The sequence below is a fragment of the Pseudomonas sp. 8 R 14 genome (assembly GCF_900005955.1).
Classification (GTDB): Bacteria; Pseudomonadota; Gammaproteobacteria; order Pseudomonadales; family Pseudomonadaceae; genus Aquipseudomonas; species Aquipseudomonas marginalis.
The window spans coordinates 1-45,207 of the sequence record NZ_CVTH01000074.1; the positions used below are offsets into that span (position 1 = coordinate 1).

Annotated in this window: 42 protein-coding genes and 2 pseudogenes; 24 read left to right on the forward strand and 20 right to left on the reverse strand. The window is 63.2% G+C overall.

Translation table 11 applies throughout. The features are described 5' to 3' along the window. From BFQ01_RS18355 to BFQ01_RS18380, 6 genes are all read right to left on the reverse strand, one after another. The coding region (locus BFQ01_RS18355) for an ATP-binding cassette domain-containing protein (protein ID WP_141691294.1) at positions 1-719 on the reverse strand (719 nt) is incomplete at its 3' end. Then, complete coding sequence (locus tag BFQ01_RS18360; RefSeq protein ID WP_065926374.1) at positions 716-1,723, reverse strand: substrate-binding domain-containing protein; 1,008 nt, start codon at positions 1,721-1,723, stop codon at positions 716-718. The genes BFQ01_RS18360 and BFQ01_RS18355, both read right to left, overlap by 4 nt. Before the next feature lie 168 nt (positions 1,724-1,891). Then, complete coding sequence (locus BFQ01_RS18365; protein ID WP_065926375.1) at positions 1,892-2,755, reverse strand: SMP-30/gluconolactonase/LRE family protein; 864 nt, start codon at positions 2,753-2,755, stop codon at positions 1,892-1,894. A 19-nt stretch (positions 2,756-2,774) separates the two neighbouring features. Continuing rightward, positions 2,775-4,355 (reverse strand): aldehyde dehydrogenase (NADP(+)), encoded by a 1,581-nt coding sequence (locus BFQ01_RS18370; RefSeq protein WP_065926376.1) that lies wholly within the window; start codon positions 4,353-4,355, stop codon positions 2,775-2,777. Positions 4,356-4,365: 10 nt separating this feature from the next. Then, entirely contained in the window at positions 4,366-5,358 is a 993-nt protein-coding gene (araD1, locus tag BFQ01_RS18375) for an AraD1 family protein (RefSeq protein ID WP_065926377.1), read from the reverse strand. Positions 5,359-5,373: 15 nt separating this feature from the next. Beyond that, positions 5,374-6,696 (reverse strand): MFS transporter, encoded by a 1,323-nt coding sequence (locus BFQ01_RS18380; protein ID WP_065926378.1) that lies wholly within the window; start codon positions 6,694-6,696, stop codon positions 5,374-5,376. A 192-nt stretch (positions 6,697-6,888) separates the two neighbouring features. Between BFQ01_RS18380 and BFQ01_RS18385 the strand changes: the two genes are divergently transcribed. Then, the gene (locus BFQ01_RS18385) at positions 6,889-8,625 is read left to right on the forward strand and encodes an IlvD/Edd family dehydratase (protein ID WP_027603618.1); all 1,737 of its coding nucleotides are present in this window, start codon (positions 6,889-6,891) and stop codon (positions 8,623-8,625) included. A 48-nt stretch (positions 8,626-8,673) separates the two neighbouring features. Further along, positions 8,674-9,396 (forward strand): FadR/GntR family transcriptional regulator, encoded by a 723-nt coding sequence (locus BFQ01_RS18390; protein WP_065926379.1) that lies wholly within the window; start codon positions 8,674-8,676, stop codon positions 9,394-9,396. 234 nt (positions 9,397-9,630) lie between these two features. On the opposite strand, the gene BFQ01_RS18395 is transcribed toward BFQ01_RS18390, so the two are convergent. Together BFQ01_RS18395 and BFQ01_RS18400 are read right to left on the reverse strand one after the other, a co-directional pair. Continuing rightward, entirely contained in the window at positions 9,631-11,757 is a 2,127-nt protein-coding gene (locus tag BFQ01_RS18395; protein ID WP_065926380.1) for a TonB-dependent siderophore receptor, read from the reverse strand. Between the two features lie 217 nt (positions 11,758-11,974). After that, positions 11,975-13,066 carry an NADH:flavin oxidoreductase/NADH oxidase gene (locus BFQ01_RS18400; RefSeq protein ID WP_065926381.1) on the reverse strand — a complete coding sequence of 364 codons (1,092 nt, stop codon included), beginning with the start codon at positions 13,064-13,066 and terminating at the stop codon, positions 11,975-11,977. A gap of 78 nt (positions 13,067-13,144) precedes the next feature. Between BFQ01_RS18400 and BFQ01_RS18405 the strand changes: the two genes are divergently transcribed. Further along, positions 13,145-13,456, forward strand: a complete 312-nt coding sequence (locus BFQ01_RS18405; protein WP_027603612.1) for an ArsR/SmtB family transcription factor — start codon at positions 13,145-13,147, stop codon at positions 13,454-13,456. A gap of 8 nt (positions 13,457-13,464) precedes the next feature. Here the strand turns inward: BFQ01_RS18405 and BFQ01_RS18410 are convergent, their stop codons facing one another. From BFQ01_RS18410 to BFQ01_RS18420, 3 genes are read right to left on the reverse strand one after another with little or no spacing between them, the layout of a single operon-like run. Beyond that, positions 13,465-13,923: a metallophosphoesterase family protein gene (locus BFQ01_RS18410; protein ID WP_065926382.1), complete on the reverse strand. Its 459-nt coding sequence runs from the start codon at positions 13,921-13,923 to the stop codon at positions 13,465-13,467. Then, positions 13,920-14,966 carry a GGDEF domain-containing protein gene (locus BFQ01_RS18415; protein WP_065926383.1) on the reverse strand — a complete coding sequence of 349 codons (1,047 nt, stop codon included), beginning with the start codon at positions 14,964-14,966 and terminating at the stop codon, positions 13,920-13,922. Before BFQ01_RS18415 ends, BFQ01_RS18410 begins: the two co-directional genes overlap by 4 nt. Next, positions 14,951-15,829 carry a hypothetical protein gene (locus BFQ01_RS18420; protein ID WP_065926384.1) on the reverse strand — a complete coding sequence of 293 codons (879 nt, stop codon included), beginning with the start codon at positions 15,827-15,829 and terminating at the stop codon, positions 14,951-14,953. The genes BFQ01_RS18415 and BFQ01_RS18420 overlap by 16 nt, the downstream gene beginning before the upstream one ends. A 261-nt stretch (positions 15,830-16,090) precedes the next feature. Between BFQ01_RS18420 and BFQ01_RS18425 the strand changes: the two genes are divergently transcribed. The 4 genes and pseudogenes from BFQ01_RS18425 to BFQ01_RS18435 all read left to right on the forward strand — a co-directional run bounded on the left by BFQ01_RS18425 (position 16,091) and on the right by BFQ01_RS18435 (position 19,982). Continuing rightward, a complete protein-coding gene (locus tag BFQ01_RS18425) occupies positions 16,091-16,981 on the forward strand; it encodes a bestrophin family protein (RefSeq protein WP_065926385.1) in 891 nt (296 codons plus the stop codon). 144 nt (positions 16,982-17,125) lie between these two features. Next, positions 17,126-18,205, forward strand: a pseudogene (locus tag BFQ01_RS33410) (cache domain-containing protein); the annotation flags it as partial. Positions 18,206-18,532: 327 nt separating this feature from the next. After that, a pseudogene (locus BFQ01_RS33415) lies at positions 18,533-19,069 on the forward strand (methyl-accepting chemotaxis protein); the annotation flags it as partial. Between the two features lie 91 nt (positions 19,070-19,160). Then, on the forward strand, positions 19,161-19,982 hold the full coding sequence (locus BFQ01_RS18435; RefSeq protein WP_065926387.1) for a DeoR/GlpR family DNA-binding transcription regulator: 822 nt from the start codon (positions 19,161-19,163) through the stop codon (positions 19,980-19,982). Between the two features lie 157 nt (positions 19,983-20,139). Here BFQ01_RS18435 and otnI read toward each other — a convergent pair whose 3' ends face one another. The 5 genes from otnI to ltnD all read right to left on the reverse strand — a co-directional run bounded on the left by otnI (position 20,140) and on the right by ltnD (position 25,417). Continuing rightward, complete coding sequence (gene otnI / locus BFQ01_RS18440) at positions 20,140-20,925, reverse strand: 2-oxo-tetronate isomerase (protein WP_065926388.1); 786 nt, start codon at positions 20,923-20,925, stop codon at positions 20,140-20,142. Positions 20,926-20,940: 15 nt separating this feature from the next. Beyond that, positions 20,941-22,401, reverse strand: a complete 1,461-nt coding sequence (locus BFQ01_RS18445) for a GntT/GntP/DsdX family permease (protein WP_065926389.1) — start codon at positions 22,399-22,401, stop codon at positions 20,941-20,943. 97 nt (positions 22,402-22,498) lie between these two features. Then, complete coding sequence (locus BFQ01_RS18450) at positions 22,499-23,143, reverse strand: 3-oxo-tetronate 4-phosphate decarboxylase (protein WP_065926390.1); 645 nt, start codon at positions 23,141-23,143, stop codon at positions 22,499-22,501. After that, on the reverse strand, positions 23,140-24,432 hold the full coding sequence (gene otnK / locus BFQ01_RS18455; protein WP_065926391.1) for a 3-oxo-tetronate kinase: 1,293 nt from the start codon (positions 24,430-24,432) through the stop codon (positions 23,140-23,142). The genes BFQ01_RS18450 and otnK overlap by 4 nt, the downstream gene beginning before the upstream one ends. A 10-nt stretch (positions 24,433-24,442) precedes the next feature. Continuing rightward, positions 24,443-25,417 (reverse strand): L-threonate dehydrogenase, encoded by a 975-nt coding sequence (gene ltnD, locus BFQ01_RS18460; protein ID WP_256097762.1) that lies wholly within the window; start codon positions 25,415-25,417, stop codon positions 24,443-24,445. A gap of 183 nt (positions 25,418-25,600) precedes the next feature. Between ltnD and BFQ01_RS18465 the strand changes: the two genes are divergently transcribed. The 6 genes from BFQ01_RS18465 to BFQ01_RS18490 all read left to right on the forward strand — a co-directional run bounded on the left by BFQ01_RS18465 (position 25,601) and on the right by BFQ01_RS18490 (position 30,489). Continuing rightward, positions 25,601-26,191, forward strand: coding sequence for an amino acid synthesis family protein (locus BFQ01_RS18465; RefSeq protein WP_027603604.1), 591 nt, complete (start codon positions 25,601-25,603; stop codon positions 26,189-26,191). A gap of 39 nt (positions 26,192-26,230) precedes the next feature. Beyond that, a complete protein-coding gene (locus BFQ01_RS18470; protein WP_027603603.1) occupies positions 26,231-27,064 on the forward strand; it encodes an alpha/beta fold hydrolase in 834 nt (277 codons plus the stop codon). After that, positions 27,061-28,542 (forward strand): aldehyde dehydrogenase, encoded by a 1,482-nt coding sequence (locus BFQ01_RS18475; RefSeq protein ID WP_065926393.1) that lies wholly within the window; start codon positions 27,061-27,063, stop codon positions 28,540-28,542. Before BFQ01_RS18470 ends, BFQ01_RS18475 begins: the two co-directional genes overlap by 4 nt. Before the next feature lie 12 nt (positions 28,543-28,554). Continuing rightward, positions 28,555-29,040 carry a flavin reductase family protein gene (locus BFQ01_RS18480; RefSeq protein ID WP_065926394.1) on the forward strand — a complete coding sequence of 162 codons (486 nt, stop codon included), beginning with the start codon at positions 28,555-28,557 and terminating at the stop codon, positions 29,038-29,040. A gap of 130 nt (positions 29,041-29,170) precedes the next feature. Then, positions 29,171-29,923, forward strand: a complete 753-nt coding sequence (locus BFQ01_RS18485) for a GntR family transcriptional regulator (RefSeq protein WP_027603600.1) — start codon at positions 29,171-29,173, stop codon at positions 29,921-29,923. Positions 29,924-29,925: 2 nt separating this feature from the next. Beyond that, the gene (locus BFQ01_RS18490) at positions 29,926-30,489 is read left to right on the forward strand and encodes an NUDIX hydrolase (protein WP_065926395.1); all 564 of its coding nucleotides are present in this window, start codon (positions 29,926-29,928) and stop codon (positions 30,487-30,489) included. Positions 30,490-30,628: 139 nt separating this feature from the next. On the opposite strand, the gene BFQ01_RS18495 is transcribed toward BFQ01_RS18490, so the two are convergent. Then, on the reverse strand, positions 30,629-30,922 hold the full coding sequence (locus BFQ01_RS18495) for a DUF1330 domain-containing protein (RefSeq protein WP_065926396.1): 294 nt from the start codon (positions 30,920-30,922) through the stop codon (positions 30,629-30,631). Positions 30,923-30,991: 69 nt separating this feature from the next. Between BFQ01_RS18495 and ribBA the strand changes: the two genes are divergently transcribed. From ribBA to BFQ01_RS18520, 5 genes are all read left to right on the forward strand, one after another. Continuing rightward, positions 30,992-32,101: a bifunctional 3,4-dihydroxy-2-butanone-4-phosphate synthase/GTP cyclohydrolase II gene (gene ribBA / locus BFQ01_RS18500; protein ID WP_065926397.1), complete on the forward strand. Its 1,110-nt coding sequence runs from the start codon at positions 30,992-30,994 to the stop codon at positions 32,099-32,101. Between the two features lie 228 nt (positions 32,102-32,329). Continuing rightward, positions 32,330-33,355, forward strand: coding sequence for an ABC transporter substrate-binding protein (locus BFQ01_RS18505; protein ID WP_027603596.1), 1,026 nt, complete (start codon positions 32,330-32,332; stop codon positions 33,353-33,355). Further along, a complete protein-coding gene (locus tag BFQ01_RS18510; RefSeq protein ID WP_065926398.1) occupies positions 33,352-34,269 on the forward strand; it encodes an ABC transporter permease in 918 nt (305 codons plus the stop codon). Before BFQ01_RS18505 ends, BFQ01_RS18510 begins: the two co-directional genes overlap by 4 nt. 6 nt (positions 34,270-34,275) lie before the next feature. After that, positions 34,276-35,085, forward strand: coding sequence for an ABC transporter permease (locus BFQ01_RS18515; RefSeq protein ID WP_010567348.1), 810 nt, complete (start codon positions 34,276-34,278; stop codon positions 35,083-35,085). A gap of 17 nt (positions 35,086-35,102) precedes the next feature. After that, a complete protein-coding gene (locus BFQ01_RS18520; protein ID WP_065926399.1) occupies positions 35,103-36,257 on the forward strand; it encodes an ABC transporter ATP-binding protein in 1,155 nt (384 codons plus the stop codon). A 279-nt stretch (positions 36,258-36,536) separates the two neighbouring features. Here BFQ01_RS18520 and BFQ01_RS18525 read toward each other — a convergent pair whose 3' ends face one another. From BFQ01_RS18525 to BFQ01_RS18535, 3 genes are read right to left on the reverse strand one after another with little or no spacing between them, the layout of a single operon-like run. Next, entirely contained in the window at positions 36,537-37,277 is a 741-nt protein-coding gene (locus BFQ01_RS18525; protein WP_065926400.1) for a PAS domain-containing protein, read from the reverse strand. After that, positions 37,278-37,937: a response regulator gene (locus tag BFQ01_RS18530; RefSeq protein WP_065926401.1), complete on the reverse strand. Its 660-nt coding sequence runs from the start codon at positions 37,935-37,937 to the stop codon at positions 37,278-37,280. It abuts the gene before it with no gap. After that, a complete protein-coding gene (locus BFQ01_RS18535) occupies positions 37,906-38,952 on the reverse strand; it encodes an ATP-binding protein (protein ID WP_065926408.1) in 1,047 nt (348 codons plus the stop codon). The genes BFQ01_RS18530 and BFQ01_RS18535 overlap by 32 nt, the downstream gene beginning before the upstream one ends. Before the next feature lie 250 nt (positions 38,953-39,202). Between BFQ01_RS18535 and BFQ01_RS18540 the strand changes: the two genes are divergently transcribed. From BFQ01_RS18540 to BFQ01_RS18565, 6 genes are read left to right on the forward strand one after another with little or no spacing between them, the layout of a single operon-like run. Further along, positions 39,203-39,646, forward strand: a complete 444-nt coding sequence (locus BFQ01_RS18540; protein WP_065926402.1) for a dimethylamine monooxygenase subunit DmmA family protein — start codon at positions 39,203-39,205, stop codon at positions 39,644-39,646. Next, positions 39,643-40,572, forward strand: coding sequence for a PDR/VanB family oxidoreductase (locus BFQ01_RS18545; RefSeq protein WP_065926403.1), 930 nt, complete (start codon positions 39,643-39,645; stop codon positions 40,570-40,572). The genes BFQ01_RS18540 and BFQ01_RS18545 overlap by 4 nt, the downstream gene beginning before the upstream one ends. 11 nt (positions 40,573-40,583) lie before the next feature. Next, a complete protein-coding gene (locus tag BFQ01_RS18550; RefSeq protein WP_065926404.1) occupies positions 40,584-41,600 on the forward strand; it encodes a heme-dependent oxidative N-demethylase family protein in 1,017 nt (338 codons plus the stop codon). A 30-nt stretch (positions 41,601-41,630) separates the two neighbouring features. Further along, a complete protein-coding gene (locus BFQ01_RS18555; RefSeq protein WP_065926405.1) occupies positions 41,631-42,761 on the forward strand; it encodes an aminomethyltransferase family protein in 1,131 nt (376 codons plus the stop codon). A gap of 30 nt (positions 42,762-42,791) precedes the next feature. Next, complete coding sequence (gene purU, locus BFQ01_RS18560; protein WP_065926406.1) at positions 42,792-43,658, forward strand: formyltetrahydrofolate deformylase; 867 nt, start codon at positions 42,792-42,794, stop codon at positions 43,656-43,658. A gap of 20 nt (positions 43,659-43,678) precedes the next feature. Further along, positions 43,679-45,046, forward strand: a complete 1,368-nt coding sequence (locus tag BFQ01_RS18565; RefSeq protein WP_065926407.1) for an NAD(P)-binding domain-containing protein — start codon at positions 43,679-43,681, stop codon at positions 45,044-45,046. Positions 45,047-45,207 lie beyond the last annotated feature (161 nt).

Consider the following 45,207-nt stretch of genomic DNA (forward strand, 5'->3'; position numbering starts at 1 on the left):
CCGACCATGCAGGTCACCAACTGGTCGTGGGTCAACGCGCTCATGTCGTCGAAGGTGCGCACGTAACGGCCGTCCTTGAACACCGTGACCGCGTTGCAGATGCGGAACACCTCTTCCATGCGGTGCGACACGTAGAGCACCACTTTGCCCTCGTCCCGCAGGCGCGTAATGATCGCCATCAAGCGGTCGATCTCCCGCGCCGACAGGCTGCTGGTCGGTTCGTCGAAGGCAATCACATGGGCGCCACGGGACAGCGCCTTGGCAATTTCCACCAGTTGGCGCTGGCCCAGGGACAGGCGCCCGAGTTTTTCCTCGGGGTCGATTTCATCCGCCAGGCCCTTGAGGCAAGCCAGGGCCTGCTTGCGCAACAGGCCCCGGTTGACCACGCCGAAGCGCGAGGGCAAATGCCCGAGGAACAGGTTTTCGGCGACGGTCATTTCCGGCACCAGGTGCAGCTCCTGGTGGATCACCGCTACGCCGCTGGCGATGCTGTCGGCGGCGCATTTGAACGCCATGGTCTGCGCGCCGATCTGCACCGTGCCGCTGCTGGGAATATAGGCGCCGCCGAGGATCTTCAGCAGCGTCGACTTGCCCGCACCGTTCTCGCCCATCAGGGCGTGCACCTGCCCCGGGTGGGCGGTGAAGCTGATGCCGTCCAGCGCCTTGACCCCGGGAAAGGTTTTGCCGATAGCGTCGAAACGCAGGGCCGCCGCCGTCATTTCCACAGCCCGATCTTGGTCAGTTCTTCCTGGAAGTTGGCGCGGGTGATCAGGGTCACTTCATCCATGGCCGTGTATTTAGGCGGCTCAGTGCCTTTGGTGACCCACTCGTACATCATCAGCGCAGTGTTGTAGCCTTCGATGTGCGGGCTTGGCAGCATCGAGCCGAAGAAGCCGCTGTTGGCTTTCTTCAATTCGCCGATGGCGTCGGTGCCATTGATGCCGATACCGATCACGTTGGCGGCGGCGAAACCGGCGCTTTCAGTGGCGCGCACGCCGCCGAGCACGGTGTTGTCGTTCATGCCGCCGATGATCAGGTTTTTCGCGCCGCTGGGCAGCTTGACCAGGGCCGAGTTGGTGGCGTCCATGCTGCCGGGGACGTCGAGGGTTTTCAGCGCGGCGGTGAGGATGTGGTCCTTGGGAATGCCGGCTTCTTCCAGGGATTTGATCGAGCCATCGGTGCGTTTTTTGCCGGTGTCGAGTTCATTGAAGGTGTTGATCACCGCGTAGGTGTCCTTCCAGTCCCAACCGCGTTTTTTCGCTTCGGCGGCCATGGCGGCACCTTGTTTCTGGCCCACTTCAAACGCGGCCATGCCCAGGTACGGCACGTCCTCCATGAAGTTGCCCTTGGCGTCGACAAAGCGATCATCCACGGCAATCACTTTCAGGCCATTGGCCTTGGCCTTGGCGACGATGGCCGGGCCCAGGGACACATCCGGCGGGCAGATCACAAAGCCCTTGGCGCCGTTGGCGGCCAGGCTGTCGATGGCCGAGAGGGTTTTCTCGCCATCGGGCACGGCGATCTTGATCACGGTAAAGCCATGTTCCTTGCCGGCTTTTTCGGCAAAGGCCCATTCGGTCTGGAACCACGGTTCCTCGGCCTGCTTGACCAGAAAACCGATTTTCACTTCTTCAGCGGCCAGCAACAGCCCGCTCAAGCTCATGGCCGAGACCGCCACAGCGGCGCAGCACAGGGAACGGATACCACGACGACGATGATTCATACGGGTGACTCCTTGTTGTTGTTTTTTGTTTGCTGTTTTTTGTAGGAGCGAGGGGGACGCCTAGTTCTTGCTCGCGAAAAACGTTAACGATGACGCGTACATCCTGAATGCACGCGGCGCGCTCAGGCTTTTCGCGAGCAAGCTCGCTCCTACAGTGAAGCGGTGCAGCTAACCGGCAAAGCGATGGCAAGGCATGCCGGGTACATCGACTTCGATGGCCAGCACCGCACCGTCCAGAGGGTGATCCAATGGGCTGGCGGCGCTGGTGATATACAAAGTGGTGAGGTTGGGGCCACCGAATACGCAACTGGTGGGGCGACTCACGGGCAACTCGATAATGCGGTCCACCTCCCCCTCGGGCGTCAGGCGCAGCAGGCAACTGCCGTCCCAACGGGCGTTCCAGATGTAGCCTTGACTGTCCATGGCCGAGCCGTCCGGCCCGCCACGCTCATGGGGGCCGAACCACACCTGTGCCGGCTCGAGTTGGCCGTCGGCCTGAATCGAATACTGGTAGAGCGTGGCGTCCAGGCTGTCGCCGAAATGCACCTGGCGGCCGTCCTCGCTCCACAGTAAGGTGTTGGGAATGCCCAGGCCGTGAAGCAACGGCGTGACCTGCGCATCCGCATTGATGCGAAACAGGCCGCCGGAGCGCCGCGTGATCGGCAAGTCTTCGCCGTGTTCGCCGATGTTGTTCTGCATCGTGCCCAGCCACAGGCGGCCCAGGGCATCGCAGCGCGCTTCATTGCCACGGTTGCCCGGTTGCGGGTCGGCCACGCACAACAGGGTCAGGGCTTCGGTGGCCAGGTCCAGACGGTAGACACCGCTGCTCAGGGTCACCAGCGCATCACCGCGTTCGCACGGGATAAACGCCGAAACGTGCTCGGGCAACTGCCAGATCTGCAACTGCCCGTCCATCAGGCGCAGGGCCTGTTTGCCGGCGATATTGACCCAGTACAGCGCCTGGGTCGGCACGTCCCAGAACGGGCCTTCCCCCAGTTGCGCACGGTGCTCAGTGACAGCGGTACACGACATGACGCCTCCTGATAAGTGTTTACAGCGAGTCGCGGGATGGCGTGCCATCCACCAGGCGCTGGATGCGCAACGGGTTGGCGTTTTTCAACGCGTCAGGCAGCAGGCTATCCGGGTAGTTCTGGAAGCACACCGGACGCAGGAAACGGTCGATGGCCAAGGTGCCGACCGAGGTGCCACGGGCATCCGACGTCGCCGGATACGGGCCGCCGTGCACCATCGAATCGCAGACTTCGACGCCGGTCGGGTAGCCGTTGAGCAGGATGCGCCCGACTTTCTGTTCCAGCAGCGGCGTGAGTTCGGCGAACTGTTGAAAGTCTGCCGGTTCGCCAATGATCGTCGCCGTGAGCTGGCCGTGCAGGCCGTGCAAGGCAGCGCTGAGTTGGGCTTGATCAGCAACTTCGACAAACACCGTGGTAGGGCCGAAGACTTCTTCCTGCAGCACTTCATCGCCATCGATCAGCAAGCGCACATCGGCCTTGAACAGCTGCGGTTGCGCCTGATTGCCCGCCTGGGTGCTACCGGCCAAATGCTGAATGCCAGGGTGCGCCAGGAGTTTTTCCAGGCCTTTGCCGTAGCTGCTCAGGGTGCCGGCATTGAGCATGGTTTGCGCCGGTTGCTCACCGATCAGTTGGGCGACCTGTTGGGTAAACGCGGTGAACTGCGGCGAAGCGATACCGATCACCAGGCCAGGGTTGGTGCAGAACTGGCCGCAGCCTTGCACCACCGACGCGGTCAGATCCCGAGCGACAGCATCCGCCCGCGCTTGCAGGGCCTGGGGTAGGACGATCACCGGGTTGATGCTCGACATCTCGGCAAACACCGGGATCGGCTGCGGGCGTGCCGCGGCCATATCGCACAAGGCGCGACCGCCCTTGAGCGAGCCGGTAAAGCCCACTGCCTGGATCGCCGGGTGCTTGACCAGCGCCTCACCGACGCCGCCGCCGAAGATCATATTGAACACACCGGCAGGCATCTCGGTGGCTTCAGCCGCACGGATGATGGCATTGGCCACCTGTTCAGCCGTGGCCATATGCCCGCTGTGGGCCTTGAACACCACGGGGCAGCCCGCCGCCAGCGCCGCAGCGGTATCACCACCGGCCGTGGAAAACGCCAGGGGGAAGTTGCTCGCGCCAAACACGGCCACCGGGCCCAGGCCAATGCGGTATTGGCGCAGGTCCGGGCGTGGCAGCGGCTGGCGATCGGGTAACGCCTTGTCGATGCGTGCGCCGTAGAAATCACCGCGACGCAGCACCGTGGCGAACAGGCGCATCTGGCCACTGGTACGCCCACGCTCGCCTTTGATACGGGCGGCAGGCAGCGCGGTTTCGCGGCAGACCAGCTCGATGAAGTTATCGCTCAGGCCATCCAGCTCGTCGGCGATCGCGTCCAGGAACTGCGCACGGCGCGCGGCACTCAACGCACGGTACGCCGGATACGCAGCGGCGGCGGCCTTGGCGGCGGCGTCGACTTCTTCCGGCGTGGCCTGATAGAAATCCTGCGGCAAGGTTTCGCCCGTGCTGGCATCGACGCTGTGCAGCTTGACGCTGCCGTTGGCGCTGCGCTGGCCGCCGATGTAGTTGTGGCCGAGGAACTGGGTCATGTTGATCTCCTTAAAGGGGGGTGACTTGGCCGGGTTCAAAGGCCGCATCGCTGCTGCCGACGCCATTGACCAACGGCGCGCCGAACTCGGCCTGGCTGATCTCGAACACATCGCCCGGTTGGGTACGTATACCATCGGCGAATGACAGCGTGGCGGTACCGAAGAAGTGAATATGCACATCGCCCGGCTTGAGGAACTGGCGGTATTTGAAGTGGTGGTACTCAAGATTTTCCAGGCTGTGGCACATATTGGCCTCGCCACTGAGGAATTCGTTCCGCCAGATTTCCTCGCCGTTACGCAGGATGCGGCTGGTGCCGGCCAGGTGCTGGGGCAACTCGCCCACGCGCAGTTCGGGGCCGTAGCTGCAGCTGCGCAGCTTGGAATGGGCCAGGTACAGGTAGTTTTTGCGCTCCATGATGTGGTCGGAGAACTCGTTGCCCACTGCAAACCCCAGGCGATAGGGCTTGCTGTCCGGGCCGATTACATACAGGCCGCCGATTTCCGGTTCTTCACCGGCGTCTTCGGCAAACGGTGGCACCGGGAAGGCTTCGCCTGGGCGCACGACGATGCTGCCGTCGCCCTTGTAGAACCATTCCGGTTGCACACCGGCCTGGCCGGCAGCGGGCTTGCCGCCCTCCACGCCCCATTTGAAGATGCGCATGGTGTCGGTCAAGGCGCTCTCATCGCCGGCCTGCTGGTGCATTTTGTCCCGCGCCGAGGCGCTGCCCAGGTGGGTCAGGCCGGTGCCGCTGATGAGCATATGGGCCGGGTCCGGGTGGTCCAGCGGTGGCAAAATCTTCAGGTCGGCCAGCAGTGCGGCGTAGTCATGGCTGTCGCCCAGGCCCAGGCTCTCGACCTGCTGCTGCAACTTGACGCCCGCCTCGATGGCGGCCAGCGCCAGTTCGCGCACGCTGCGCGCGGTACGCACTTCGCGCACTGTGGCGCCTTCTACAACGCCGACCCGGCGTTCACCGTTGCTTGACTCGAACTGAACTAAACGCATGAAACTTCTCCCAGATTAAGTACGTGTGGCGCCACGGGCGCTGGCGGCGAATTGATCGGCGGGCAGTACGTGCTTGCGCTCCAGCAGGCGGTAGACCACGCCGGTCAAGACCAGCCCGAACACCATGACCCCGGACAGGAAGTACAAGCCCGAGGCGAGGTTGCCGGTGTATTCCTTGAGCGCACCGATCACGAACGGACCGATATAGCCGCCGAGGTTGCCCACCGAGTTGATCAAGGCAATGCCCGCCGCCGCACTGGCGCCGGCAAAGAAGCGCCCCGGCAAGGTCCAGAACACGGCGGTGCAGGAAAACATCGCAAACGCCGCCAGGCACAGCGCGGCCATTTGCAGCACCGGCACACTCAGCCAGGCGCTGAAAAACAGGCCGATGGCGCCCAGCACATAGAGCACGGCCAGGTGGCCGTAGCGATCATTCAGGCGGTCGGAACTGCGCGGGATGATCAGCAGGCCGATGATGCCGAAGATGTACGGCACGGCAGAGATAAAGCCGGTGACCAGGTCGGTGCCGCCAAACTGTTTGATCAGGGTCGGCAACCACAGGCCCAGGCCGTAAATGCTCAGGGTCACCGGCAGGTAGAACAGCGCCAGCAGCAACACGCGTTTGTCCTTGAGGGCATGCAGCGGGTTGCCGTGGCGGGTCTGGCCGTAGGCTTGCAGGTCCTTGGCCAATTCATCGGTGAGCCAGGCTTTTTCCGTGTCGCTCATCCATTTGACCTGCTTGGGGCCATCCGGCAGGTAGCGCAGCACTGGCCAGGTGAGCAGGATCGCCGGGGTGCCGATCACGATGAACAGCCACTGCCAGCCATGCAGGCCGAGGATACCGTCCATGCCCAGCAGGCCGCCGGACACCGGGCCGGTGATCATCATCGCAATCGGTTGGGAGAGGATGAACAGCCCGAGGATCTTGCCGCGATGGCGCACCGGGAACCATTGGGTGATGTAGTACAGGACGCCGGGAAAGAACCCGGCTTCGGCAGCGCCGAGCAGGAAGCGCATCACATAAAAGCTGTGCGGCCCTTGCACGAAGGCCATGCCGATGGTGATCGCGCCCCAGGTGATCATGATCCGCGCGAACCAACGCCGTGCGCCGAAGCGGTCGAGCATCAGGTTGCTGGGGATCTCGAAGAGGAAGTAGCCAATGAAGAACAACCCCGCGCCCAGGCCATAGGCCGCATCGCCGATACCGACGTCGGCGCCCATGTGCAGCTTGGCAAACCCCACGGCGGAACGGTCCACGTAGGCGATCAGGTACAGCAGGATCAGGAAGGGAATCAGTTTCAGCGTGATGCGCCGAATAAGCCGCAGTTCCTGGCTCATGGGGTCGATCTCCGATTGTTGTTTTTATAGAAGCTCGGGGGACGCCTCTCGCGGAAATCCGCCAGGGTCATACCTCAGTTAAGCCAGACTATATAGTAGGACTATTTGCAAAACAACTCTTCCAAAGCATCGATTTTGCGCTTATGTTTAAGCACGCATAGAACATATAGTCATACAATAAGAGAATCGATCATGTCTGATAAAAAGCCCGGCCTACGCTCCGCCCAGTGGTTTGGTACCGCCGACAAAAACGGCTTCATGTACCGCAGCTGGATGAAGAACCAGGGCATTGCCGACCATCAGTTCCATGGCAAGCCGATCATCGGCATCTGCAATACCTGGTCGGAGCTGACCCCGTGCAATGCGCATTTCCGCCAGATCGCCGAGCACGTCAAACGTGGCGTGATCGAGGCCGGTGGCTTCCCGGTGGAATTCCCGGTGTTCTCCAACGGCGAATCCAACCTGCGCCCCACCGCCATGCTCACTCGCAACCTGGCGAGCATGGACGTGGAGGAAGCCATCCGCGGCAACCCGATTGACGGTGTGGTGTTGCTGACCGGCTGCGACAAGACCACCCCGGCCCTGCTGATGGGCGCCGCCAGTTGCGACGTACCGGCCATCGTGGTCACCGGTGGGCCGATGCTCAACGGCAAGCACAAGGGCCAGGACATCGGCTCGGGCACCGTGGTGTGGCAGCTCAGTGAACAGGTCAAGGCCGGCACCATTACCCTGGATGATTTCCTCGCGGCCGAAGGCGGCATGTCGCGCTCGGCGGGCACCTGTAACACCATGGGCACTGCGTCGACCATGGCCTGCATGGCCGAGGCACTGGGCACGTCCCTGCCCCACAACGCGGCGATCCCGGCGGTGGATGCGCGGCGTTATGTGCTGGCCCATATGTCCGGCATGCGTGCGGTAGAGATGGTGCGCGAAGACTTGAAGCTGTCGAAAATCCTCACCAAGGAGGCGTTTGAAAACGCCATCCGCGTGAACGCCGCCATCGGTGGTTCGACCAACGCCGTGATCCACTTGAAAGCCATCGCCGGGCGCATCGGCGTCGAGCTCGACCTGGACGACTGGACCCGCATCGGTCGCGGCATGCCGACCATCGTCGACCTGCAACCGTCGGGGCGCTTCCTGATGGAAGAGTTCTACTACGCCGGTGGCCTGCCCGCCGTGCTGCGTCGCCTCGGTGAGGCCAACCTGATCCCGCACCCGAATGCCCTGACCGTCAACGGCAAGACCCTCGGCGAGAACACCAAGGATTCGCCGATCTACGGCCAGGACGAAGTGATCCGCACCCTCGACAACCCGATCCGCGCCGACGGCGGCATTTGCGTGTTGCGCGGCAACCTGGCGCCACTCGGCGCGGTGCTCAAGCCGTCGGCAGCCAGCGCCGAGCTGATGCAGCATCGCGGCCGTGCGGTGGTGTTCGAGAACTTCGACATGTATAAGGCGCGCATCAACGACCCTGAACTGGACGTGGACGCCAACTCGATCCTGGTCATGAAAAACTGCGGGCCCAAGGGTTACCCAGGCATGGCCGAAGTCGGCAACATGGGTTTGCCGGCGAAACTGCTGGCCCAAGGCGTGACCGATATGGTGCGGATCTCCGACGCGCGCATGAGTGGCACCGCCTACGGCACCGTGGTCTTGCATGTGGCGCCGGAAGCCGCTGCCGGTGGACCGTTGGCCACTGTGAAGGAAGGTGACTGGATCGAACTCGACTGCGCCAATGGCCGCCTGCACCTGGACATCCCCGACGCAGAGCTGGCGGCGCGCATGGCCGACCTGAAACCGCCGCAGAACCTGATCGTCGGCGGCTACCGCCAGTTGTACATCGATCATGTGCTGCAGGCCGACCAGGGTTGCGACTTTGACTTCCTGGTGGGTTGCCGTGGGGCTGAAGTCCCCCGGCATTCCCACTAATTGGGATGCTATGATGCCGCGAATTTAAGTCAGAGCATCCCTGTCGTTATGGATCACCAGCCGCCCAAGCCGCGCAAGAGCATGCATGCCCAGATCGTTCAGGACTTGGGCATGCACATCGTTTCAGGTCGCTTCAAGCCCGAAGAACGGCTGCCCATGGAGGCCACGCTCTGCGAGGAGTACAAGGTCAGTCGTTCGGTATTGCGCGAGGCGACCCGGGTGCTCAGCGCCAAGGGCCTGGTGTATTCCAAGCCGCGGGTGGGCGCGGTGGTGCGGCCGCGCTTGAAATGGCACCTCCTCGACCCGGACGTGTTGTCCTGGCTGATGCAGTCCACGCCCCACAGTGAATTCTTCAATACCCTGGCCGGTGTGCGGCGCATCCTCGAGCCGGAGATCGCCGCCATGGCCGCGACCACCGCCACCGATGAAGACATCGCCACCATCGAAAAAGCCTACCAGGGCATGGAAACCGCGCAGACCCACGAACAGCTGCTGCAGGCCGACCTGGACTTCCACCGCGCCATTGCCGACGCCACCCGCAACGACCTGCTCGCCTATATGTGCAACATGCTGTCGTTGCCGCTGCGCGAGTCGATCAACATCACCAACCGCCGCCCGGACATCCAGGGCCTGAGCCTGCCCCGGCACAAGGCGATCCTCACCGCGATCCAGAACCGCGACGCCCTCGGCGCGCGGCATGCGTCGCTGGTGCAGCTGGATGACACGCGGGTGGCGTTGGATACGGTGATGAATGTGCTGACGCCGTTGTAATGTAAACGCAATCAAATGTGGGAGGGGGCTTGCTGTGGTGAGCGGGCTTGCCCCGCGTTGGGGCGCGAAGCGGCCCTAAAACCCGCCACCCGGTTCAGCCTGGAAGAATGCAGTGACTGTATTGGGGCCGCTTCGCAGCCCAACGCGGGGCAAGCCCGCTCACCACAGCAAGCCCGCTCACCACAGCAAGCCCCCTCGCCACAGCAAGCCCCCACACTGGCACTGTGCAGGCTGTTAGAGGGTGTAGGCGATGCCGACCTGCACCGTGCGCGGTTCGCCGGGGTAGGCGTATACGTTGCCGAACGCACCTTCTTCATAGTCGCGATTGAACAGGTTCTTCACGTCCAGGTTCAGCCGCACCTTGTCGTTGACCTTGTAGTAGCTGAGCAGGTCGACCACGGTGTAGGCATCCATCGAGAAGGCGTTGTTGGAGGTCTGCCCGGCCCGTTCATCCACATACTTGCCACCCGCGCCGAGGCCCAGGCCCTTGAGGGCGCCGTCCTGGAACTCGTAGACGTTGAGCAGGCTGAAGCTGTTACGCGGGATGTTCAGCAAGCGCGTGCCGCTGCGCAGGGTGTTGTCCTTGGTCACTTCGGCATCCACATAGGCGTAGCCACCGATCACACGCCACTCGGGGGTGATATTGCCCGCCACGTTCAGGTCGAAACCACGGCTGCGCACCTGGCCGGCGGCGACGCTGAAGGTGGAGTCGAGAGGGTCGGTGGTGAGCACGTTTTTCTTCTCGATCTGGTAGATCGCGGCGTCGACACTCAGTTGACGGTCCAGGGCTTCCCACTTGATGCCCATCTCGTAGGATTTGCCTTTCTCCGGTTCAAAACCACCGCCCTGGCGACTGGCGCCGGTGTTGGGCTTGAACGAACGCGCGGCGTCGGCGTAGACCGCAACGGTGTCGGTGAGGTCGTAGATCACGCCCACGCGTGGGGTGACGGCGTTGTCGCTGGCTTCCCAGCTTTTACCGCCCGGCACGTAGGTGTGGTAGTCGTGTTCAAAGCGCTCGAAGCGTGCGCCGGCGAGCACTTTAAGGCGCTCGGTCAGGGCCACCTGATCCTGCACGAAGGCCGCGTAGGTCTTGAGGTTTTCCTTGTCGTGGGTCGGCGTGCGTGTGAGGTTCGGGCGCGCCTGGCCGTAGACCGGGTTGAAGATGTCGATTGAATAAGCACCCACTGCGCCGCTGGAGCGCTGGATGATCGACTTGTAGTCGTAGTCTTCGAATTCGACGCCGGTGAGCAAGGTGTGGTCGAAACCACCGGTGGAGAAATGCCCGGTGAGGTTGAGCTGAGTGTCCTTGTCGGTCCACTCCAGTTTGCGATAGTTGAAGTTGCGGCCCAGGGTGCGACCGTCGGCGGCCAGGCCGTTGGCTTCAATGGCATTGCCTTGCAAGGTGCCGTCCAGCCATTGGAAACCACCGCCCAGGGTCCAGCTGTCATTGAGCAGGTGCTCGAAACGCAGCTGGGCCATGCTGTTGTCGTTGTGCAGTTTGCCGACGTCTTTTTCACCCCAGAAGGTGTCGCGCGAGGCAGTGCCTTTTTGATTGGGGTAGCGCGTCAGGCCACGGTCCAGCGGGTGGTTGTTGCGCATGAAGTCGCCTTCGAAGATCACCTTGGTGTCATCGCTGGCCTGCCAGGTGATCACCGGGGTCACGCCGTAGCGTTCGGTCTCGACGTGATCACGGAACGTGTCACCGCCCTCGCCCACCACGTTCAGGCGATAGGCCAGGCGACCTTGTTCGTCCAGCGGGCCGGAAGCGTCGAGGGTGGCGCGCTGCATGCCCTGGTCATCCAGTTGGCTGCCGAGGGTCACGGTCGGCTCGGCCAGCGGTTGCTTGGACACCACGTTGAAGGTGCCGCCGGGATCGCCACGGCCATACAGCATGGTCGCCGGGCCGCGCAGCACTTCGAGGCGTTCGATGGTGTTGGCGTCCGGCATGTTCGGGTAACCGCGGTTGATCGGGAAACCGTTGCGGTAGAACTCGCCGGTGGTGAAGCCACGTACGGTGAAGGTGGTGAGCCCCTGGCCGCCGAAGTTATTGGCGCGGCCGACGCCACCGGCGTAGTCCAGGGCGTCCTGCAAACGGGTGGCGCCGATGTCTTCGACCACATCCTTGGACACGACGCTGATGGACTGCGGGGTTTCATGAATCGAGGTGTCAGTGCGCGTCGCACTCGCCGAACGTGTGGCGTGGTAGCCCTTGACCGGCCCTTGAGCCGTCTCGTAGTCCGCCTCGCCGGTGACATTGGTGGCTTGCAGCTCAAGACTGGCCTTGTCGGCAGGGACAACCTCGGCCCAGGTAAACGGGGAAAACGCCTGAAGCACGCAGAGGGAAATCAGGGTACGACGCATGGATGTTGAACCTAGTGAATGAGCCAGTTGGGGCGGCAAACCTGCCAAAAATTCGCGCGAATGGTATACCAATCCATTCGCGTTTGACATCTGTTCTCATTCGCTATTTTTCAGGTAACCCCTTGGTATCGACATGCAGGAAGTTTGATGCGAACCCAATGTGGGAGGGAGCAAGCCCCCTCCCACATTTGGATTTCTATACGTCGTCAGGATCCGATCAGCGATACCGCTCCAACCAATGGGCGTAAGGCGCCGGCAAGGTCCAGGACGACTTCTCAACCCCCAGTTCCTTGGCCGCAAAGTACGCCCAATGCGGGTCAGCCAGGTGCGCACGACCGACCGAGACCAGGTCCAGGTGCCCAGCCTGCAACGCACCTTCCGCCAGTTGCGGCGTGCCAAAGCCCCAGGCCGAGGTCACCGGGATGCCCGCTTCGCGGCGCACGCGCTCGGCGATCGGGCCCATAAAGGCCGGGCCCCACGGGATATTCGTGTCGGGGATGGTGAAACCGACGCTGACGCTCAGCAGGTCCAGGCCGCCGGCCTTGAAGTTACGGGCCAGTTCGATGGATTCGGTCAGGGTCTGTTCGTCCCGGCCGTCGTATTCGATCACGCCAAAACGCGCGGTCAGCGGCAGGTTTTCCGGCCAGACCTCGCGCACGGCAGCCAGGGTTTCCAGGAGGAAACGGCTGCGGTTGTCGAAGCTGCCACCGTAGGCGTCGGTGCGCTGGTTGGAATGCTCGGAGAAGAAGCTCTGGCCCAGGTAGCCATGGGCGAAGTGCAGTTCGATCCACTCGAAACCGGCGTCACGGGCACGGCGGGCGGCGTCGACGAAGTCCTGCTTGACCCGAGCGATGTCGTCCAGGGTCATGGCGCGTGGCACTTGCGGCAGGTTGGCACCAAAGGCGATGGCCGACGGCGCGATGGTTTCCCAGCTGCGCGCATCGGAGGCAGGTATGTGGTCGTCCCCTTCCCACGGGCGGTTGGCGCTGGCTTTGCGACCGGCGTGGCCGATCTGGATGCCGGGCACCGAACCGGCGGCCTTGATGGCCTTGACCATGGGCACGAACGCTTCGGCGTGGGCGTCGCTCCAGAGACCGGCGCAGCCTGGGGTGATACGCCCCTCGGGCGCTACAGCGGTGGCCTCGACCACCAGCAAACCGGCGCCGCCCCGAGCCATACTGGCCAGGTGTACGAGGTGCCAGTCGTTGACGATGCCGTCATCGGCCATGTATTGGCACATTGGCGGGATGGCGATGCGATTGCGCAGGGTGACGTCTTTGAGTGTGAACGGTTCGAACAAAGCGGACATTGAGAACTCCGGGAGCGAGTGGATGATTCGATAGTTCGATGGTAATCGAACTATGGTATTCGATGATAGCCCCCTGTTATGATTCGTTTCATGCGAGCCTTTAAACACCCCACCCCGGAAGACCTGACCCTCGAGCGCCTGCTATACGCGCTGAGTGATCCGGTGCGCCTGGAGATTGTCCGCTGCCTGGCCGGCGTGCCCGAGGCCAGTTGCGGCGAACTGGACGGCGGGCGCCCCAAGTCCAGCATGTCCCACCACTTCCGGGTCCTGCGCGATGCCGGCCTGGTACACACCCGCAGCGTGGGCACTACCCACATGAATTCATTGCGCGGCGAGGTGCTTGAGGAACGGTTTCCGGGATTGTTGCAGAGCATCCTGACGCAACGATAAAAGCCGGATCAGTCCAGCAGCGCGATCAGCTGCGACTCGATCGTCATTTCCCGCACGTCCAGCACCGCCAACGTCACCGGCAACTTGAAGCGCCGCCGCCCTGCACTGCCGGGGTTTACGTACAGTGTTGCGCCCCGCCATTCGATCAGGGGCTTGTGCGAATGGCCGGTGATCACCAGCCGAGTAGACGTGTGGAGTAAGGCGGGTACGTCGGCGATATCATGCACCACCAACGTCCGCCATCCGTCCACCTCCAGCATCAGATGATCGGGCACCTGCTCCGCCCACGCCGCGTCCTGGTCATTGTTGCCACGCACCACGTGCAGGGGCGCGATCTGTGCCAATTGCTGAAGAATCTCAGGGCTGCCGATATCACCGGCATGGATGATCTGCTCGCATCCCTGCAAGGCCGCCACCGCTTCAGGCCGCAGCAGGCCATGGGTATCGGAAATCACGCCAACTTTCATAAGGCCTCCGGGGTGGACATCGAACGGTGAAACACCGGCGCGCCATCCAGATATACACGGTCCTTGCCGTTGCCCTTGGCGGCGTAGAGGTTGCGGTCGGCACGTTTGAGGACCGCCGACATATCGGCCCCGGCCGTAAAGCGCGTCATGCCCGCACTGCAGGTGTAGTGATGGGGCGGCGCGACACTGCACCGAATCCCCTGCAGCAGGCGCAGCGCGTAGTCGGTGGCGACATCAGGGTCATCGCCCACCAGCAGCACGCCGAATTCTTCACCGCCAATCCTGCCGAAACTGTGGCTGCCGGGGGTGGCTTTCAGGCACGCGGCCATCGCACAGAGAATCCTGTCGCCGACGTCATGGCCGAACTGGTCATTCTTCAATTTGAAACTGTCGATATCCAACATCATGAAGTAGCCCGTATCACCGGCCGCAATCAGTTTGGCGAAGCTCTCCATAAAGGCGCGCCGGTTCAGGATGGAGGTCAAGTAATCCGTCTCGGCCAATTCCCGAAACTCACTCTCGACCAGTAACACGGAGCGCAGGTTTTTCAGGTAGTAGACATTCAAGACAGAACCGATCGCCACCGACGCGGCGCAAAAGATAAACACGTAGGTGTCGACGCCTGCGTAAAGGCTCAACTGAATGTGGGGCCACGTCAGTAACCAGACCAACGCGGCGCAGAACAGAAAATCCTGAACCACGATAAACAGGATTGCGCTGCTCATTACCAGGGTCACGGCCAGCGGCAAGGCAAACACCTGCAACGCAGGCCGGGTGTGAACCACATAGGCAAAACCTGCGGACAGCAGCGCCATGTAGGCCACGCCCAGCGCCCGCCACAGCACATACTGAGTCACCACCCGGTGGACCCCATACACCGCGCACAGACCCATCGTGACCAGCACGACCGGCCAGCCGAACATCCTCCCGCGATCAACCAGCAACACCGCCAGCCAGGCGAAAATCCCGATCAGTTCGGCCTGGGCAATGGCGGGCGACAGCAGCCTTTGCATCCGTGGCCTGAGCTTTACATTAGCCGGCATCCCGTCACTCCCTGTGCATGAGTGGCCGCTTTATTATCGACATGACTCAGTTGAAGACTGTGCAGGCAGGTCGCAAACGAATACGCCATGAACCGCCTTACCAACACGATAAAAGGTGGCAGGACTTCAAGCAGTGTCTTGGAATGAATCTTGAAATAGCCCCGGTCGGCCCCCTCTTGCACCAGACGAATAACGTGGGTCTTGGACACCGAGAGTTGCTCAGCGATGGAAAGGTAGGACGAAGACCTGAAACTTGCCCCTTGATTATCCAGCGCACACGCATCGTTATAGATCGCCAGCATCAACATATGTCCGGCATCGCGTTTTACCAGCCAATAACAATCAGGCATCAACAGGTCAATCGTCACGTTCTGGCGCAGAAGCACCGAAAAACCTTTGAAATAACGGGCCAGATAGGCGCGATCATCCAACCCGGCCATTGACCCGCACACCTCGGTTTCCGGGCACATCACGCCCAGCGGCTCGACCACGGACGTAAGCATCAGCCTGATCTCCTCGCAGGCTTGGGATGACGGACTGAATACCCGCAAACGACTGTCATCCGCATGCCTCGACACCGTCATGAACCCCAGGACCCTGAACAGCAGGAAGATCGACTCCAGGCTGTTTCTCGAACAGAACCCGCGCGCCACACAAAACTCTTTCACCTCGGACAGTAAGGGAACTGGCTTGGAGAAATACGTGCTCAATAACGTAAAGGACACCATCAAGCGACTGAACTTCAGTGCGGTCTTGTAGAAAAACGGTCTTTTTGAATAGGACTCCAGCAAAATCGAATAATGGGTACGAATACTCGCTTCAAACTCCACATGGCGCTCAAACGCCCGCGCCGACTGTTCCATCGCCAACTTCAACGAACCACTGCACATGAGAAAGAGCCCTGATCAAACAACTTGGATCCACTGATCTCAATTGCAGCACCGATAATGGCGTTTTGCCTTGGGCGCAATCTAGCGTGATTAGCTCTGAGGACACCGTCGCTACCAAAATTGTTCCAGGAAACTCAGGCGGCTTAACCGTTTCAGGCGCCGCAGCGAACCTTCCCCGCCAGCCGACGTCCGAGCTAAGGCACTGTTGCCTACTGCTCGCCGCGAGGTTGTCGTTTGAAAGCCGCCATCATCAAAAAGTACCGCCTGATCATCAAGACCATGGGCTATGTGGGCTGGTCGCTGTTCTGGCTGTTGTTGTGGGACGTCGCCGTCACCGTGGACTTCATGCTGTTCCTCACCGCCAAGATCAACTTGCCGCTGATGCCCCTCACCCTGCTGGGCTCGGCACTGATCGTGCTCATCAGCTTTCGCAACAGCAGCGCCTATAACCGCTGGTGGGAAGCGCGCACGCTGTGGGGTGCGATGGTCAACAATTCGCGCAGTTTTGCCCGTCAGGTTTTGACCTTGCTGGACGATCCTGACGGCGAAGTGAACCCGATCAAGTCCACCCTGCTGCGCCGCCACGTGGCCTACGTAAATTGCCTGGCCGCGCACCTCAGGGGCGAACCGTGCCCTGATGAAGTACGCGCCTTTATCCCCACCGAGGAATTCGCCCGCAACGGCGCCACCAACAACTTTGCCAATGACATCCTCACCGGCTCGGCGGCGTTGCTGGCCCGCGAATACAAGGCCGGGCACCTGGACAGCATTCGCCTGGCGCGGCTGGAGTCGACCCTGGTGGATCTGTCCAATGCCCAGGGCGGCATGGAACGGATCGCCAACACACCACTGCCCTACCCTTACGTGTATTTCCCACGCCTGTTTATCTCGCTGTTCTGCCTGATCGTGCCCGTGGGCCTGGTGGAATCCCTGGGCTGGTTCACCCCGCTGGCGTCCACCGTGGTGGGTTTTATGCTGCTGGCCATCGAACGCATCGGCACCGACCTGCAAAGCCCGTTCCGCTCCAGCGAACACCAGATCCAGATGGAAGCCATCTGCGAAACCATCGAGAAGAACCTGCAATCGATGCGCCGCGACGCCCTGGCCGACCACTCAATCGGCTGATCACGCCCCGCGCCCTAAAGTGCGTGCCCCTTCGGTCGATAAACCGGAGGTACGCATGGGCCTTACCCCCTTCATAACAACACATGCGGCATTCAGCACTAGCGTTTCCCCTTGCCAAAACTATAAATACCCGCAGGTGAAGTCATGAATATCAAGCAGAAGCTGACCTGGGCGTTCGCGGCTATCGCGTGCCTCCCGGTCATCCTGGTGGCCGTGTTGGTAGTGCTGAATCTGCGCGAGGGGGCCCTGGCCAATTTCCTCGACAGCAGCGGTCGCGAGATCCGTCAGATAGACAACGGCATGAAGCAGTTCTTCGATGGCATCAGCCAGAACGTCGACTTCGTGGCCAAGGACCCGCGCGTTGTCGCGGCCAAGGATCTCAAGAGCTACGCCGGCGCCGACGCCGCGCAAATCCCCCTGACCCAGACCAACAAAGACCTGCTGGCGATTTTCGACCAGTTCGCCAAGAGCCACCCGAGCACCGCCTACTTGTCTTTGGGCCTCGCCGACGGCGGTTATGCCAGCTGGCCTGATGACACCAAACTGAACAACTACGACCCACGCGTACGCCCCTGGTACAAAGCCGCCATCGCCGCGCCAGGCGCCACCGTGCGCACCGGCGCCTATTACTGGGCACCGGACGACGTGGTCCTGATCGGCACCGTGCACACCGTCGCCGACGCCACCGGCAACATACTCGGCGTGGTCGGCCTGGACGTGTCGCTCAAGCAGCTCACCGAGCTGGTGCGCAACATCAAGCTGGGCGACAGCGGCTACCTGATGCTGGTGGAAGCCAACGGCAACGTGCTGGTGGACCCCAGCGACGCCAAGCACAACTTCAAGCCGATGGCCGACCTGGGCCCCAACTACGCCGAACTGGCCAAGCGCGGCGACGGCGTGACCCAGATCGACATCGACGGCGTGGCCTACATGGCCAACGTGGTCAGTTCCAAGGATCTGGGCTGGCGCTTTATCGGCCTGATCAAACGCGATGAAGTCATGGCCGGCGCCACCAGCCTCACGTGGTTGATCGCCGCGATTGCCGCCGCCCTGGCCGTGGTGTTCGCGATTGTCGGCGCCAGTTTTGCGAGCATGATCGTGCGCCCGATTCGCGGGGTGGCCGACGGCCTGCAGGAGATTGCCGAAGGCGAAGGCGACCTGACGCGCCAACTCAAGGTGCAAGGCAAAGACGAAACCGCCAGCCTGGCGGGCTGGTTCAACCAGTTCCTGAGCATGATCGCGCAACTGGTGCAGCGCATCGGCAACGCCTCTTCCGACCTGCAAACCGCCGCCGCCGACACCAGCGAAGTCGCCAACAACATGAACCAGGCCGCCGGGCGCCAACGTGAAGCCGTGGAGCTGGTAAGCACCGCGTTCAACGAAATGGTAGCCACCGCCAACGAAGTCGCGCGCTCCTGCAGCGCCGCCGCCGCGAGTGCCGACGAGGGTTACCGCGACGTGCACAATGGCCAGCAGCACATCGGCGAAGCCACCGGCAGCGTGCTCAAGCTCAGCGAAGACCTGCAAAAGTCGACCCAGACCATGCAGTTGCTGGAGCAGGACAGCCAGAACATCAACACCATCCTCGACACCATCCGCTCGATCGCCGAACAGACCAACCTGCTGGCACTCAACGCCGCGATTGAAGCCGCGCGCGCCGGTGACCAGGGCCGCGGTTTTGCCGTGGTCGCCGACGAAGTCCGCGCCCTGGCGCGCCGCACTGCTGACTCCACCGGTGAAATCGACAGCCTGCTGGGCAACCTCGCCCGCCGCACCCAGGAAGTCACCCAGCAGATGCAGGGCAGCCTGCTGGTGTCCCACACCAGCGTGGAACGCATCCAGCAGGCCCGCGACAGCTTCGACAAGATCCAAGGCTCGGTGGACTCGATCCGTGACCAGAACACCCAGATCGCCACCGCGGCCGAAGAACAGCACCAGGTGGCCGAAGAGATCAACCGGCACATCGCGCAGATCCATGCCGATGCGCAACTGGTCGAAGGCTTTGCCCACTCGGCGCAGACCGGATCAGGGCGGTTGACGGATATTTCCGGTCAGCTCAAGGGGTTGGTGGGGCGGTTCAAGTTCTGACCGCTGTCACACCGGGGTCGCCGGCGGGGGCGTGTATTGGCTACTATAGCCACGCACTCCCCGCCTCTTACCCAACCACTGCGGAGCCTTAATGCCCAACCCGAAGGACACGGCCACCGACAGCAGCACCCCGATGATTCCCGAGCAGCGTCGCGAACAGATCCTGCGGCAGTTGCGCAAGCATCAGGTGATGAGCGTGCACCAGTTGATGGAGATGTTCGACTGCTCGCACATGACCGTGCGCCGCGATATCGCCCTGCTGGAGCAGGAAGGCCGGGCGTACTCCGTCACCGGTGGGGTCCGGATCGCCAGCCAGTTGCACAGCGAACCCAGCCATCAATCCAAAGCCGTGGTGGAGTTGCCGCAAAAGCAGGCCATGGCACGACTGGCCGCACGGTTGCTGCACGCCGACATGACGGTGTACCTGGATGCCGGCACCAGCACCCTGGAGATCGTCCCGTATATCAAGGCGCTGTCGGGGATGACCGTGGTCACCAATGACTTCGGGATCGTGCAGGCCCTGATGGATGCGACGCAGGTCACGGTGATCCACACCGGCGGCCAACTGGACCATGACAACCATTCTTCCGTCGGCGGGCTGGCCGTGGCAACCCTGCGCCAGGTGGTGACGGACATCGCCTTTGTGTCCACCAGCTCCTGGGATTTGCACCGAGGTATCACCACCCCCTCGGCGCTGAAAGTCGAGGTCAAGCAAGTGGCGATGCAATCGGCGTCCCAGGTGGTGCTGGTGGCGAGCAGTTCCAAATACGGCACCTTCAGCATGTACCGCATCGCCGGGCTGGAACCGTTCGACGTGATCATCAGCGACGACGCCCTGGCCCCGGCAGCGGCAGATGGCATCCGCAAGCGCGGGATTGAATTGATGCTGCCGGGTGATCCGTTGCCGGCGTGATGCCCTCCCTTTGTAGGAGAGGTCGAGCTTTAGCTAGGCTTCGATGGCGGTGGCAGGGTTGGTAGAGGTGTTGGCTGACATACCGCTATCGGGGGCAAGTCGAATCGTCGCACCGCCCCTCCCACATTTGAACCGAACCGACACAGAGGCTCGTCGACTACCGAGCCGCTTTCCAGTCCCGCAACCATTGCAGGCCCGCCGAGGTGTCGCCCTTTGGCCGGTATTCGCAGCCGACCCAGCCGTCGTAGCCCAACTGGTCCATCAGTTCGAACAGGAACCCATAGTTCAGCTCGCCCAGGTCAGGCTCGTGACGGTCCGGTACCCCGGCAATCTGGATATGGCCAATGCCGTCGAAATCGCGACGCAGCTTGGTGGCCAAGTCGCCTTCGACGATCTGGCAGTGGTAGCAGTCGAACTGCACCTTGAGGTTGCGCGCGCCGACCTCCCGGCAGATGGCGTGGGCCTGGTCCTGGCGATTGAGGAAAAACCCCGGCATGTCGCGGGTGTTGATCGGTTCCAGCAACACGGTGACGCCAACCTCAGCCGCAGCGGCGCTGGCGTAGGCGAGGTTTTCCAGGTACACGGCCTGATGGCGCTGGCGCAGGCTTTCCGAGGGCAGCAAGCCGGCCATGACGTGCACGCGGTCGTTGCCGAGCACGGCGGCGTATTCCAGGGCCCGGTCGAAGCCACTGCGAAACTCGGCCTCACGCCCCGGCAGCGAGGCGATACCGCGCTCCCCCGCCGCCCAATCGCCCGGTGGTGCATTGAACAGGGCCTGGACCAGGCCGTTGTCACTCAGGCGTTGCTTGAGTGCCTCGGCGCTGTAGTCATAGGGGAACAGGTATTCCACCGCGTCAAAACCATCGGCCTTCGCGGCACTAAAGCGCTCGAGAAAGTCATGTTGCGGGTAAAGCATGCTCAGGTTGGCGGCAAAACGAGGCATAGAAACTCCTGGAAATCAGACAAAAGGCCAGATCAACAATGTAATCACGAAACCCAAGGTACCGAGCAAGGTGGTGATCACCGTCCACGTGCGCAGACCGTCGGCCACGTTGAGCCCGGCGAGCTTGGTGAAGATCCAGTAGCCAGCGTCGTTGATATGCGACATCGCCAGCCCGCCACCGCCCATGGCCAGGCACAGCAGCGCCAGGTGGTTGGGCGTGAGGTTGAGGGTCACGATCAGCGGGCTGATGATCCCTGCCGTGGTCACCAGGGCCACGGTGGTCGACCCCTGCACCGCGCGCAGCAACATGGTCAGTAAAAAGCCCAGGGCCAGCACCGGCAGGCCGGTGGTGCGCAGCATGTCGGAGACTACCGCGCCGATGCCGGTGTCCACCAGCACCTTGCCGAACACGCCACCGGCGCCGGCGATCAGGATCACCATGGCCACGCCCGGCAACGCCGAGCCGATCACATCCGACACCTGGCTGCGGCTCCAGCCACGGCGCGAACCCAGCAACCAGGCGCACAGCAAGGTGTCGATCAGCAGCGCCACCAACGGCGCGCCCAGCACGGTCATCACCCCACGCAACGCCGATTCGATCGGCAGCAGCGACGTGGCCAGGGTGCCCAGCAAAATCAGCACAATCGGCAGCAGGATCAGGCTCACAATCAGGCCAAAACCGGGTGCAGGCGCCGCCGGCAGCTTGGCGGCGATGGCGCTGGTGGACTCTTCCAGGCCCATAGGGGACTCGGCCACAGCGCTCTGTTGAACCGCCTGGTGATTGCCGTTGGCCCAGGCCCGCAGGTCTTCATTGGTCACGTGAGGGCCATAGACTTCTGCACGGATATCGTCAGTCATCGGATAGAAGCGTCGGGTCATGCGCCCCGCCACGCGGTAGCCGATGTAGCACAGCAACGCGGTGATCGGCAGGCCGAACATCAGTACCCGGCCCAAGTCGGCGCCCAGTTGGCTGGCGGCGGCCACGGCGCCCGGATGGGGCGGCAGGAACGCATGCACGGTGAGCAGCGCCGCACACATCGGCAAGGCGAACACCAGCAGCGGCTTGCGCGCCCGGCGTGCCACGCCGTAGGCCAACGGCATCAGGATAATCACCCCGACTTCAAAGAACACCGGCACGCCGATGATGAACCCGGCGATGGTCAGCGCCAGCGGCGTACGGCTGTTGCCGAAGCGCTCGATCAACGACTTGGCCAGGGCCTCGGCACCGCCGGACAGCTCGATGATCCGCCCGATCATCGCGCCCAGGGCAATGATGATCGCGATATGGCCAAGGGTCTTGCCCATGCCGCCCTCGATCGTCGCCACCAGGTCAGCCGGTTTCACCCCGGCCACCAGCGCCACCACGATACTCACCAGCATCAACGCGACAAACGGCTGGAATTTGTACCTGAGGACCAGAAACAGCAGCAGCGCGATACCCGCGCCAGCGGTCAACATCAAAATCAGTGGGCTCATTCGAGAATGTCCTGTTGTTATTGTTTTTTCAGGCAAGCCGGGTCCGTCGAGCGTCAAACCAGACGCTCGGGCAGCACTTGCCGTGTCGTCTTGCGGGTTACCAGTGCGCGCCGAACGTCTCGCGCAATTCATCCAGTGCAGCCTGATTCAACGGCGCCGGCCGGGGGTTGCTCATCAACCACAGCCGTGCGGTTTCTTCCAACTCTTCCAGGGCGTAGCTGGCCTTGGCCACCGAACTCTCCCAGACCACCGGCCCCAGGCGTTCGAGCATCACCCCTCGCACGCTGTTGGCCAGTTGCGCGACCTGCTCGGCGACCTTGGGCGAACCCGGACGCTGATAGCCGATCAAGGGAATGTGACCGACCTTCATCACCTGGTAAGGCGTGAGCGGCGGCAAGATATCCTCCGCGCTCCACACGCCTGCCAGGGTCAGCGCAACCAGGTGGGTGGAGTGGGTGTGCACCACTCCGCCCACCGAGGGGTTGCGGTCATACACCTGGCGATGCAGGGCCAGGGTCTTGGACGGTTTGTCCCCGGACACCCATTCGCCTTTCAGGTTGACCTTGGCAATAGCACCTGGCACGAGGCGCCCGAGGCAGGCATCGGTGGGGGTGATCAGCCAGCCATCGTCGAGGCGCGCACTGATATTGCCGGCGCTGCCGACGGTGTAGCCACGTTGATACAGGCTGTGGCCGACATCGCAGATTTCTTCGCGCAGGGCCTGTTCGTCGATGCCAGTCACTGGGCACCTCCGGCCAGGTGCGCGAGGGCTTTGGCGAAGAACTCACGGCCACCGAAGTTGCCGGATTTGAGCGCCAGTGCCAGGGGCTCGGAGGAACTGCTGACGGTGGCCGGCACGCCAGGGTCGATCTGCGCACCAATCTGCAATAGGTTGACGCCGAGGGCCTTGACCACCGCGCCGGAGGTTTCCCCGCCGGCGATCACGAAACGCCGCACGCCTTGCTCGCGCAAGCCCGCGGCGATCTCGCCCAAGGCGTTCTCCACCAGGGCCCCGGCGCGCTCGACGCCGAGCCGCTCTTGCACGGCCTTGACCTCGGCCGGGGTGCTGGTGGCGTAGATCAATACGGTGTGTGCGCTGTCGCGGGCAAACGCCAGCGCCTGCGCCACCACCGGCTCACCGGCAGCCAGGGCGATGGGATCAATGCGCAATGCCGGGCGACCCGCCTCGCACCAGGCCGCGACCTGGCCAAGGGTCGCTACCGAGGCACTGCCGGCGAGCACCACCTCGCCACCGCTGATAGTCGGCAGCGTCGCCGCATCGAAGTCGCGCAGCTTACCGGCACGGCGGAAATTGCCTGGCAAACCCAAGGCCAGGCCCGAGCCACCCGTGAGCAAAGGCAAGTCGGCGCAAGCGCTGCCGAGGGTGTAGAGGTCTTGATCGGACAGCGCATCGGCGATGGCAATGCCCACGCCTTGCTCGCGCAGTTCGGCGATTTTTTTACGGGTCGCCTCGACGCCCGCGGCGATGCTGTCGTACCGCAGCAGCCCGACCGGCAGTTGCGTCTGGCTCTGCAGCACGCGCACCAGATTCGCGTCGCCCATGGGCGTCAGCGGGTGATGTTGCATGCCCGACTCATTGAGCAACTGGTCCTGCACAAACAGGTGGCCACGGAAAATCGTCCGGCCGTTTTCCGGGAACGCCGGGCAGGCCAGGGTGAAATCACTGCCCAGCGCCTTGAGCAAGGCCTCGCTGACCTGGCCGATATTGCCGGCGGCAGTGGAGTCAAAGGTCGAGCAATACTTGAAGAAAATCTGTTCGCAGCCCTGCTCGCGCAGCCAGTCCAGCGCGGCCAGGGATTCCTCCACAGCCTCTGCGACCGGCGTGGTACGCGACTTGAGGGCGATGACGATGGCGTCCGCATCCAGCCCGTCCGCGACTTCACGGCTGGGGATGCCAATGCTCTGCACCGTGCGCATACCGCCGCGCACCAGCATGTTGGCCAAGTCGGTGGCACCGGTGAAATCGTCGGCGATGCAGCCCAGCAACGGGCGCGTGGTGTGGTTAGTCATAAAGCGTTCCTTACACCGGCTCGGGCTTGGCAGTCGGCAGGTCGATGCCGGGGAAAATCTTGATCACCGCCGAGTCGTCCTCGCGGCCAAAACCGGCGCTGGAAGCCTGCATGAACATCTGGTGCGCAGTGGCCGACAACGGCAGCGGAAACTTGCTCGCACGCGCGGTATCCAGCACCAGGCCGAGGTCCTTGACGAAAATATCCACCGCCGACAGTGGCGTGTAGTCGGCCTTGAGAATGTGCGGCACGCGGTTTTCGAACATCCAGGAATTGCCGGCGCTGTGGGTGATCACCTCGTACAAGGCATCGGCGTCCACGCCTTCGCGCAGGCCCAGGGCCATGGCTTCGGCGGAGGCGGCGATGTGCACGCCGGCGAGCAACTGGTTGATGATCTTGACCTTGGAGCCCAAACCATGGACGTCGCCCAGGCGATACACCTTGCCGGCCATGCCCGCCAGCACTGCATCGGCCTTGGCATAAGCGGCCTGCGGGCCGGAGGTCATCATGGTCATCTCACCGGCGGCGGCCTTGGCCGCACCGCCGGAAATCGGCGCATCCAGGTACAGCAGGCCGTGTTCGCCCAAGCGCTGGCCGAGGTCCACGGCGTAGGTCGGGGCCACGGTGGCACAGCCGATCACCAGGCTGGCGGGACGCAGCGCCGCCACGGCACCGCCCTCACCAAACAGCACGGTCTCGGTCTGCTCGGCGTTGACCACCACGGTGATGAGCACATCACAGGCCTCGGCCATCTGCGCCGGCGACGCGCACGCCACCCCGCCTTCGCCGGCGAACTGCCGGGTAACCGCCTCGCGTACATCACAGGCATGCACATTGAAACCTGCGCGCAACAGCGAGCGGGCAATGCCCAGCCCCATCGCGCCCAGACCGATCACACCGACATTCTTATTATTCATGGGGTACTCCAGGGGAAAACGGCGGCTGACACCACACCGGCGAGCCGCGTTGGAATTGGGATCGATCATCCACCAATGAACGGATTATGTGAAGTATTTTTTCGATCTAACATTTTTTAACATCGCCCCAAGAAGAATTTCACACCCCCTTTATCGCCTTACCCACGCAAACTCATTTGCGACGCTTGTGCTTTGCGTATTATGGTATACCATCATACGCAATCCACTCCCCCACACCTGATGGAGCCGCTCATGAGTTTCGAAATTCGCAAGATCGTCAGCTACGTTGAAGAAACCTTTATCGAAGGCGGCAAGGCCTCGGATACCCCGGTGAAGATGGTCGGCCTCGCCGTGGTGCTGAAGAATCCATGGCTGGGTCGTGGCTTCGTCGAAGACCTCAAGCCGGAAATCCGGGCCAATTGCTCCGACCTCGGCGCGCTGATGGTCGAGCGCCTGGTGGGCATCATTGGCGGCGCCGAAAACATCGAGGCGTATGGCAAGGCTGCTGTGGTCGGGGCCGATGGCGAGATCGAACACGCCAGCGCGATCATCCATACCCTGCGCTTCGGCAATCACTACCGCGAAGCGGTCAAGGCCAAGAGCTACCTGAGCTTCACCAACAAGCGCGGCGGCCCGGGCACCTCGATCCAGATCCCGATGATGCACAAGGACGACGAAGGCCTGCGTTCGCACTACATCACCCTGGAAATGCACATCGAGGATTCGCCGCGTGCCGATGAAATCGTCGTGGTATTGGGCTGCGCCGATGGCGGCCGCCTGCACCCTCGTATCGGCAACCGCTATATCGACCTGGAAGAGCTGGCCGCTGAAAAAGCCCAGTAAGCAAGACCGGCCAAAACAAAAAGCATGCAGGAGCGCTCCATGATTCGGCTCACCGCTGAACGCACCCCGGCTGGCACCAGTTATCTGGCGACCGGCCAAGGCCAGCCTGTGGTTTTGATCCACGGCGTGGGCCTGAATAAAGAAATGTGGGGCGGGCAAGTCGTTGGCCTGGCCACGAATTACCGCGTGATCACCTATGACATGCTCGGCCATGGCGCCAGCCCGCGCCCGGCCGCCGGCACGCCGCTGCTGGGGTATGCCGATCAGTTGCTGGAGCTGCTCGACCACCTGCAATTGCCCCAGGCCACGGTGATCGGTTTTTCCATGGGCGGCCTGGTCGCCCGGGCGTTTGCCCTGCACTACCCCGAGCGCCTCACATCCCTGGTAGTGCTCAACAGTGTGTTCAACCGCAGCCCCGAACAGCGTGCCGGCGTGATCGCACGCACCGCCCAGGCCGCCGAACACGGCCCGGATGCGAATGCCGAAGCTGCGCTGTCGCGCTGGTTCAGCCGTGAATACCAGGCGGCCAACCCGGCGCAGATCGCCGCCCTGCGTGAAACCCTGGCGGGCAACGACCCCCAGGGCTACCTGACTACCTACGAACTGTTTGCGACCCAGGACATGTACCGCGCCGACGACCTCAAGGGCTTGCGCGTACCGACCCTGGTCGCCACCGGCGAACTCGACCCCGGTTCAACCCCGGAAATGGCCCGGCAACTGGCCGATCGTATTCCCGGCGCCACCGTTGCGGTGCTGGCCGAGCAACGGCATATGATGCCGGTAGAATCGCCACGCCTGGTCAACCAGCTGCTGCTGGGCTTCCTCGACACGGTGTACGCCCAAAACAATCCAATCAAGGGGATCGTTGCATGACACTCACACGCTTCCAGATGTGCATCGGCGGTGAATGGGTCGATGCCCTGTCCGGCAAGACTTTCGACAGCCTCAACCCGGCCCTGGCCGAACCCTGGGCGCAACTGCCCGACGCCGATGAGGCCGATGTGGAGCGCGCCGTGCAGGCCGCCCAAAGCGCCTTCGACAGCCCGGCCTGGCGTGGCCTCACCGCCACCGCACGGGGCAAATTGCTGCGCCGCCTGGGTGACCTGATCGCCGACAACAAGGAGCAACTGGCCCAGCTCGAAAGCCGCGACAACGGCAAGTTGATCCGCGAAACCCGTGGCCAGGTCAGCTACCTGCCGGAGTTTTTCCACTACACCGCCGGCCTGGCCGACAAGCTCGAAGGCGGCACCCTGCCGCTGGACAAGCCGGACCTGTTCGCCTACACCGTGCACGAAGCCATGGGCGTGGTCGCCGCGATCATTCCGTGGAACAGCCCGCTGTACCTGACCGCGATCAAACTCGCGCCGGCCCTGGCGGCGGGCAATACCATCGTGATCAAACCGTCGGAACACGCCTCGGCGACCATCCTCGAACTCGCGCGCCTGGCCCTCGAAGCCGGGATCCCAGCGGGCGTGGTCAACGTGGTCACCGGCTACGGCCCCAGCACCGGCGCCGCCCTCACCCGGCACCCACTGGTACGCAAGATCGCCTTCACCGGCGGCGCGGCCACGGCCCGCCACGTGGTGCGCAGCAGCGCGGAGAACTTCGCCAGGCTGTCCCTGGAACTGGGCGGCAAATCGCCGAATATCATCTTTGCCGACGCCGACCTCGACAGCGCCATCAACGGTGCGATTGCCGGTATCTACGCGGCGTCCGGGCAGAGCTGCGTGTCCGGTTCGCGCCTGCTGGTGCAGGATGAGATCTACGACGAATTCGTCGAGCGCCTGGTGGCGCGTGCCGAGCGCATCCGCATCGGCAACCCCCAGGACGACGCCAGCGAAATGGGGCCCATGGCCACCGCGCAGCAACTGGCCGTGGTCGAGGGCTTGGTCGCCGATGCCATCGCTGAAGGCGCGCGCCTGCGCACCGGTGGCAAACGCCCGCAGAACCTCGGTGAAGGCTGGTTCTATGAGCCAACCTTGTTCGAGTGCGACAGCAACTCGATGAAGATCATGCAGGAAGAAGTGTTCGGCCCGGTGGCCTCGGTCATCCGTTTCAAGGACGAAGCCGAAGCGCTGGCCATCGCCAACGACTCGCAATTCGGCCTCGCCGCCGGCATCTGGACCCGCGACCTCGGCCGCGCCCACCGCCTGGCGCGGGACGTGCGCTCGGGGATCATCTGGGTCAACACCTACCGCGCCGTGTCGGCCATGGCGCCTATCGGCGGCTTCAAGAACAGCGGCTACGGACGCGAAAGCGGCATCGATTCGGTGCTCGCCTACACCGAGCTGAAGACGGTGTGGATCAACCTCTCCCAGGCGCCCATGCCTGATCCTTTTGTGATGCGTTAAGAGACCCCGACCATGATCGAACCCGGCATTTACAAAGACGTCATGAGCTCATTCCCCTCCGGGGTCACGGTGGTCACCACCCTCGACCCGGACGGCGGTATCGTCGGCATTACCGCCAGTGCGTTCAGCGCGCTGTCGATCGACCCGGCGCTGGTGCTGTTCTGCCCTAACTATGGGTCGGACACCTACCCGATCCTGCGCGACAGCAAGCGCTTCGCGATCCACTTGCTGTCCGCCGACCAGACCGCCGAGGCCTATGCTTTCGCCAGCAAAGGCAAGGAAAAGGCCAAGGGCATCGAGTGGCACCTGAGCGACTTGGGCAACCCGCTGCTGGCCAAGGCCACGGCGATCATTGAGTGCGAACTGTGGCGCGAATACGACGGCGGCGATCACGCGATCATCGTCGGCGCGGTAAAGAACCTGATCCTGCCCAAGGAGCCGGTCACGCCGATGATCTACCACAAGGGCAAGCTGGGCCCGCTGCCGGCCCTGGCCTGAGGCGCGCGGGGGCCGTGAGGGTTTGTCGCTTAAGGAACGCAGCATGATAAACTTGGGCACGATTTTCGGCCCTCAATCGGCCCCGGCCGGCCGAGGCCTCCAGTTAACCGCTAAATTCAGAGCAGACCCCATGAAACGCGCGCCCCTCGACGACAGCTTCAAGGTCAATCACAACCCGGTCACCCTGCGCGAAATCGTGCTGGAAAAACTGCGCAGCGCCATCATGAACTTCCAACTGCTGCCCGGTGACCGCCTGGTGGAGCGCGACCTGTGCGACCGCCTCGGCGTCAGCCGCACCTCGGTACGCGAAGCCTTGCGTCACCTGGAGTCCGAAGGCCTGGTGGAATTCGCCGATGCCAAGGGCCCGCAGGTGGCGATCATCACCCTGGCCGACGCCGTCGACATCTATGAACTGCGCTGCGTGCTCGAAGGCTTGATCGTGCAGCTGTTTACCCTGCGCGCCAAGGCCAAGGACATCAAGGCCCTGGAAAAAGCCCTGGAAGAAAACCGCAAGGCCCTCAAGGACGGTGAGCTGCAACAGGTCATCGACTCGGTCCAGGGCTTCTACGACGTGCTGCTTGAAGGTTCGGGCAACCATGTGGCGGCCACCCAGTTGCGCCAGTTGCAAGCGCGCATCAGCTACCTGCGCGCCACCTCGGTGTCCCAGGAAAACCGTCGCGGCACCAGTAACCAGGAAATGGAACGCATGGTCCAGGCGATCAAGAGCGGCGACCCGCTGGCGGCCCACCAGGCCTGCGTCGATCACGTGCGCGCCGCCGCCGCTGTGGCCCTGGACTACCTCAAGCGCAAACAGGAAGAAACCGGCAAGATTCCGGAAATCACCCTGCCCATCGCGCTGAAAGAACCGCGCATAGGTCACTGACCTTGGCCAGCCCCAGTTTTTGCCCGACATGCGGCGGCAGTGACCTCGGTCACCAGCTGCCACCGGGCGATACCCATGAGCGCCTGATGTGCCGGGGCTGCGGCTATATCCACTACATCAACCCCAAGATCATCGCCGGCTGCATCATCGAGCAGGACGGCAAATACCTGCTGTGCCAACGGGCGATCCCGCCCCGCCCGGGCACCTGGACCTTGCCTGCCGGCTTTATGGAAGGTGGCGAAACCACTGAGCAGGCGGCGTTGCGTGAAGTCTGGGAAGAAAGCGGCGTACGCGCCGAGATCCTCTCGCCCTACTCGATCTTCAGCGTGCCCAGGATCAGCGAGGTGTACATCATCTTCCGCGCCATCGCGCTGGAGATCACCGGCCAGTTCGGCCCGGAAACCCTCGACTACAAGTTCTTCGCGCCCGAGGAGATTCCCTGGGAGAGCATCTACTACCCGGCGATCCGGCAGATTCTCGAACGGTATATCGAGGAACGCCAGGCTGGGGTGTATGGCATCTATATCGGTAATGACGACAGCGGCAAGATCCACTTTATCCGCTGATCTCACGGCTGAGCACGGATCAAAATGTGGGAGGGGGCTTGCTCCCGATAGCGGTGTATCAGTCAGCATCCTTGTAGCTGACAGACCTCTATCGGGAGCAAGCCCCCTCCCACATTTGGCCCATGTTCGGCCTGATGACCTAGGGTGCTAGCCCTTCCACAATGATGATCTGCGCCAGCCCCGCCCCTTCACGGTGCGCCTTCGCCTCCTGATATTCAGCGGACTCATAACACGCCACTGCCTGCTCATAGCTCTCAAACTCAATCACCACATTACGCTGCCGTGCCGGCCCGCCTTCCATTGCCTCGCTGCGCCCGCCCCTGGCCAGGAACCGCCCGCCAAACTTCGCAAACGCCGCCGGCGCGCGCTGGGTGTACTGCGTGTATTGCTCGGCATCGGACACATCCACATGGGCAATCCAGTAGGCCTTCATCGTGACATCCTCTTGTTGAGTTTTTGTGGTATACCATAATACATACAACCAAAAAATCGAGCACTCTCCATGTCCTTCAACAGCATCGCAGACATCATCGAAGACTACCGCCAAGGCAAGATGGTGCTCCTGGTGGACGACGAAGACCGGGAAAACGAAGGCGACCTGTTGCTGCCTGCGGCCTGCTGTACCGCCGAGACTATCAGTTTCATGGCTCGCGAAGCCCGTGGCCTGATCTGCCTGACCCTCACCGACGAACACTGCCAGCGCCTGGGCCTGGAACAGATGGTGCCGAGCAATGGCAGCGTGTTCAGCACCGCGTTTACCGTGTCCATCGAAGCCGCCAGCGGCGTGACTACCGGCATCTCCGCCGCCGACCGCGCACGCACCGTGGCAGCGGCCGTAGATGTCAATGCCGGGCCGGCCGACATCGTGCAGCCGGGGCATATCTTCCCGTTGCGCGCCAAGGATGGCGGCGTGTTGACGCGCGCCGGCCACACCGAAGCCGGCTGCGACTTGGCGCGCCTGGCCGGGCACACCCCGGCGTCGGTGATCGTCGAAGTGATGAACGACGACGGCACCATGGCCCGCCGCCCCGACCTGGAAATCTTCGCGCGCAAGCACGGCATCAAGATCGGCACCATCGCCGACCTGATCCACTACCGCCTCAGCACCGAACGCACCGTGGTGCGCATCGGCGAACGCGACCTGCCCACGGTGCACGGCACGTTCCGCCTGATCACCTTTGAAGACCGCATCGACGGCGGCGTGCACATGGCCATGGTGATGGGCCAGTTGCGCCGCGATACCCCGGCGCTGGTGCGCGTGCATGTGATCGACCCGCTGCGCGACCTGGTCGGTGCCGACTACAGCGGCCCGTCCAACTGGACGCTGTGGGCGGCCTTGCAACGTGTCGCCGCTGAAGGCAGCGGCGTGGTGGTGGTGCTGGCCAACCATGAGTCGTCCCAGGCGCTGCTGGAACGCGTGCCGCAACTGACCCAGGCACCGCGTCAGTTCAACCGCTCGCAGTCGCGCATCTATTCCGAAGTGGGCACCGGGGCGCAGATCTTGCAGGACCTCGGCGTCGGCAAGTTGCGTCACCTCGGCCCGCCCCTCAAATACGCCGGGCTGACCGGCTACGACCTGGAGGTGGTCGAGAGCATTGCCTTCACCGAATGACGGATAACCGGTAAGGCAAAATGCTTGCACAAAGTTTGGAATACCATAATATGATATTCCATAGACCGAACGCTTCCGCCAAGTGCGCCCGCCAGGGAGAGCACCAATAACAGCCCTTGGCACGGTCGCCTTTTGGGGCCTCGATTAGAGGCCCCGGATGGACCTACTGCTCCCGATAGGCGGGCATTACCAAGCCCGCTCAATAACAAAACAAATGAGGGCGTGAAAATGGTGTTGAACAAACGTGCAACCGCAGTGCTGTTCGCGGGTTTATTGGCCACAGCCACTCACGCGGCCATGGCGGCCGAAAGCGTCAATTTCGTGAGCTGGGGCGGTAGCACCCAGGATGCGCAGAAGCAGGCCTGGGCCGACCCGTTCAGCAAGGCCAGCGGCATTACCGTGGTCCAGGATGGGCCCACCGACTACGGCAAACTCAAGGCTATGGTCGAAAGCGGCAACGTGCAGTGGGACGTGGTGGATGTCGAGGCCGACTTTGCCTTGCGCGCCGCCGCCGAAGGCCTGCTCGAACCCCTCGACTTCTCGGTGATCCAGCGCGACAAGATCGACCCGCGCTTCGTCTCCGACCATGGCGTGGGCTCGTTCTTCTTCTCCTTCGTGCTCGGCTACAACGAAGGCAAGCTCGGCGCCGGCAAGCCCCAGGACTGGACCGCTCTGTTCGACACCAAGACCTACCCCGGCAAGCGCGCCCTCTACAAATGGCCAAGCCCCGGCGTGCTCGAACTGGCGCTGCTGGCAGACGGCGTCCCGGCCGACAAGCTCTACCCCCTGGACCTGGACCGCGCCTTCAAGAAACTCGACACCATCAAGAAAGACATCGTCTGGTGGGGCGGCGGTGCGCAGTCGCAACAGTTGTTGGCCTCCGGCGAAGTCAGCATGGGCCAGTTCTGGAACGGTCGCATCCACGCCCTGCAGGAAGACGGCGCGCCCGTGGGCGTGAGCTGGAAGCAGAACCTGGTCATGGCCGACATCCTCGTCGTGCCTAAAGGATCGAAAAACAAAGCGGCGGCGATGAAGTTCCTGGCCAACGCCAGCAGCGCCAAGGGCCAGGCAGATTTCTCCAACCTGACCGCCTATGCACCGGTGAACATCGACAGCGTGCAGCGCCTGGATTCGGTGCTCGCGCCGAACCTGCCGACCGCCTACGTCAAGGACCAGATCACCCTCGATTTCGCCTACTGGGCCAAGAACGGTCCGGCCATTGCGACACGGTGGAATGAATGGCTAGTCAAATGAAAATGACGGCAACCACACCGACCGGGAGCGCCCTCGGCGCTGCCGGCGCGGTTTCGCCCAAGGCCGGGGCGCCGTCCCTGGCACAGCGCTGGCGGGGCTCAAGCAACCTGATCCCGGCCCTGCTGTTCCTCGGCCTGTTCTTCCTGGCGCCGCTGATCGGCCTGCTGCTGCGCGGTGTGCTGGAGCCGGTGCCGGGCCTGGGCAACTATGAACAGCTGTTCGCCAACTCGGCCTATGCACGGGTGCTGCTCAACACCTTTTCGGTGGCGGGCCTGGTGACCCTGTTCAGCCTGCTGCTGGGCTTTCCGCTGGCCTGGGCGATCACCCTGGTGCCGCGCGGCTGGGGACGCTGGATCCTGAATATTGTGCTGCTGTCGATGTGGACCAGCCTGCTCGCCCGCACTTACTCCTGGCTGGTCTTGCTGCAAGCCTCCGGGGTGATCAACAAGGCGCTGATGGCCATGGGCATCATCGATGTGCCCCTGGAGATGGTGCATAACCTCACCGGCGTGGTGATCGGCATGAGCTACATCATGATCCCGTTCATCGTGCTGCCATTGCAGGCGACCATGCAGGCCATCGACCCGATGATCCTGCAGGCCGGCTCGATCTGCGGCGCGAGCCCGTGGACCAACTTCTTCCGCGTGTTCCTGCCGCTGTGCCGGCCGGGGTTGTTCTCCGGCGGCCTGATGGTGTTCGTGATGTCCCTCGGTTACTACGTCACCCCGGCACTGCTCGGCGGTGCGCAGAACATGATGCTGCCCGAGTTCATCATCCAGCAGGTGCAATCGTTCCTCAATTGGGGCCTGGCCAGTGCCGGCGCCGCGTTGCTGATCTTCATCACTCTGGTGCTGTTCTACTTCTACCTGAAGCTTCAGCCGGAATCCCCGGTTGGCGCCAGCAACGCGAGGTAAGCCGTCATGCTCCTGACCCCCAATGCCATGAGCCGCAGGATGCGCTTGGGCCTCTACACCACCACCGGGTTGATCGGCCTGTTCCTGCTGCTGCCGATCGTGTTCATCGTGCTGCTGTCGTTCGGCTCGTCGCAATGGCTGGTGTTCCCGCCGCCGGGCTGGACGCTGAAATGGTACGGCCAGTTCTTCTCCAACGCCGACTGGATGAACGCAGCCATGGCCAGCCTCAAGGTGGCCGTGCTGACCACCGTATTCGCCGTCGCCCTCGGCCTGCCCACCGCCTTTGCCCTGGTGCGCGGGCGCTTCCCCGGCCGTGAATTGCTCTACGGCCTGTTCACCCTGCCGATGATCGTGCCGCTGGTGATCATCGCCGTGGCGGTGTACGCGCTGTTCCTGAAGCTTGGCTACACCGGCACGATGTTCGCCTTTGTGGTCAGCCATGTGATCGTGGCGCTGCCGTTCACCATCATCTCGATCATCAACTCGCTGAAACTGTTCGACCAGTCGATCGAAGACGCGGCGGTGATCTGCGGCGCCTCGCGGTTGCAGGCGGTGTTCAAGGTGACCTTTCCGGCGATTCGTCCGGGGATGGTCGCCGGTGCGCTGTTCGCCTTCCTGGTCTCGTGGGACGAAGTGGTGCTCAGCGTGATGATGGCCAGCCCGACCCTGCAAACCCTTCCCGTAAAAATGTGGACCACCCTGCGCCAGGACCTGACGCCTGTGATCGCCGTCGCGTCGACGCTGCTGATCGGCCTCTCGGTGCTGGTCATGGTGATTGCCGCCGCCGTTCGCCGGCGTACCGAAACCCGCGCTTGAGCGCCGAGGAGAAGAACATGAGTGCAGTGATCAACGATGTCGCGCAGAGCCATGGCCAACCCCTGGTCAGCCTGCGCAACCTGAACAAGCACTACGGCGAATTCGCTGCCGTGGACAATATCTCGCTGGACATCCAGGACGGCGAATTCCTCACCTTCCTCGGCTCCAGCGGCTCGGGCAAAAGCACCACGCTGTCGATGCTTGCCGGCTTCGAAACGCCAAGCAGCGGCGAGATCCTGGTCAGTGGCCAATCGCTGGTCAACGTACCGCCGCACAAGCGCGACATCGGCATGGTGTTCCAGCGCTACTCACTGTTCCCGCATTTGTCGGTGCGCGACAATATCGCCTTCCCCCTGGCGATTCGCAAACTGGCCAGCGCCGAACGCGAAAAGCGCGTCGACGCCATGCTCAAGCTGGTGCAGCTTGAGCAATTTGCGCATCGCCGCCCTTCGCAATTGTCCGGCGGCCAACAGCAACGGGTCGCCATCGCCCGCGCGCTGGTGTACGAACCCCGCATCCTGCTGATGGACGAACCCCTCGGCGCCCTCGACAAGAAGTTGCGCGAAGACCTGCAGGACGAACTGCGCCAACTGCACCGGCGCCTGGGCATCACCATCGTCTACGTGACCCACGACCAGGAAGAAGCCATGCGCCTGTCCCAGCGCATCGCGATTTTCAGCCACGGCAAGATCGTCGGCCTGGGCAGCGGCTTCGACCTGTACCAGAACCCGCCGAACGCGTTCGTGGCGTCGTTCCTCGGCAACTCCAACTTCCTCAAGCTCAAGGCCCAGGGCAACGCGGCGGCGGCGTTCGAAGGCCGATCCGTGTCGATCCGCCTGACCAGCGGCCTGCACACCGAGCAGGATGTGCTGCTGATGGTACGCCCGGAAAAAGCCCTGGCGCTGAGTGTCGAACAGGCCGCTGAGCAACCGCTGGCAGCGGGCTGGAATGAAGTGTCGGCGATTGTGGGTGAGGTGCTGTTCCTCGGCGAAAGCCAGACCTGCACAGTGAAAACCCTCGGCGGCACATCGATGACAGTCAAGGCGCTGTCCGCTGCGGGCATGCCCCTCAAGGCCGGCGACCCGGTGCGTGTGCGCTGGGCGACGGCGGATGCGTGTGTGTATACGCAGTGGGCGGAGAGTGATCTGAACAAGGCCGCAGGCGCGCATTGAATCCCATGTGGGAGGGGGCTTGCCCTAATGCCAGTCAGTTAAGGCTTTTTGTAGGAGCGAGCTTGCTCGCGAAAAACTCACAGGCGCCGCGTTCATTCAGGAAGCACGCGTTATCGTTGACGTTTTTCGCGAGCAAGCTCGCTCCTACAGGAGGCGATGTACGCTTAACTGACTGGCATTAGGGCTTGCCCCCGATAGCGTTGTGTCAGTTAAAGATGCATTCACTGACACTCCCTCATCGGGGCAAGCCCCCTCCCACATTTGAGGTGCGTTTATCCGTCAACTCTTGCGCTCGAAAATCGCCCCCTCGATCCCCAGCACTTCACGGGTATCCGCATAAATCCCCACGCCCTTCTCCCACACGTGCTTGATCGACCGGTCGGCGCAGCGAATCCGGTAATTGAGCTCGAACGGCTCCTGCCGTGACAACGCATATTGCACCTCGCGCCATACGTAGTCAGCGTCCTGCGCCAGGATCAGGCTGTTGTAGGTGAACTCATGGTTGTCCACCAGGCGTTCGGCAGGGTAGCCGGTGAGTTGCAGGCAGCCGGCGCTGACGAATTCCATGGTCCAGTCGCGGTTGTTGCGGCCGCGATAGATCAGGCCCGGCATGCTGTCGAGCAAGCTCATGCTGCTGCGCTGGCTGGCCTGCCAGGCGATTTCGCGGCGCTTGTGGGCAGTAACGTCCCCGGCCACCAAATAGAAGCCTTGGGGGCCGCGCTTGAGGCTGATCTCGAACCAGCGCAGTTCGCCACTGGGGTGCACAAAGCGCAGGCGCTGGTTGAATGAGGTGTCGGGGCGGCGGCGCAGTTCATTCAGGGCCTGGCGCCATAGCGGGCGGTCTTCCTGGTGCACGTAGTCCATCAGGTTGCGCTCCGCGCCCGGCGCGCCCATCAACTCGGCCCAGGCCAGGTTGAAGTGGGCGATCTGGCCGTTGTCGCGCAGTTGCAATAAGGCGGCGGGAAAGCAATCCATCAGGTCAATCGGCGGGGGCGCAAACGCTTCGGGGCTGTCCCTCATCTAGTGGCGCTCCTCGTGTTTCATCAAGGCACCGCTGTGCACCCAGGCCGCCAGCTCCAGGCGCGAATGCAGGCCGAGCTTCTGCAACAGGCTGCGCACGTAGATTTTCACCGTGCCGTCGCTGATCCCCAGCTCCCGGCCGATCTGTTTGTTGCTCATGCCGGCGGCGATCAGCGCCAGGGTCTGGCCTTCGCGCTCGGTAAGGTTTTCGCTGCCCGCAGCCTCACACGCTTGCGTGGGCTCGGCCTGGTCGGCGAGCAAGGCAATCAGGCTCGAGTCCAGCACGATCGCGCCCTTGTGACAGTTGCGCATATACGCCAGCAACGCATCCGGCTCGGTTTCCTTGAGCACATAACCGCTGGCGCCCAGGCGCAAGGCCGTGAGCAACTCGGCGCGGTCCATGGAGGCGGTGAGCACCACCACCTGGCAATCCAGGCGCAACTGGCGCAGTTCGTCCAGCACCTGCAAGCCGCTGAGGCCGGGCATGTGCAAATCCAGCAGCACCTGTTGCGGCGTCAGGCTCACGGCCAGGTTGATGCCCTCGCGGCCGCTGGCCGCCTGCCCCACCACTTCGAAGTCGCCGCTGGCATCGAACAACTGCGCCAGGCCCTTGCGAAACAACGGGTGATCATCGATCAGTAATAAGGTCGTGCAGTCCATCGAGACTCCCCTGTGGCAGATCGTGGTGGCGGCGCAGGCCAAGGTGCACGCGCACCCCGTGCGGGCGGATCGCTTCTATGCTCAGCCGTGCGCCGATGCTGGCGGCGCGCTCGCGGATAATCGCCAGGCCGAAATGGTTGTGCTCGTCGCAGGCCGGGATCAAGCCGATGCCATCGTCTTCCACCGACACCGAGGCGTCGCCGTCCTGGGTCTGGCGCAGTTCGATGCGCACGTGGCGCGCGTGGGAATGCCGCACCGCATTGGCCAGGGCCTCGCGAATGATCTGCAGGATCTGCAATTCGGTTTCCGGGCTCAGGGCGTCGTCGGCCAGGCGGTTGTCGAGTTCGAAGACAATGATGCAGCGCCGCGAGAACTCCGCGACCGAATCGGCCAGGGCCTGGCGCAGCGAGCGCCCGTCCATGGTCAGACGCGCACTGGTGATCAGCTCGCGCACCTGGCGTTGCAGTTGGCTCAGGCCGGTGCACAAGTCCTGCAGTGCCGGCTCGCCCAGCTGCGACTGCAAGCCATGGGCCTGGAACGACAGGTAGCCCAACTGCTGCGCCACCGAATCGTGCAGCTCACGGGCCAGGGCGCCGTGGCGGGAGGTCGCCTGTTTGCGCTGCTGCTCACGGTTGTGGCTGCGCAGGCGTACGCTCACGCCTACCGCCTGCGCCGCCTCTTCCAGTAACTGGCGCCAACTGGCACCGGCGCGCCGGGGGGTGTCGAGCAGCAATGCGCCCTTTTCACCCTCGGGCAAGGCGCACACCAGACGGTGCACGCCCCGTTGCCGGCAAGGTCCGCAGGCTTGGGGAGCGTCCGTCACGCTGGCGTCGCGCCAGGGGCAACGCGCGACCGCCTGGCAGCCGTCGACCCACCCTCGCCGCGTCGGGCCCAGGTCTTCGCCGCCGAGGATCAGGTTAAGCCGGGCAGGCGGCAGCAGTGCGTCGAAACGGTCCAGGAAACCCGACAAGGCACCGTCAGCGTGCAGGGGCAACCCGGCCAACAACCTGCGCACGCTGCGCGCCTGTTCGGCGCGTACAGGCCCCAACCAGAGCGGCCAGCCTTTTGGTCGTGTCAGCACTCTTTGATAACTCCCCGTCCGGTTGCTCTGTGTGGTCGAAAGGCCCAGCAACTTCCATGCCCCGAATGGCCGGCGCGCAAGGCTTATCTCCAAAGGCATAGCCCTTTTTCCAGATTGAGAAGATTTTCCCCATAGGAAAGTATCTCTCCCAACAGGAAACAAACACACACCGTGGAGAGCCCGCATGACGCCTACCCGCAGCCGCCCCATCGTGGTGATGCAATCAGCCGCCGCCAGCGCAGCGTTCATCAGCGAACTGCACATGCCCGTGCTGTTGAACGGCGAACACCCCGAGTTTGCGCGACGCCTGCAACAGGCGCTGGCCAGCGCCACCGTGGGCTGCCGGCTCTACCTGCTGGGCGACGAAGCCTTTATCTGGCGTGTGCACGGCGAGGCCCGCGTCGCTGGCCTGGAACACGACGAGATCGACATGACCTGCATCCCCGGCCTGCGCCAGGTGTATTGCGCACACTGCGGCCTGACCCAGGCGGCCGGGCCGGAGCCGCTGTTGAACTGCATCGGCTGCCACGTCGGGCTGGAGGTCCGCACGCATTTTTCCCGGCGCCTGGGGGCGTATCTCGGCGTGTGCATCAACCCCGACCAACCCTACGCGGGGTTCCAGCCATGAGCGCGGCCCTCAACGTCCAGGTCAGCGCCGCACGCATGCTCACGCCGGTGGTGCGCGAATTCACCCTGACGCCCGCCACGGGCAGCCTGCCCGGCTTCTCGCCCGGCAGCCATGTGCAGGTGCACCTGCCGCTGGGCGAGGGCACGGTGCGCAACGCCTATTCACTCACCAGCGACCCGGCGCACACCCAGCACTACCGCATCGCCGTGCGCCTGCAAGACGCCTCGCGCGGTGGCTCGCAGTACCTGCACAGGCAGGTGCAGGTCGGCGACACCCTGCAGATTTCGCCGCCGGCCAATCTGTTCGCACCCCATGGCACCGCGCGCCTGCATATCCTCATCGCCGCCGGGATCGGGATCACGCCGTTCATGGCCTATATCGCCGCGATGGAACAACAGCAGGCCAACTTCGAGCTGCATTACCTGTTCCGCCGGGGCCTCAGTGACGCCTATCTCGACGAGCTGCAACAGCGTCTCGGCCCGCGCCTGCACACCTACGACCGGCGCCCGGACCTTAACCCAATCCTCGGCAACCGGCCGCTGGGCAGCCACGTCTACACCTGTGGCCCGCAGCCCTTGCTCGAGGCGGTTGAGCAACACGCCACACGCCTCGGTTGGCCGAGCAGGCGTGTGCATTCGGAAGCCTTCAAGGGCGCACAACCCGGCCAACCATTCGACCTGCAGCTGCTGCGCAGCGGCCGACGCCTGCGGGTCGAGGCCGAGCAAAGCCTGCTCGAAGCCCTGGAACACGCCGGACTACAAGTGCCCAACCTGTGCCGTGGCGGAGTCTGCGGCCAGTGCATCACGCGCCACCAGGGCGGCGCCATCGAACACCGCGACAGCTTCCTCAGCCCGGCCGAGCAGGCCGACTTTCTGATGCCCTGCGTCTCGCGCGGCAGCGGCCCCTGCGTTTCGCTGGACCTATAGGAGTGAGTGCCATGCCCCTGCAAACGAGCCCCGTGCTGAGCTATCGCGACGATTTCAGCTTTCGCAACAGCCCGGCAGCGATCCGGCGTTTCCCCTTTCCCTTTATCGAGGACAGCTACCTGTACTCGGTGAACATCGAACCGGCCATCTCCCGCGACCCCGGCTCGATCTATGAGCACGCCTTCGACATCGACGAGCACTACCGCTCGGAAATGGCCGAGCGCGCCCTGGTGCTGGACAAGGACCCACGCCGCTACCTGGTGATGCCCCACATGCAAGTGGCGGCCTGGGATGCGCTGCAGATGATCATGGAACACCTGGCCGCCGACTACCCGCAGTCGTTCAGCCTGACGCAAAACGGCGAGCGCTGGCAGTGGCGCAACCACCTGTTGGACATCGACCAGGCCTTCATCTTCGGCGATGCCAGCAGCCTGCCCTGTGCGCCGCTGGAGTACATCGGCCGCCAGGTGCAGGGGGATTTCGCCCTGCTCGACCAGCGCGACGGCGACCTGTACATGGACGCCGGCCTGGTCACCAGCCCGGCCGACTGGTCGCTGGCGTTCGACGCCGGCATGAGTTTCAAGCAATGGCACGCACCGGTGCCCATGGCCCATCAGATGGGCGTGTTCGAACGGGCGCTGAAGTACCTGCTCAACCTGCAGGTCGGCCAGCCGGTACGGCGCTTGAACTGGACCCTGACCATCAACCCGCGCCTGGATTCGTCGCCGGAAACCTTCCATGAATGGGGCGCCGATCGCGGCCGGATCACCGCGCAGAACGTCGGCCAGCAGGTGCACCTGCGGGTCGAGCTGCAAGTGATGGCGCGCCTGCCGCGCAGCCACGCGGTGATGTTCAGCATCCGCACCTACCTGATCAGCCTGGACGAGCTGGTCACGCAACCCGGCTGGGGCTGTCGCCTGCACCGCGTGCTGCGCGACCTGCCCGACCCCATCGCCGACTACAAGGGCATGACCCGCTACCGCCACACGCTGGTCGAGTGGCTGAGCCAGTTCGACCCACAGGCCTGATGCCCCTTCTTCTACGACAAGGAACCTCACATGACCCACTCATGGCGTATTTCTGCATTGGCCGACCGGCACCGCGCCCTCGGCTCCCACCTCGAAGACTGGAACGGCATGGGCACTGCCTGGACCTACAGCAGTGACCTCGCCGACCACCACCAGGCGATCCGCACCCGCGCCGGCCTGATGGACGTGTCCGGCCTGAAAAAAGTCCATTACGTGGGGCCCCACGCCGAGAGCCTGTTGCAGTGGGCTACCACCCGCGACATCGCCAAGCTCTACCCGGGCAAATCGGTGTATGCCTCGATGCTCGACGAGGACGGCAAGTTCGTCGATGACTGCATCGTCTACCGCACCGGCCCCAACGCGTTCATGGTGGTGCATGGCGCCGGCACCGGGCATGAAATGCTCGTGCGCTCGGCCCAGGGCCGGCAAGTGGCGGTGCTGTTCGATGACGACCTGCACGACCTGTCGCTGCAAGGTCCGCTGGCGGTGGATTTCCTCGCCGAACACGTGCCCGGCATCCGCCAACTGGCGTACTTCCACCACCTGCAAACCCGCCTGTTCGACCGCCCGGTGATGATCTCGCGCACCGGCTACACCGGCGAACGTGGCTATGAGATTTTCTGCAAGGCCGCCGATGCGCCGTTCCTGTGGGACAGCATCCTCGAACAAGGCGAGAGCCTGGGGATCATCCCCTGCGCCTTCACCGCCCTGGACTGGCTGCGGGTGGAAAGCTCGCTGATGTTTTTCCCCTACGACAACTCGCAGATGTACCCCTTCGCCGACCAGAAGGCCGGCGACACCCTCTGGGAAATGGGCCTGGATTTCACTGTTTCACCTGGCAAGAACGCCTTCCGTGGCGCCGAAGAACACCTGCGCCTGCGCGGCCAGGAGCGCTTCAAAATCACCGGCGTGCTGCTTGAGGGCGTCCGCGCCGCCGAGGCCGGCGACACCTTGTGGCAGGGCAACCAGCAAGTCGGCGTGATCACCTGCGGCATGTATTCGCGCCTGAGCAAACGCTCGATGGCCATCGCGCGCATGAGCGTCGCCTGTTCCGAACCCGGTATTGCCTTGCAGGTTCGCGGCAGCCTTGAGGCCAGCGCCAGCACCCACGCCCTGCCCTTCGACGACCCGCAGAAAACCAAGCGTACGGCCAAGGGCTGAGCCTTCCTTCACTGAACTCAGGAGCTTTCGATGGACGCCTCCCGCGAACATTACATTCTCAAGATCACCTGCCCGGCGGCGTCCGGGATCGTCGCCGCGATCAGCGCGTGCCTGGCCCAACAGCAGTGCTACATCAGCGAGCTGGCGCAGTTCGACGATGAGTTCACCGGGCAGTTTTTCATGCGCGCGGTGTTCCGTTTCAACACCGGCGTGAGCGGCGACATCAGCGCCCTGCGCAAAGGCCTCGGCGACCTGGCCGGTGGCTTCGACATGCACTGGCAGTTGTTCAGCTCGCGCCAACCGACCCGCGTGCTGCTGATGGTCAGCAAGTTCGACCACTGCCTCACCGACCTGCTCTACCGCCACCGCAAGGGCGAGATGGACATGCACATCACCGCCGTGGTCTCCAACCACCTGGACCTGCGGGCGATGGCCGAACGCGAAGGCATCCGCTTCATCTACCTGCCGATCACCCAGGACACCAAGGCCGGCCAGGAAGCCGAGCTGATGCGCATCGTCGAAGACACCCAGACCGACCTGGTGGTGCTCGCGCGCTACATGCAGATCCTGTCCGACGGCCTGTGCCAGCAACTGTCGGGCCGGGCGATCAATATCCACCACTCGTTCCTCCCAGGATTCAAGGGCGCCAAGCCGTATCACCAAGCCTATGACCGTGGCGTCAAGCTGATCGGCGCCACCGCCCACTACGTCACCAGCGACCTGGATGAAGGCCCGATCATCGAGCAGGAAATCCAGCGCGTCGACCATACCCACCTGCCCGACTCGCTGGTCGCCATCGGCCGCGACACCGAAACCGTGGCCCTTTCCAAAGCCCTGAAATACCACCTGGAACACCGGGTGTTCATCAACCAGGACAAGACAGTGATCTTTCGCTGAAACCTTCAGGAGGCACGCTCATGACCCTACGTGTTGCAATCATCGGTGCCGGCCCATGCGGCCTGGCGCAACTTCGCGCGTTCCAGTCGGCCCGCGACAAAGGCGCCGCCATCCCTGAGCTGGTGTGCTTTGAAAAACAGCAGGACTGGGGTGGCATGTGGAACTACACCTGGCGCACCGGCCTCGACGAGAACGGCGAGCCGGTGCACGGCAGCATGTACCGCTACCTGTGGTCCAACGGCCCCAAGGAATGCCTGGAGTTCGCCGACTACACCTTCGAAGAGCATTTCGGCCGGCCCATCGGTTCCTACCCGCCGCGTGAAGTGCTGTGGGACTACATCAAGGGCCGCGTGGAAAAGGCCGGCGTGCGCGACTACATCCGCTTCAACAATGTGGTGCGCCAAGTCACCTTCGACGAACAGAGCCAGCGCTTCACCCTCTACGCCCACGACTACACCAGCGACACCTTGACCTGTGAAGCATTCGACTACGTGATCAACGCCTGCGGCCACTTCTCCACGCCCAAGGTGCCGTACTTCGAAGGCTTCGAACAGTTCGCCGGGCGCATCCTGCATGCCCACGATTTTCGCGAGGCGCTGGAGTTCAAGGACAAGGACCTGCTGATCGTCGGCAGCAGCTATTCGGCCGAGGACATCGGCTCGCAATGCTACAAATACGGCGCGCGCAGCATCACCAGTTGCTACCGCAGCGCGCCCATGGGCTATGCCTGGCCGGATAACTGGGAAGAAAAACCGCTGCTCCAGCGCCTGGAAAACAACCGCGCGTACTTTGTCGATGGCAGCAGCAAGCACATCGACGCGGTGATCCTGTGCACCGGCTACAAGCACCACTTCCCGTTCCTGCCCGATGCACTGAGCCTCAAGACCGACAACCGCCTGTGGCCGATGAATCTCTACAAGGGCGTGTTCTGGGAACCCAATCCCCGCCTGATCTACCTCGGCATGCAGGACCAGTGGTACTCCTTCAACATGTTCGACGCCCAGGCCTGGTATGCCCGCGACGTGATCCTCGGGCGCATTCAGTTGCCCAGCCACGCCGACATGGTCGCCGACAGCCAAGCGTGGCACGCACGGGAACAGGCCCTGGAAACCAACCAGCAGATGTTCGAGTACCAGGGCGCCTATATCCAGCAACTGGTGGACGCCACCGACTACCCGAATTTCGACATCGCCGCCGTCAACGAAACCTTCCTGCACTGGAAGCACGACAAGGCGGAAAACATCATGGGCTATCGCGACAAGTCCTATCGCTCGCTGATGACCGGCACCCAGTCGCCGCCGCACCACACGCCGTGGTTGCAGGCCCTGGATGACTCGATGGCGGCGTACCTGGGCGAGCCCGCGACCCCCATCAAGTCGGTCGGCTGATGATGAATGCACCGCGTGTTTCCCATCCCCGCGAACCCGGGCTGTTTGCCCGCGCGCCGAACCTGGAACGCTACCAAGTGGCCGCCGGCGGCGTGACCCTGGTCGACTTGCAGCCCGGCGACGGCCTGCAAGTGATCGACGTCGAAGGCCGGCAAACCTGC

Excerpts from the sequence above, each read along its gene's own strand:
- BFQ01_RS18360 (WP_065926374.1), bottom strand. The coding sequence starts at position 1,723 with ATGAATCATCGTCGTCGTGGTATCCGTTCCCTGTGCTGCGCCGCTGTG.
- BFQ01_RS18365 (WP_065926375.1), bottom strand. The coding sequence starts at position 2,755 with ATGTCGTGTACCGCTGTCACTGAGCACCGTGCGCAACTGGGGGAAGGC.
- BFQ01_RS18370 (WP_065926376.1), bottom strand. The coding sequence starts at position 4,355 with ATGACCCAGTTCCTCGGCCACAACTACATCGGCGGCCAGCGCAGCGCC.
- araD1 (WP_065926377.1), bottom strand. The coding sequence starts at position 5,358 with ATGCGTTTAGTTCAGTTCGAGTCAAGCAACGGTGAACGCCGGGTCGGC.
- BFQ01_RS18380 (WP_065926378.1), bottom strand. The coding sequence starts at position 6,696 with ATGAGCCAGGAACTGCGGCTTATTCGGCGCATCACGCTGAAACTGATT.
- BFQ01_RS18385 (WP_027603618.1), top strand. The coding sequence starts at position 6,889 with ATGTCTGATAAAAAGCCCGGCCTACGCTCCGCCCAGTGGTTTGGTACC.
- BFQ01_RS18390 (WP_065926379.1), top strand. The coding sequence starts at position 8,674 with ATGGATCACCAGCCGCCCAAGCCGCGCAAGAGCATGCATGCCCAGATC.
- BFQ01_RS18395 (WP_065926380.1), bottom strand. The coding sequence starts at position 11,757 with ATGCGTCGTACCCTGATTTCCCTCTGCGTGCTTCAGGCGTTTTCCCCG.
- BFQ01_RS18400 (WP_065926381.1), bottom strand. The coding sequence starts at position 13,066 with ATGTCCGCTTTGTTCGAACCGTTCACACTCAAAGACGTCACCCTGCGC.
- BFQ01_RS18405 (WP_027603612.1), top strand. The coding sequence starts at position 13,145 with ATGATTCGTTTCATGCGAGCCTTTAAACACCCCACCCCGGAAGACCTG.
- BFQ01_RS18410 (WP_065926382.1), bottom strand. The coding sequence starts at position 13,923 with ATGAAAGTTGGCGTGATTTCCGATACCCATGGCCTGCTGCGGCCTGAA.
- BFQ01_RS18415 (WP_065926383.1), bottom strand. The coding sequence starts at position 14,966 with ATGCCGGCTAATGTAAAGCTCAGGCCACGGATGCAAAGGCTGCTGTCG.
- BFQ01_RS18420 (WP_065926384.1), bottom strand. The coding sequence starts at position 15,829 with ATGGAACAGTCGGCGCGGGCGTTTGAGCGCCATGTGGAGTTTGAAGCG.
- BFQ01_RS18435 (WP_065926387.1), top strand. The coding sequence starts at position 19,161 with ATGCCCAACCCGAAGGACACGGCCACCGACAGCAGCACCCCGATGATT.
- otnI (WP_065926388.1), bottom strand. The coding sequence starts at position 20,925 with ATGCCTCGTTTTGCCGCCAACCTGAGCATGCTTTACCCGCAACATGAC.
- BFQ01_RS18445 (WP_065926389.1), bottom strand. The coding sequence starts at position 22,401 with ATGAGCCCACTGATTTTGATGTTGACCGCTGGCGCGGGTATCGCGCTG.
- otnK (WP_065926391.1), bottom strand. The coding sequence starts at position 24,432 with ATGACTAACCACACCACGCGCCCGTTGCTGGGCTGCATCGCCGACGAT.
- ltnD (WP_256097762.1), bottom strand. The coding sequence starts at position 25,417 with ATGATCGATCCCAATTCCAACGCGGCTCGCCGGTGTGGTGTCAGCCGC.
- BFQ01_RS18465 (WP_027603604.1), top strand. The coding sequence starts at position 25,601 with ATGAGTTTCGAAATTCGCAAGATCGTCAGCTACGTTGAAGAAACCTTT.
- BFQ01_RS18470 (WP_027603603.1), top strand. The coding sequence starts at position 26,231 with ATGATTCGGCTCACCGCTGAACGCACCCCGGCTGGCACCAGTTATCTG.
- BFQ01_RS18475 (WP_065926393.1), top strand. The coding sequence starts at position 27,061 with ATGACACTCACACGCTTCCAGATGTGCATCGGCGGTGAATGGGTCGAT.
- BFQ01_RS18480 (WP_065926394.1), top strand. The coding sequence starts at position 28,555 with ATGATCGAACCCGGCATTTACAAAGACGTCATGAGCTCATTCCCCTCC.
- BFQ01_RS18485 (WP_027603600.1), top strand. The coding sequence starts at position 29,171 with ATGAAACGCGCGCCCCTCGACGACAGCTTCAAGGTCAATCACAACCCG.
- BFQ01_RS18495 (WP_065926396.1), bottom strand. The coding sequence starts at position 30,922 with ATGAAGGCCTACTGGATTGCCCATGTGGATGTGTCCGATGCCGAGCAA.
- ribBA (WP_065926397.1), top strand. The coding sequence starts at position 30,992 with ATGTCCTTCAACAGCATCGCAGACATCATCGAAGACTACCGCCAAGGC.
- BFQ01_RS18505 (WP_027603596.1), top strand. The coding sequence starts at position 32,330 with ATGGTGTTGAACAAACGTGCAACCGCAGTGCTGTTCGCGGGTTTATTG.
- BFQ01_RS18510 (WP_065926398.1), top strand. The coding sequence starts at position 33,352 with ATGAAAATGACGGCAACCACACCGACCGGGAGCGCCCTCGGCGCTGCC.
- BFQ01_RS18515 (WP_010567348.1), top strand. The coding sequence starts at position 34,276 with ATGCTCCTGACCCCCAATGCCATGAGCCGCAGGATGCGCTTGGGCCTC.
- BFQ01_RS18520 (WP_065926399.1), top strand. The coding sequence starts at position 35,103 with ATGAGTGCAGTGATCAACGATGTCGCGCAGAGCCATGGCCAACCCCTG.
- BFQ01_RS18525 (WP_065926400.1), bottom strand. The coding sequence starts at position 37,277 with ATGAGGGACAGCCCCGAAGCGTTTGCGCCCCCGCCGATTGACCTGATG.
- BFQ01_RS18530 (WP_065926401.1), bottom strand. The coding sequence starts at position 37,937 with ATGGACTGCACGACCTTATTACTGATCGATGATCACCCGTTGTTTCGC.
- BFQ01_RS18540 (WP_065926402.1), top strand. The coding sequence starts at position 39,203 with ATGACGCCTACCCGCAGCCGCCCCATCGTGGTGATGCAATCAGCCGCC.
- BFQ01_RS18545 (WP_065926403.1), top strand. The coding sequence starts at position 39,643 with ATGAGCGCGGCCCTCAACGTCCAGGTCAGCGCCGCACGCATGCTCACG.
- BFQ01_RS18550 (WP_065926404.1), top strand. The coding sequence starts at position 40,584 with ATGCCCCTGCAAACGAGCCCCGTGCTGAGCTATCGCGACGATTTCAGC.
- BFQ01_RS18555 (WP_065926405.1), top strand. The coding sequence starts at position 41,631 with ATGACCCACTCATGGCGTATTTCTGCATTGGCCGACCGGCACCGCGCC.
- purU (WP_065926406.1), top strand. The coding sequence starts at position 42,792 with ATGGACGCCTCCCGCGAACATTACATTCTCAAGATCACCTGCCCGGCG.
- BFQ01_RS18565 (WP_065926407.1), top strand. The coding sequence starts at position 43,679 with ATGACCCTACGTGTTGCAATCATCGGTGCCGGCCCATGCGGCCTGGCG.